General features: G+C 71.4%; 53 protein-coding genes (1 of these 53 only partly in view). 7 read left to right on the top strand and 46 right to left on the bottom strand.

Going from position 1 to position 57,671, the window contains the following annotated elements:
- The 3 genes in view from BIU91_RS00305 to BIU91_RS00295 are tightly spaced (at most 52 nt apart) and all read right to left on the bottom strand, a layout consistent with a single transcriptional unit that may run on beyond the window.
- Positions 1-591: the 5' portion of a helix-turn-helix domain-containing protein gene (locus BIU91_RS00305; RefSeq protein ID WP_084740350.1), read on the bottom strand. 579 nt of this gene lie to the left of the window's left edge; 591 of the gene's 1,170 nt are visible here — the first part of the coding sequence; the start codon lies at positions 589-591; its stop codon lies off the left edge, out of view.
- A gap of 52 nt (positions 592-643) precedes the next feature.
- Positions 644-1,042, bottom strand: coding sequence for a DUF779 domain-containing protein (locus BIU91_RS00300; protein WP_071403736.1), 399 nt, complete (start codon positions 1,040-1,042; stop codon positions 644-646).
- Positions 1,042-2,583: an aldehyde dehydrogenase family protein gene (locus BIU91_RS00295; protein ID WP_071403735.1), complete on the bottom strand. Its 1,542-nt coding sequence runs from the start codon at positions 2,581-2,583 to the stop codon at positions 1,042-1,044. Before BIU91_RS00295 ends, BIU91_RS00300 begins: the two co-directional genes overlap by 1 nt.
- 151 nt (positions 2,584-2,734) lie before the next feature.
- Between BIU91_RS00295 and BIU91_RS00290 the strand changes: the two genes are divergently transcribed.
- Positions 2,735-3,274, top strand: coding sequence for a DUF308 domain-containing protein (locus BIU91_RS00290; protein ID WP_171907741.1), 540 nt, complete (start codon positions 2,735-2,737; stop codon positions 3,272-3,274).
- Here the strand turns inward: BIU91_RS00290 and BIU91_RS00285 are convergent.
- From BIU91_RS00285 to BIU91_RS00200, 18 genes are all read right to left on the bottom strand, one after another.
- A complete protein-coding gene (locus tag BIU91_RS00285) occupies positions 3,213-4,502 on the bottom strand; it encodes an acyltransferase (protein ID WP_084740347.1) in 1,290 nt (429 codons plus the stop codon). The genes BIU91_RS00290 and BIU91_RS00285 overlap by 62 nt on opposite strands.
- Before the next feature lie 32 nt (positions 4,503-4,534).
- A complete protein-coding gene (locus BIU91_RS00280) occupies positions 4,535-5,629 on the bottom strand; it encodes a VIT1/CCC1 transporter family protein (protein WP_071403732.1) in 1,095 nt (364 codons plus the stop codon).
- Between the two features lie 130 nt (positions 5,630-5,759).
- Entirely contained in the window at positions 5,760-7,205 is a 1,446-nt protein-coding gene (gene pyk / locus BIU91_RS00275; RefSeq protein ID WP_017887208.1) for a pyruvate kinase, read from the bottom strand.
- 197 nt (positions 7,206-7,402) lie between these two features.
- Positions 7,403-8,860, bottom strand: coding sequence for a glutamate synthase subunit beta (locus BIU91_RS00270; protein ID WP_071403731.1), 1,458 nt, complete (start codon positions 8,858-8,860; stop codon positions 7,403-7,405).
- A complete protein-coding gene (gene gltB / locus BIU91_RS00265) occupies positions 8,853-13,370 on the bottom strand; it encodes a glutamate synthase large subunit (RefSeq protein ID WP_071403980.1) in 4,518 nt (1,505 codons plus the stop codon). The genes BIU91_RS00270 and gltB overlap by 8 nt, the downstream gene beginning before the upstream one ends.
- Before the next feature lie 310 nt (positions 13,371-13,680).
- On the bottom strand, positions 13,681-14,667 hold the full coding sequence (gene lgt, locus BIU91_RS00260) for a prolipoprotein diacylglyceryl transferase (protein ID WP_071244753.1): 987 nt from the start codon (positions 14,665-14,667) through the stop codon (positions 13,681-13,683).
- A 96-nt stretch (positions 14,668-14,763) separates the two neighbouring features.
- Positions 14,764-15,558, bottom strand: coding sequence for a tryptophan synthase subunit alpha (gene trpA / locus BIU91_RS00255; RefSeq protein WP_071403730.1), 795 nt, complete (start codon positions 15,556-15,558; stop codon positions 14,764-14,766).
- Positions 15,555-16,769 (bottom strand): tryptophan synthase subunit beta, encoded by a 1,215-nt coding sequence (gene trpB, locus BIU91_RS00250; protein WP_071244754.1) that lies wholly within the window; start codon positions 16,767-16,769, stop codon positions 15,555-15,557. Before trpB ends, trpA begins: the two co-directional genes overlap by 4 nt.
- A 100-nt stretch (positions 16,770-16,869) precedes the next feature.
- The gene (trpC, locus tag BIU91_RS00245; protein ID WP_071403979.1) at positions 16,870-17,655 is read right to left on the bottom strand and encodes an indole-3-glycerol phosphate synthase TrpC; all 786 of its coding nucleotides are present in this window, start codon (positions 17,653-17,655) and stop codon (positions 16,870-16,872) included.
- A 19-nt stretch (positions 17,656-17,674) separates the two neighbouring features.
- The gene (locus BIU91_RS18690; protein ID WP_017887200.1) at positions 17,675-17,914 is read right to left on the bottom strand and encodes an HGxxPAAW family protein; all 240 of its coding nucleotides are present in this window, start codon (positions 17,912-17,914) and stop codon (positions 17,675-17,677) included.
- Entirely contained in the window at positions 17,911-18,609 is a 699-nt protein-coding gene (locus BIU91_RS00235; RefSeq protein ID WP_071403729.1) for a Trp biosynthesis-associated membrane protein, read from the bottom strand. Before BIU91_RS00235 ends, BIU91_RS18690 begins: the two co-directional genes overlap by 4 nt.
- Positions 18,606-20,150, bottom strand: a complete 1,545-nt coding sequence (locus BIU91_RS00230; RefSeq protein WP_071403728.1) for an anthranilate synthase component I — start codon at positions 20,148-20,150, stop codon at positions 18,606-18,608. Before BIU91_RS00230 ends, BIU91_RS00235 begins: the two co-directional genes overlap by 4 nt.
- Positions 20,147-20,545, bottom strand: a complete 399-nt coding sequence (gene hisI, locus BIU91_RS00225; RefSeq protein WP_071403727.1) for a phosphoribosyl-AMP cyclohydrolase — start codon at positions 20,543-20,545, stop codon at positions 20,147-20,149. The genes BIU91_RS00230 and hisI overlap by 4 nt, the downstream gene beginning before the upstream one ends.
- Positions 20,546-20,570: 25 nt before the next feature.
- Positions 20,571-21,326 carry an imidazole glycerol phosphate synthase subunit HisF gene (hisF, locus tag BIU91_RS00220; RefSeq protein WP_232536485.1) on the bottom strand — a complete coding sequence of 252 codons (756 nt, stop codon included), beginning with the start codon at positions 21,324-21,326 and terminating at the stop codon, positions 20,571-20,573.
- A gap of 11 nt (positions 21,327-21,337) precedes the next feature.
- Positions 21,338-22,177 (bottom strand): ATP phosphoribosyltransferase, encoded by an 840-nt coding sequence (gene hisG, locus BIU91_RS00215; RefSeq protein WP_071403725.1) that lies wholly within the window; start codon positions 22,175-22,177, stop codon positions 21,338-21,340.
- A gap of 58 nt (positions 22,178-22,235) precedes the next feature.
- Positions 22,236-22,499 carry a phosphoribosyl-ATP diphosphatase gene (locus BIU91_RS00210; protein ID WP_027465728.1) on the bottom strand — a complete coding sequence of 88 codons (264 nt, stop codon included), beginning with the start codon at positions 22,497-22,499 and terminating at the stop codon, positions 22,236-22,238.
- A gap of 101 nt (positions 22,500-22,600) precedes the next feature.
- Positions 22,601-23,260 carry a ribulose-phosphate 3-epimerase gene (gene rpe / locus BIU91_RS00205; protein WP_071403724.1) on the bottom strand — a complete coding sequence of 220 codons (660 nt, stop codon included), beginning with the start codon at positions 23,258-23,260 and terminating at the stop codon, positions 22,601-22,603.
- Between the two features lie 72 nt (positions 23,261-23,332).
- A complete protein-coding gene (locus BIU91_RS00200) occupies positions 23,333-23,932 on the bottom strand; it encodes a TetR/AcrR family transcriptional regulator (protein ID WP_071403723.1) in 600 nt (199 codons plus the stop codon).
- 62 nt (positions 23,933-23,994) lie between these two features.
- On the opposite strand from BIU91_RS00200, the gene BIU91_RS00195 reads away from it, so the two are divergent.
- Complete coding sequence (locus BIU91_RS00195; protein WP_027465731.1) at positions 23,995-24,648, top strand: NAD(P)H-binding protein; 654 nt, start codon at positions 23,995-23,997, stop codon at positions 24,646-24,648.
- A gap of 24 nt (positions 24,649-24,672) precedes the next feature.
- Here the strand turns inward: BIU91_RS00195 and BIU91_RS00190 are convergent, their stop codons facing one another.
- Together BIU91_RS00190 and BIU91_RS00185 are read right to left on the bottom strand one after the other, a co-directional pair.
- The gene (locus BIU91_RS00190) at positions 24,673-26,241 is read right to left on the bottom strand and encodes a transcription antitermination factor NusB (protein ID WP_253183647.1); all 1,569 of its coding nucleotides are present in this window, start codon (positions 26,239-26,241) and stop codon (positions 24,673-24,675) included.
- On the bottom strand, positions 26,238-27,173 hold the full coding sequence (locus BIU91_RS00185) for a methionyl-tRNA formyltransferase (RefSeq protein WP_071403722.1): 936 nt from the start codon (positions 27,171-27,173) through the stop codon (positions 26,238-26,240). Before BIU91_RS00185 ends, BIU91_RS00190 begins: the two co-directional genes overlap by 4 nt.
- Before the next feature lie 134 nt (positions 27,174-27,307).
- On the opposite strand from BIU91_RS00185, the gene BIU91_RS00180 reads away from it, so the two are divergent.
- Both BIU91_RS00180 and BIU91_RS00175 read left to right on the top strand, forming a co-directional pair.
- Positions 27,308-27,637, top strand: coding sequence for a hypothetical protein (locus BIU91_RS00180; protein WP_071403721.1), 330 nt, complete (start codon positions 27,308-27,310; stop codon positions 27,635-27,637).
- 14 nt (positions 27,638-27,651) lie between these two features.
- A complete protein-coding gene (locus BIU91_RS00175) occupies positions 27,652-28,107 on the top strand; it encodes a DUF4383 domain-containing protein (RefSeq protein WP_071403720.1) in 456 nt (151 codons plus the stop codon).
- Positions 28,108-28,231: 124 nt separating this feature from the next.
- Here the strand turns inward: BIU91_RS00175 and BIU91_RS00170 are convergent, their stop codons facing one another.
- From BIU91_RS00170 to BIU91_RS00105, 14 genes are all read right to left on the bottom strand, one after another.
- Complete coding sequence (locus BIU91_RS00170; RefSeq protein WP_071403719.1) at positions 28,232-30,214, bottom strand: hypothetical protein; 1,983 nt, start codon at positions 30,212-30,214, stop codon at positions 28,232-28,234.
- Positions 30,215-30,222: 8 nt separating this feature from the next.
- Entirely contained in the window at positions 30,223-31,434 is a 1,212-nt protein-coding gene (metK, locus tag BIU91_RS00165) for a methionine adenosyltransferase (protein WP_110858970.1), read from the bottom strand.
- A 5-nt stretch (positions 31,435-31,439) separates the two neighbouring features.
- On the bottom strand, positions 31,440-31,703 hold the full coding sequence (gene rpoZ, locus BIU91_RS00160; RefSeq protein ID WP_017887186.1) for a DNA-directed RNA polymerase subunit omega: 264 nt from the start codon (positions 31,701-31,703) through the stop codon (positions 31,440-31,442).
- 27 nt (positions 31,704-31,730) lie between these two features.
- Positions 31,731-32,654: a guanylate kinase gene (gene gmk / locus BIU91_RS00155; RefSeq protein WP_239001435.1), complete on the bottom strand. Its 924-nt coding sequence runs from the start codon at positions 32,652-32,654 to the stop codon at positions 31,731-31,733.
- Entirely contained in the window at positions 32,651-33,535 is an 885-nt protein-coding gene (gene pyrF / locus BIU91_RS00150; protein WP_290439499.1) for an orotidine-5'-phosphate decarboxylase, read from the bottom strand. Before pyrF ends, gmk begins: the two co-directional genes overlap by 4 nt.
- Before the next feature lie 11 nt (positions 33,536-33,546).
- Entirely contained in the window at positions 33,547-36,840 is a 3,294-nt protein-coding gene (carB, locus tag BIU91_RS00145; RefSeq protein ID WP_071403718.1) for a carbamoyl-phosphate synthase large subunit, read from the bottom strand.
- Positions 36,840-38,039: a glutamine-hydrolyzing carbamoyl-phosphate synthase small subunit gene (gene carA / locus BIU91_RS00140; RefSeq protein ID WP_071403717.1), complete on the bottom strand. Its 1,200-nt coding sequence runs from the start codon at positions 38,037-38,039 to the stop codon at positions 36,840-36,842. Before carA ends, carB begins: the two co-directional genes overlap by 1 nt.
- On the bottom strand, positions 38,036-38,599 hold the full coding sequence (locus tag BIU91_RS00135) for a hypothetical protein (RefSeq protein WP_051596738.1): 564 nt from the start codon (positions 38,597-38,599) through the stop codon (positions 38,036-38,038). The genes carA and BIU91_RS00135 overlap by 4 nt, the downstream gene beginning before the upstream one ends.
- Positions 38,596-39,954 (bottom strand): dihydroorotase, encoded by a 1,359-nt coding sequence (locus BIU91_RS00130; protein WP_071403716.1) that lies wholly within the window; start codon positions 39,952-39,954, stop codon positions 38,596-38,598. Before BIU91_RS00130 ends, BIU91_RS00135 begins: the two co-directional genes overlap by 4 nt.
- Positions 39,951-40,925, bottom strand: coding sequence for an aspartate carbamoyltransferase catalytic subunit (locus BIU91_RS00125; protein WP_071403715.1), 975 nt, complete (start codon positions 40,923-40,925; stop codon positions 39,951-39,953). Before BIU91_RS00125 ends, BIU91_RS00130 begins: the two co-directional genes overlap by 4 nt.
- Positions 40,925-41,491, bottom strand: a complete 567-nt coding sequence (gene pyrR, locus BIU91_RS00120; RefSeq protein ID WP_027465743.1) for a bifunctional pyr operon transcriptional regulator/uracil phosphoribosyltransferase PyrR — start codon at positions 41,489-41,491, stop codon at positions 40,925-40,927. The genes BIU91_RS00125 and pyrR overlap by 1 nt, the downstream gene beginning before the upstream one ends.
- 57 nt (positions 41,492-41,548) lie before the next feature.
- A complete protein-coding gene (gene nusB, locus BIU91_RS00115; RefSeq protein WP_027465744.1) occupies positions 41,549-42,001 on the bottom strand; it encodes a transcription antitermination factor NusB in 453 nt (150 codons plus the stop codon).
- Between the two features lie 11 nt (positions 42,002-42,012).
- Positions 42,013-42,576, bottom strand: coding sequence for an elongation factor P (efp, locus tag BIU91_RS00110; RefSeq protein WP_017887175.1), 564 nt, complete (start codon positions 42,574-42,576; stop codon positions 42,013-42,015).
- Positions 42,577-42,737: 161 nt separating this feature from the next.
- On the bottom strand, positions 42,738-44,429 hold the full coding sequence (locus BIU91_RS00105) for an AarF/UbiB family protein (RefSeq protein WP_071403714.1): 1,692 nt from the start codon (positions 44,427-44,429) through the stop codon (positions 42,738-42,740).
- Between the two features lie 313 nt (positions 44,430-44,742).
- Between BIU91_RS00105 and BIU91_RS00100 the strand changes: the two genes are divergently transcribed.
- Positions 44,743-44,922 (top strand): hypothetical protein, encoded by a 180-nt coding sequence (locus BIU91_RS00100; protein WP_071403713.1) that lies wholly within the window; start codon positions 44,743-44,745, stop codon positions 44,920-44,922.
- Between the two features lie 9 nt (positions 44,923-44,931).
- Here BIU91_RS00100 and aroB read toward each other — a convergent pair whose 3' ends face one another.
- The 9 genes from aroB to BIU91_RS00055 all read right to left on the bottom strand — a co-directional run bounded on the left by aroB (position 44,932) and on the right by BIU91_RS00055 (position 55,338).
- Positions 44,932-46,029 carry a 3-dehydroquinate synthase gene (gene aroB, locus BIU91_RS00095; protein ID WP_139196703.1) on the bottom strand — a complete coding sequence of 366 codons (1,098 nt, stop codon included), beginning with the start codon at positions 46,027-46,029 and terminating at the stop codon, positions 44,932-44,934.
- Positions 46,026-46,607 (bottom strand): shikimate kinase, encoded by a 582-nt coding sequence (locus BIU91_RS00090; RefSeq protein WP_139196702.1) that lies wholly within the window; start codon positions 46,605-46,607, stop codon positions 46,026-46,028. Before BIU91_RS00090 ends, aroB begins: the two co-directional genes overlap by 4 nt.
- Complete coding sequence (gene aroC / locus BIU91_RS00085) at positions 46,604-47,824, bottom strand: chorismate synthase (protein ID WP_071403712.1); 1,221 nt, start codon at positions 47,822-47,824, stop codon at positions 46,604-46,606. The genes BIU91_RS00090 and aroC overlap by 4 nt, the downstream gene beginning before the upstream one ends.
- Before the next feature lie 42 nt (positions 47,825-47,866).
- Positions 47,867-49,429, bottom strand: coding sequence for an endolytic transglycosylase MltG (mltG, locus tag BIU91_RS18015; RefSeq protein WP_139196701.1), 1,563 nt, complete (start codon positions 49,427-49,429; stop codon positions 47,867-47,869).
- 93 nt (positions 49,430-49,522) lie between these two features.
- The gene (gene ruvX, locus BIU91_RS00075) at positions 49,523-49,966 is read right to left on the bottom strand and encodes a Holliday junction resolvase RuvX (RefSeq protein ID WP_171907752.1); all 444 of its coding nucleotides are present in this window, start codon (positions 49,964-49,966) and stop codon (positions 49,523-49,525) included.
- Positions 49,967-49,974: 8 nt separating this feature from the next.
- The gene (gene alaS / locus BIU91_RS00070) at positions 49,975-52,632 is read right to left on the bottom strand and encodes an alanine--tRNA ligase (protein WP_071403710.1); all 2,658 of its coding nucleotides are present in this window, start codon (positions 52,630-52,632) and stop codon (positions 49,975-49,977) included.
- Positions 52,633-52,691: 59 nt separating this feature from the next.
- Complete coding sequence (locus tag BIU91_RS00065; RefSeq protein WP_027465751.1) at positions 52,692-52,874, bottom strand: hypothetical protein; 183 nt, start codon at positions 52,872-52,874, stop codon at positions 52,692-52,694.
- Between the two features lie 247 nt (positions 52,875-53,121).
- Positions 53,122-53,751: a 30S ribosomal protein S4 gene (rpsD, locus tag BIU91_RS00060; protein ID WP_017887166.1), complete on the bottom strand. Its 630-nt coding sequence runs from the start codon at positions 53,749-53,751 to the stop codon at positions 53,122-53,124.
- Positions 53,752-53,985: 234 nt separating this feature from the next.
- Positions 53,986-55,338: a replication-associated recombination protein A gene (locus BIU91_RS00055; RefSeq protein ID WP_084740335.1), complete on the bottom strand. Its 1,353-nt coding sequence runs from the start codon at positions 55,336-55,338 to the stop codon at positions 53,986-53,988.
- A 129-nt stretch (positions 55,339-55,467) separates the two neighbouring features.
- Here BIU91_RS00055 and BIU91_RS00050 point away from each other — a divergent pair, with 129 nt between their 5' ends.
- Both BIU91_RS00050 and BIU91_RS00045 read left to right on the top strand, forming a co-directional pair.
- A complete protein-coding gene (locus BIU91_RS00050) occupies positions 55,468-56,280 on the top strand; it encodes a peptidylprolyl isomerase (protein WP_071403709.1) in 813 nt (270 codons plus the stop codon).
- Positions 56,281-56,393: 113 nt separating this feature from the next.
- A complete protein-coding gene (locus BIU91_RS00045; RefSeq protein ID WP_110864584.1) occupies positions 56,394-57,626 on the top strand; it encodes a DUF349 domain-containing protein in 1,233 nt (410 codons plus the stop codon).
- Positions 57,627-57,671 lie beyond the last annotated feature (45 nt).

The raw sequence follows: 57,671 nt of genomic DNA, 5'->3' as shown, positions 1-57,671 counted from the left end.
CGACGGTACGCGGGGTGTCCGCGCCCGTGGTCGGACCGCGGCGAGGGCGAGCTGGGCCTCGGCTGCGGCGACCGTGGCGGCGAGCAGCGACAGCGTGTGCCGCTCGACGGCGCGGTCGTCGCCCGTCAGGTCGAGCACCCCGACGGTGGCACCGCTCACGTCGTGCACCGGGACGGCTGTGCACGAGAACGGCTTGACGGCGTTCGCGTAGTGCTCGTCGGAGCGGATCTGCACCGGACGGTCCAGGCGCAGTGCCGTGCCGGGCGCGCTGGTGCCGACGCGGTCCTCCGACCAGTCGGCCCCGGGGACGAAGCCCATGTCCTCGGCGGCGCGACGCGTGGAGCGGGCGCCGTCGACCCAGACGAGACGGCCCGCGGCGTCCGCGACGGCGACGACGCACCCGGCCGAGCGGGAGTCGTCGAGCAGCAGCCGGCGGACCACCGGCAGCAGGGTGGCGAGGGGGCCGTCGTGCCGGACGGCATCGAGTTCGTCGTCGCCGAGGGCGAGGACCGGGGCGGCGTCGGGGTCGACCCGGGCGGACCGCTGCCACGATGCGGCGACGAGCGGGCGGAGCCGACCGGGTGCGCGCATGCGTCCTCCGATCGACCCCACCCGCCGCTCCGTCGCGACGCGTGCGGTCAGCCTACGTCCGGGCCACCCGCGGGACCAGGCCGAGATCGGCGAGCTCGGCGTCGTCGAACATCCGCGACCGGGTGAGGAACCGTTTGCCCTCCGGGACCTCGACCGAGAACCCGCCGCCCCGACCGTCGACGACGTCGATCGTCAGGTGCGTGTACTTCCAGTACTCGAACTGCGACACCGACATGTAGACCTCGACCGGCTCGAGGCCGTCCACCTGCAACGCGCCGAGCAGGACGTCCCCCGGACCGGTCCGGAACATGCCGACCGGGTAGCACATCGGACTCGAGCCGTCGCAGCATCCGCCGGACTGGTGGAACATCAGCGGGCCGTGCCGGGCGGTGAGGGTCCGCAGGAGCTCCCCCGCCGCCGCCGTCACCGCGACGCGTGCGGTGTCGGGCATCAGAAGAAGCCCATCGGTCCGTCGGCGTAGGAGACGAGCAGGTTCTTCGTCTGCTGGTAGTGGTCGAGCATCATCTTGTGGTTCTCGCGCCCGATGCCGGACTGCTTGTAGCCGCCGAAGGCCGCACCCGCCGGGTACTGGTGGTACGTGTTCGACCACACGCGCCCGGCCTGGATGTCACGTCCGGCGCGGTACAGGGTCGTGACGTCACGGCTCCACACCCCGGCGCCGAGCCCGTACAGGGTGTCGTTGGCCGTGGCGATCGCGTCGTCGTAGCCGCTGAAGGACGTCAGCGCGAGCACGGGCCCGAAGATCTCCTCCTGGAAGATCCGCATCGAGTTGTCGCCCTCGAACACCGTCGGCGTGACGTAGTAGCCGCCGGAGAGTTCGCCGCCCAGGTCGGCGCGCTCGCCACCGGTCAGGAGCTTCGCCCCCTCCTGCTTGCCGATGTCGATGTAGCTCAGGATCTTCTCGAGCTGGTCGTTGGACGCCTGGGCGCCGATCATCGTCGACAGGTCGAGCGGATGGCCCTGCTTGACGGCACGGACGCGTTCCAGGCCGTCGGCGACGAACCCGTCGTAGATCTCCTTCGCCACGAGTGCCCGGGACGGACACGTGCAGACCTCGCCCTGGTTCAGGTTGAAGAACGTGAAGCCCTCGAGCGCCTTGTCGTAGAAGGAGTCCTTCTCGGCCGCCACGTCGGGGAAGAACACGTTCGGGCTCTTGCCGCCGAGCTCGAGCGTCACCGGGATGAGGCTCTGCGAGGCGTACTGCATGATCAGCCGCCCGGTCGTGGTCTCCCCCGTGAAGGCGATCTTCCGGATGTCCGGGTGCTGCGCGAGCGGTGCGCCGACCTCGATGCCGAAGCCGTTGACGACGTTGAGCACCCCGGCGGGCAGCAGGTCGCGGATGAGCTCGACGAGCACGTGGATGGACGCCGGGGTCTGCTCGGCGGGCTTCAGCACGACGCAGTTGCCGGCGGCGAGGGCCGGTGCGAGCTTCCACACCGCCATCAGGATCGGGAAGTTCCAGGGGATGATCTGCCCGACGACGCCGAGCGGCTCGTGGAAGTGGTAGGCCACGGTGTCGTGGTCGATCTCGCCGGCGGAGCCCTCCTGCGCACGGATCGCCCCGGCGAAGTACCGGAAGTGGTCGATCGCGAGCGGGATGTCGGCGCCGAGGGTCTCGCGGATCGGCTTGCCGTTCTCCCACGTCTCGGCGACGGCGAGCATCTCGAGGTGCTCCTCCATGCGGTCCGCGATCTTGTTGAGGATGACGGCACGTTCAGCCGCGCTCGTCCGTCCCCAGGCCGGGAACGCCTTCCATCCGGCGGCGACGGCCCGGTCGACGTCCGTGGAGTCACCGCGGGCCACCTCGGTGAACACCTTGCCCGTGACGGGGGTGGGGTTCTCGAAGTACTGCCCGCTGGCGGACGGCACGTACTCGCCGCCGATGAAGTGGTCGTACCGGGATCGGTACTCGACCAGGGAGCCGGGCTCGCCGGGTGCGGCGTAGCTGGTGGGCGAGGGTGCGATGGTCATGGTGGTGCCCTTTCGACGACGCTGTCGGGGCGCACGGGTCGCGCGCCTGCTCCGCACGGTACGACCGCGGGGGTTGCAGGTCGTTGCACGGCCCGCGGCTCCGACGGGTAGCGTGCTGGACACCAGCGCTTGCGATCAGGGAGGAGCGCTCGTGGATTCTCGTGCCGTCAGGACGTTCCGGGTGTTCGTCGTCGTCACCGCCGTCGTCGCCATCGCACTGGGCATCGTGGCCATCGTCTGGCCCCGCCCGTCGCTCGTGCTCGTGGCGCTGCTGTTCGGCGTGTACCTCGTCGTGGCCGGGGCACTGCGCGTCTTCGCCGCGGTGCGGGGGCACGGCACCCGTCCGGTGTGGCGGTGGACGTCCGGCATCATCGGCGGCCTGGTCGCGGTCGCGGGGCTCGTGACCCTGCTCGACCCGGCGATCCCGCTCGTCGTCTACGCCGTGCTCGCCGGGGTCGGGTTCCTGATCGAGGGGGTCGCCGCGATCGTCGGCGGCTTCGTCGGCCACCCGGGGTCGTCACGCGTCCCGACGGTCGTCAGCGGCGTGCTGTCGATCATCGGGGGCATCGTCGTGCTCGTCGCACCCGGACTCGCGCTGACCGTCTTCATGGTCTTCGCCGGCATCGCGCTCATCGTCGTCGGGGCCGCGGCCCTGCTGCTCCTGCCGCCGCGCGCCGCCGTCCGTCGCTGACCGGCACCGCCGGCGCGTCGGCGGAGGCGATGAGCGGTGCGTCGGGGACCGCGCGTCGGCCGAACAGCTCGCCGAGCAACGCACGCTGGTGGCTGTTCATGAACGGGCGCTCGACCAGCACCGCGAACACGACACACACCGCGACGACGACCGGAGCGACAACGAACAGCATCAGCCCGAACTGCGCCGGCGTCGGGAGCCCGAGTGGCAGCAGGAGCAGGTTCCCGAGCGCGAGCAGCGGACTGTGCACCAGGAACACGCTGTAGGAGACCAGCCCCGACTGCACCAGACGACGTCCGCCCAGGAACCGCCGGACGCCGTGTGTGCCGACGCGTCCGGTCCGCTGGCCTTCGGCGAGCACCATGAGGAGCAGCGTGATCCCGAGTCCGGCGACGGTGCCCGTGACCGCGCTGTGGACGATGCCCGGCGCGGCGGCGACCTGGGCGAATGCTGCTGTCAGCACCACGAGGGCGACGACGAGCACGGATCGCTGGTGCCGGAGCATCCGTTGCACGGCTCGGGGTCGACGCCGTCGGAGGTCGTCCTCGGACCCGATCACCAGGAAGGCCCCGTACATGCCGACGCCGAAGACCCCGAGGAAGTGCGGTGCAGACCATGCCCCGACGCCGGTGGCGATGGACAGCACGGCGAAGGCGAAGGACACGACGATGACGACGACGGGGTGGGTCCGTCGCCAGAGGAGCAGGAGCACGGGCATCAGCAGGGTGAGTTGCATCTCGATCGGCAGGCTCCACAGCGTCCCGTTGATCGACGTGATCCACTCCGGCGACAGGTTGTGCAGCAGGAACACGTGGGTCACGATGCCCTGCAACGTCACCGGGAGCTTGTCGTCCCAGACCGTGCCGTGCGGCTCGTTCATCACCGGGACGAACGCGATGAGCGCCAGCGCCAACACGAGCGCCGCCAGGTACGGCGGGACGAGCCGACGGATCCGGCGCTTCGCGTAGGCCCCGTAGCTCGTCCCGAGGCGGAGGTCGTGGCGCCCCGAGACGGCAATCATCATCGTGAAGCCCGAGATCGCGATGAACGCGGGCACACGGAGGTCGCCGGCACTGAGCACCCGGTAGACGAAGGGCATCGACGCCGCCACGGAGCCGGCGACGCCCGTGAACTGCACCGTGTGGGCGACCACGACGAACGCAGCGAGGATCCCGCGCATCCCGTCGATGTGGGCGAGGTCCAGACGGGGTGCGCGAGCAGATGACATGCAAACAGCATGTCACATATCGGATATGACCGCTAGGCCGACCCGGTGCCGAAGAGCAGCCCGAGCGCGTAGGTGACGATCGCCGCACCGAACCCGATGGCGAGCTGCCGGAAGGCCCGCTTGCCCGGCGAGGCCCCGCTGAGCACGCCGACGACGGCACCGGTGCCGAGCAGGGCGATGCCCACCAGCCCGCTGGCCACCGCGATCGCCGGCCACCCCTGCATGCCGAAGAGGAACGGCAGCACCGGGATGATCGCGCCCGAGGCGAAGAAGCAGAAGCTCGACACCGCGGCGCTCAGCCCGGTACCGACCGCCTCGTGGTCGTCCGCGACCGTGGTCGAACCGGTCGCCGGACGCCGCTCGCCGATGCCGGAGAGGACCTGCGCGGCGTGGTCGGTCGCCTCGGCCTCGGACATCCCGCGCGCCCGGTAGACCAGCGCGAGTTCGTTCGCGTCGACGTCGAGGTCCGACACCGCCTTGCCGGCCTCGGGGTGCGGCGCGGACGCCTCGAGCAGTTCGCGCTGCGACCGGACGGAGACGTACTCCCCCGCCCCCATCGACAACGCGCCGGCGAGCAGGCCGGCGATGCCGCTCAGCAGCACGAAGTGCCGGTCGGCCCCCGAGGCACTGATGCCGATGATGAGCGCCAGGTTGGACACCAGGCCGTCGTTCGCGCCGAACACCGCCGCCCGGAACGTGCCGGACAGCCGCATCCGGCCCCGGTTCGCGAGCCCGCGCACGACCTCGCCGTGGATCCGCTCGTCGGCGGCCATCCGCGCGGTCGCGTCCGAGTCGTCGGCGTACGGCGAGCGGTCCTCGGCGCGCTGCATGAGCGCGAGGACGAAGACCGACCCGAACCGCTTGGCCAGCACGGCGAGCACCCGGGTGCGCAGGCTCCCCCGCTGCGGCCGTCCGACGTTGTCGCCGAGCAGGTCGAGCCAGTGGTCGGCGTGCCGTCCCTCGGCCTCGGCCAGCGCGGCGAGGATCTCACGCTCCTCGCCGGAACGGCGGGCAGCGAGGTTGCGGTACACGGCCGCCTCGGCACGTTCGTCGGCCAGGTAGCGACGCCAGCGGCGGACGTCGGCGCGCGGCGCCGGGGTGTCGGATCGGAGGCTCACAGCGACCATCCTGCCGCCTGCGGCCGACGTCCGGTCACCACCAGGGCCGTGGAGACGCGGCAGGGCGCGGACCGGAAGCGGTCGGCGCTGCTCGCACCGGGCCTCCAGTCCGCGCCCTGGTGGCGACGGATCCCTCGGATCAGTCCCGGACGTAGGCCGGGGCGGCCTCGGCGTGGGCGTCGCCCACCCGGTGCACGCGCAGGTCGTTCGTCGAGCCCTCGATGCCGGGAGGGGACCCGGCCGTCACGATGACGCGGTCGCCGGGGGCGGCCAGGCCGTTCTCGAGGAGGACGTCGTCCACCTGCGAGAAGAGCTCGTCGGTGTGGGTCTTCCGCTCCACCAGGAACGAACGGACACCCCAGGTGAGGGCCATCCGGCGGCGCGTGGCCTCGTTCGGGGTGAAGGCGATGATCGGCAGACCGTGGCGCAGGCGCGACATGCGGCGGGCCGAGTCACCGGACTCGGTGAAGACGCAGAGGTACGACGCCTCGGTGAACTCGGCGATCTCGACGGCGGCGAGGGTGATCGCACCGCCGAGGGTGCGCGGCTTGGTGCCGAGCGGGGCGATGCGCTCGAGACCGTGGTCCTCGGTGGACTCGACGATGCGGGCCATGGTGCGGACGGTCTGCACCGGGTACTCACCGACGCTCGTCTCACCGGACAGCATGACCGCGTCGGCACCGTCGAGGACGGCGTTCGCGACGTCGGACGTCTCAGCGCGGGTGGGGATCGGCGACGAGATCATCGACTCGAGCATCTGCGTCGCGACGATGACCGGCTTCGCCATGCGGCGAGACAGCTCGACGGCGCGCTTCTGCACGATCGGGACGGCCTCGAGCGGGAGCTCGACGCCGAGGTCACCGCGGGCGACCATGATGCTGTCGAAGGCGTCGATGATCTCCTCGAGCGCGTCGACGGCCTGGGGCTTCTCGACCTTGGCGATGACCGGCAGGCGCTTGCCCTCTTCGTCCATGATCTCGTGGGCACGCACGACGTCGCTCGCGTTGCGCACGAACGACAGCGCGATGAGGTCGGCGCCCTGGCGGATCGCCCAGCGCAGGTCGGCCTCGTCCTTCTCGCTGAGCGCGGGGACGTTGACGGCGACACCAGGCAGGTTGATGCCCTTGTTGTTGGACACCGTGCCGGGGACGACGACCTCGGTGCGGACCCGCACGCCGTCGGTGTCGAGGACACGGAGGCGGACACGGCCGTCGTCGATGAGCAGCGGGTCGCCGGGCTTGACGTCCTGCGGCAGGCCCTTGAACGTCGTGCCGCAGATCTCCTTCGAGCCGGGGACGTCCTCGGTCGTGATGGTGAAGATGTCACCGACCGCCAGGTCGTGCGGGCCGTCGGCGAAGCGTGCCAGACGGATCTTCGGACCCTGCAGGTCGACGAGGATCGCGACCGGCTTGCCGAGTTCTTCGGCGGCACGACGGACGTTGACGTAGTTGGCCTCGTGGACGCTGTAGTCACCGTGGCTGAGGTTGAGGCGGGCGACGTCGACGCCCGCTTCGATGATCTCCTTGACGGTCTCGTAGTCCGACGTTGCCGGTCCGAGCGTCGAAACGATCTTTGCGCGTCTCAATGGATTCCTTCGTGGTGGTGGATGGAGCTTGGGTTTCCGCGCTGTGGGGCCGCGCGGAACGAAGCGAGGCCACCAGCACCCTACCGAGTGCTGGTGGCCTCACGCTCACGGGAGCGTGAGCATCTGGTGGAGACGGTCCGCCGTCTGGCGGCGGTCCGACATCTGGTGCGCGTCCGACATTCCGTGATCGTCCGACATCAGACGGAGATCGCCCGGTCGGTCGCCTTGACCGGTGCCGGCAGGATCGTGGAGCCCTCGAGGTACTCGTCGACCTGTGCGGCCGCGGCACGGCCCTCGGCGATCGCCCACACGATGAGCGACTGCCCGCGACCCGCGTCGCCGGCGACGAACACGCCGGCCTCGTTGGTCGCGTAGTCGGCACGGCGGTCGAGCGCCCCGGAACCCGTGGTCGGCAGACCGAGCTGCGGCTCGATCGTGTCCGACTCGGGGCCGGTGAAGCCCATCGCGATGAGGACGAGGTCGGCCGGGATCTCCCGCTCGCTGCCCGCCTTCGGGACCCGCCGGCCGTCGAGGTACTCGGTCTCGGCGACCCGCAGTGCGCGGACCTCGCCTGCGTCGTTCGACAGGAACTCGACGGTGGAGGCGAGGAAGTGCCGCTCACCGCCCTCTTCGTGGGCGCTCGTGATCTCGAACACGGTCGGGAACATCGGCCACGGCTGGTCGGACGGACGCTCGAGCGGCGGCTGCTTGCCGATCGCCAGGTTCGTCACGCTCAACGCGCCCTGGCGGTGGGCGGTACCGATGCAGTCCGCGCCGGTGTCGCCGCCGCCGATGACGACGACGTGCTTGCCCTCGGCCGTGATCTGGTTGTCGACCGTCGTGCCCGCGTTCGCCTTGTTCTGCTGGACCAGGTAGTCCATGGCGAAGTGCACGCCCTCGAGGTCGCGCCCCGGGATCGGCAGATCGCGCGGCACCGTGGCACCGGTGGCGACGACGACCGCGTCGTAGCGCGACTTCAGGTCGTCCCAGGTGATGTCCTTGCCGATCTCGACCCCGGCACGGAACCGGGTGCCCTCGGCCTGCATCTGGGCGAGGCGCGCGTCGATCTGGCGCTTCTCCATCTTGAAGTCCGGGATGCCGTAGCGGAGCAGCCCGCCGATGCGGTCGTCCCGCTCGTAGACGGCGACCGTGTGGCCGGCACGCGTGAGCTGCTGCGCGGCGGCGAGTCCGGCGGGACCGGAGCCCACGACGGCGACGGTCTTGCCCGTCAGGCGCTCCGGCGGGTGCGGGGTGACCCAGCCGTTCTGGAACGCCTGGTCGATGATCGAGACCTCGACCTGCTTGATCGTCACCGGGGGCTGGTTGATGCCGAGCACGCACGACGACTCGCACGGTGCCGGGCAGAGCCGACCCGTGAACTCCGGGAAGTTGTTCGTCTCGTGCAGGCGCTCGATCGCCTGGCGGCCCTCACCGCGCCAGGTCAGGTCGTTCCACTCCGGGATCAGGTTGCCGAGCGGGCAGCCCTGGTGGCAGAACGGCACGCCGCAGTCCATGCAGCGGCCGGCCTGGCGCTTGAGGACACCGGACTCCTGCTGCTCGTAGACCTCTTTCCAGTCCATGAGCCGCACGGGCACGGGTCGCCGGGGCGGGAGTTCGCGTTCCTGGACCTTCAGGAATCCCTTGGGGTCAGCCACCGGTCACCTCCATGATCCTGTTCCAAACGATGTCACCGTCGGGGTCGAGCCCCTCGTCGACGGCTTGTCTGCGCGTCTCGAGCACCGCCGCGTAGTCGCGCGGCAGCACCTTGACGAAGTCGCTCAGGTCTCCGGACGCCAGCAGGTCGGACGCGAGCGTCGAACCCGTCTCGTCGGCGTGCCGGGTGAGCAGGTCGGTGACGATCTCGACGTCGGCGCTGTCGAGCGCCTCGAGCCGGAGTTCGCCGGACGCCAGGGCGTCGGTGTTCACGTGTTCCTGGCGCAGGCCGCGGACGTACGCCGTCCCACCGGACATGCCGGCACCGAGGTTCCGGCCGGTCTCGCCGAGGATGAGCGCGAGCCCGCCCGTCATGTACTCGAGCGCGTGGTCACCCACGCCCTCGACGACGGCCGTGGCACCGGAGTTCCGCACCAGGAACCGCTCGCCCACGATGCCGCGGATGAACATGCTGCCCTGGGTGGCGCCGTACCCGATGACGTTGCCGGCGATGACGTTCTCGGCGGGGTCGAAGCCCGAACCGGCGTCGGGACGGACGACGATCTGGCCGCCGGAGAGCCCCTTGCCGACGTAGTCGTTGCTGTCGCCGATGAGCCGCAGCGTGATGCCTGCCGGCAGGAACGCACCGAGCGACTGCCCGGCGGAACCGCGCAGCGTCACGTCGATCGATCCGTTCGGCAGGCCGTGCTCGCCGTGCCGCAGGGTCACCTGGTGGCCGAGCATGGTGCCGACGGCGCGCTCGGTGTTGCGGATGGGCAGGTCGAGCGCGATCGAACCGCCGTGGTCGAGCACGTCCGCGGTCTGCTGGATGAGCTGCACGTCGAAGTGCTGGTCCAGCTCGTGGTCCTGCTCGCGGTGGTGGCGGCGCGGTTCGGCGTCATCGAAGTGCGGTCCCTTGAGCACCGGCGCGAGGTCGAGCCCCGAGGCCTTCCAGTGCTCGACGGCACGGTCGACGTCGAGCGCGTCGGTCTGCCCGATGGCCTCGTCGAGGCTGCGGAAGCCGAGCTCGGCGAGGAGCTCGCGGACCTCTTGTGCGATGAACTCGAAGAAGTTCACGACGAACTCGGGCTTGCCGGAGAACCGCTTGCGGAGCTCGGGGTTCTGCGTCGCGACGCCGACCGGGCAGGTGTCCAGGTGGCAGACGCGCATCAGGATGCAGCCCTCGACCACGAGCGGGGCGGTCGCGAAGCCGTACTCCTCGGCCCCGAGCAACGCGGCCACGACCACGTCGCGTCCGGTCTTCATCTGCCCGTCCACCTGCACGACGACGCGGTCACGCATGCCGTTCAGCATGAGCGTCTGCTGGGTCTCGGCCAGGCCGATCTCCCACGGGGTGCCGGCGTGCTTGAGCGAGTTGAGCGGGCTCGCGCCGGTGCCGCCGTCGTGGCCGGACACGAGCACGACGTCGGCCAGGGCCTTCGTCACGCCGGCCGCGACCGCACCGATGCCGGACTGGCTCACGAGCTTCACGTGGACGCGGGCGGCCGGGTTGGCGCGCTTGACGTCGAAGATCAGCTGCTTGAGGTCCTCGATGGAGTAGATGTCGTGGTGCGGCGGCGGCGAGATGAGGCCGACGCCCGCGGTGGCGTGCCGGGTGCGGGCCACCCACGGGTAGACCTTGGCCGGGGGCAGCTGACCGCCCTCGCCGGGCTTCGCGCCCTGCGCCATCTTGAGCTGGATGTCGGTGGCGTGCGTGAGGTACATGCTCGTCACGCCGAACCGGCCGGAGGCGACCTGCTTGATCGCGCTGCGGCGCTCGGGGTCGAGCAGGCGGTCGACGTCCTCGCCGCCCTCACCCGTGTTCGAACGGCCACCGAGTCGGTTCATCGCGATGGCGAGCGTCTCGTGAGCTTCCTTCGAGATGGACCCGTAGGACATCGCACCGGTGTTGAACCGCTTGACGATCGACTCGATCGACTCGACCTCGTCGAGCGCGATGGGCTTCCGAGCGCCCTGCTTGAACCGGAACAGCCCGCGGAGCGTCATGAGCTGCTCGGACTGGTCGTCCACGGCGCTCGAGTACTCGCGGAAGATGTCGTACCGGCGGGCACGGGTGGCGTGCTGCAGGCGGAACACCGTGTCCGGGTTGAACAGGTGCGGCGGGCCCTGACGGCGCCACTGGTACTCGCCACCGATCTGCAATCGCTCGTGCGAGAGCACCGCGCCGTCCTGCGGGTACGCCTGGGCGTGCCGCTCGGCGTTCTCCTTGGCGATGACGTCGATGTCGACGCCGCCCAGGATCGACGAGGTGCCCGTGAAGTACTTGTCGACGAACTCCTGGCTGAGCCCGACGGCCTCGAACGCCTGCGCACCGGCGTAGCTGGACACCGTGGAGATGCCCATCTTCGACATGATCTTCAGTACGCCCTTGCCGAGCGCCTTGATGACGTTCTTGACGGCCTGCTCCGGGGTGATCCCGGGGATCATGCCGGCGCGGACCAGGTTCTCGCAGGTCTCCATCGCCAGGTACGGGTTGATCGCCGAGGCGCCGTACCCGATGAGGGTCGCCACGTGGTGGACCTCGCGCACGTCGCCGGCCTCGACGATCAGCCCGACCTTCATGCGCTGCTCGGTGCGGATCAGGTGGTGGTGGACCGCAGCGAGGAGCAGGAGGCTCGGCACCGGTGCCTGCTCGGAGTTGCCGTCGCGGTCGGACAGCACGATGAACTGCTTGCCGGACTCGATCGCGGCGTCGACCTCGTCGCACACGGCGGCGATGCGCTTCTGCATCGCCTTCTTGCCGGCGTCGACGCGGTACAGGCCCTTGATCGTGACGGTCAGGTGGCGACCCGACTCGGTCTCGAAGTGCTGGACCTTGGCGAGCTGGTCGTTGTCGATCACCGGGAAGTCGAGGGTGATCTGCTTCGCGTGCTCGGGACCGGCGGAGAGCAGGTTGCGCTCCGGACCGAGTCCCATCCCCATCGAGGTGATGACCTGCTCGCGGATCGAGTCGAGCGGCGGGTTGGTCACCTGCGCGAACTGCTGCGTGAAGTAGTCGAAGAGCAGGCGCGGACGCTCCGACAGCACGGCGATCGGGGTGTCCGAGCCCATCGCCCCGAGGGGTTCGGCACCCGCTGCCGCCATCGGGCGCAGCAGGATGCGGACTTCTTCCTCGGTGTACCCGAACGCGCGCTGACGACGGGTGACCGACGCCGGGGTGTGCACGATGTGCTCGCGCTCCGGCAGGTCGTTGAGGTTGATGCGTCCGGCTTCGAGCCAGTCGCCCCACGGACCGGAGGCGGCGAGCTCGCGCTTGACCTCGTCGTCCTCGATGATGCGGCCGGCCTCGGTGTCCACCAGGAACATCCGGCCCGGACGCAGGCGGCCCTTGCGCACGACCTTGGCGGCCGGCACGTCGATGACCCCGGTCTCGGAGCCCATCACGATGAGGCCGTCGTCGGTGACCAGGAAGCGTCCGGGGCGCAGGCCGTTGCGGTCGAGGGTGGCGCCGACGAGCGAGCCGTCGGTGAAGGTGATCGCGGCGGGGCCGTCCCACGGCTCCATGAGCATCGAGTGGTACTCGTAGAACGCGCGGAGGTCCGGGTCCATCCCGACCTGGTTCTCCCACGCCTCGGGCACCATCATCGACACGGCGTGCGGCAGGGTCCGGCCGGTCAGGGTCAGCAGCTCGAGGACCTCGTCGAACGAGGCCGAGTCGCTCGCCCCCGGGCTCACGATGGGCAGCAGCGGGGCCATGTCGCCGAGGAGTTCGCTCTCGAGCTGCGACTGGCGGGCGCGCATCCAGTTGCGGTTGCCGCGCACGGTGTTGATCTCACCGTTGTGGGCGATCGTCCGGAACGGCTGCGCGAGCGGCCACGACGGGAACGTGTTGGTGGAGTAGCGCGAGTGCACGATCGCGAGCTTCGACGCGAAGCGCTCGTCGCTGAGGTCCGGGTAGAAGGGCTCGAGCTGGAGCGTCGTGACCATGCCCTTGTAGACCATGGTGCGGCTCGACAGCGACATGAAGTACAGGTCGTTGTCGTGCTCGGCGCGCTTGCGGAGGCGGAAGGCCTGACGGTCCAGCGCGATGCCGCTCCACGAGGCACCGTGCACGTCGTGCCGGATGGAGGCGACGAACAGCTGCTCGAACGCCGGCATCGCGGCACGGGCCAGCGTGCCGAGGACCTCCGGACGCACCGGGACCTCGCGCCACCCGAGGACCTTCAGGCCCTCTTCGCGGGCGAGTCGCTCGACGGCGCCCTTCACCGCGTGGCGGGCGTCGTCGTCCAGGGGCAGGTAGGCGGTGCCGACGGCGTACTCCCCCGCTGCCGGCAGCTCGAACGGCACGACGGCGCGCAGGAACTCGTCGGGCACCTGGCACAGGATGCCCGCGCCGTCACCGGTGCCAGCGTCGGACCCCACGGCACCGCGGTGCTCGAGGTTCCGGAGCGCACCGAGGGCCGCGTCGACGATGTCGTGCCCGGGCGTGCCGCGCAGGGTCGCGACCATCGCGAGACCGCAGGCGTCCTTCTCGTTCGCCGGGTCGTACATGCCCGTCGCGTCCGGGATCGCGGAGAAGCGGCGGTGCGGCGGCACGAGGCTCGTCGGTGCCGAGGGCTGGGTTGGCTGGAGCGCCATGGGGAACCGTCCTCACGAGGAAGTGGAACAGGGACAGCGGTGGCCCGGTGGTGCGTTCCGCCCGAGCGGGCGGGACTGGTGCCCGTGCCCGCCGTCAGTGAGTTGCCCTGCCGGCCGGCGAGGTTGCTGGGCCCCGCTTGTGGCGGGGACCGTCTGGTGCTGCTGCTGCTGGCGTGCTGCACGTGACCGGTGGTCGTCGGGAGCGGGTGCTCCCACCACGGGATCAGCGAGTGGTCGTGACCGGTTCGTCGCTCGTGACGCCGTCTGCTGCGTCGTCATCGTGCTCCGAGAAGGTGTCCTCGGAGTCTACAACGGAGGTCGGACGGGGCCCGCGACCCGGCAGGTACGGGCTCGGCTCCTTGCCGGTGTGGCGACGGCTCTGCACCACGAAGATCAGGATGCCGATCACGACCGCGGCGAGGGCCACCCACACGTTGGTGCGGACGCCGAAGAAGGTCTCGCTCGTGTCGACGCGGATGGACTCGAGCACCGAGCGCCCGGCGCCGTACCAGATCAGGTACAGGCCGAGGACCTTGCCCCACTGCAGCGTGAACTTGCGCGCCAGGAAGAGGATGACGACGACACCGAGGACGTTCCAGATGATCTCGTACAGGAACGTCGGGTGGAACAGCGTGCCCTCGGGCAGGCCCTTCGGGAACGCGGCGTTGCTCGAGTCGATCTCGAGGCCCCAGGGCAGGCTCGTCGGCATGCCGAAGAGCTCCTGGTTGAAGTAGTTGCCCAGGCGACCGAAGGCCTGTGCGAGCAGGACGCCCGGCACGACCGCGTCGATGAACGACGTGAACCGCAGGCCCACCTGACGGCAGCCGATCCACGCGCCGACCGACCCGAGGATGAGCGCCCCGAAGATGGCGAGCCCGCCCTCCCAGATGTACAGGAAGGACAGCGGGTCGATGCCGGGGCCGAAGTAGTCGGACACGTGGGTGAACACGTGGAAGAGACGACCGCCGATGATGCCGGCGGGCACGGCCCAGATCGCGATGTCGATGATGATCCAGCGCTCGACGCCACGGGCGTTGAGTCGTCGGTTCGCCAGGACGACCGCGGCGACGATCCCGATCAGGATGCAGATCGCGTACGCGTGGATGCGGAAGTCGAGGGGCAGCGACCAGCCGAACGCGTCGCGCAGCCAGGCGGTCAGGTCGAAGTACTGCCAGGCGGTGCTCGGGCTCGGGATGCTCAGGAGGGGCATGGAGGTGCTGTCGCCTTTCGGAACTGACGGGGCGCGGTCGACGTGGCGTCGGCCTCGCTCACTGTAGCGCGGCTCGCGGGCCGGACAGGAACTGGACTAGCGGCGGCGGGCGCCGGTGGCGAGGTCGGCGGCACGGTCGGCCACCCCCTGCACACCGAGGTCGGCCAGCGCACGCACGAACGCGGACCCGACGATGGCACCGTCGGCGTACTCGAGGACCTCACCGACCTGCTCGGCCGTCGAGATCCCGAGACCGACGCAGGTGCGCTCGACCCCGGCGTCGCGCAGACGCGACACCACCGTGCGTGCGGCGACGTCGACGCCGACCCGGGCACCGGTCACACCCATCGTCGAGACGGCGTACACGAACCCACGGCTGGCCTCGACCGCCTGGCGCATGCGCTCGTCCGACGAGGACGGCGCGGCGAGGAAGACCCGGTCGAGCCCGGTCCGTTCGGAGGCCTCGGTCCACGCGGAGGCCTCGTCGGGGATGAGGTCGGGCGTGATGAGGCCGGCTGCACCGGCGGCGACGAGGTCGTCGGCGAAGCGGTCCACGCCGTAGCGCAGCACCGGGTTCCAGTAGGTCATGACGAGGACCGGCACGTCGGCACGTTCGGTGATCTGCTGCACGGCGTCGAAGACCTGTGCGACCCGGAAGCCGTTCGCCAGGCTCTCCTCGGCTGCCCGCTGGATCACGGGGCCGTCCATCACGGGGTCGGAGTACGGCAGACCGAACTCGATGACGTCCACGCCGTTCTCGGCGAGGGCGACGGCGGCGTCGACGCTGGTCTGCAGGTTCGGGTACCCGGCGGGCAGGTAGCCGACGACGGCTCCGGCGCGCTCGGCGTTGGCGGCGTCGATCGTCTGGGCGACGGTCTTGTTCGTGGTCACAGCTGCACCGCGTTCTCGTCGAGGATGCCGAAGTAGCGACTGGCGGACGCGACGTCCTTGTCACCGCGGCCGGACAGGTTCACGAGCACGACACCCTCGGGGCCGAGCTCCTTGCCGAGCTTCATCGCACCGGCGAGGGCGTGGGACGACTCGATCGCCGGGATGATGCCCTCGGTCTGGCTCAGCAGGCGGAACGCCTCCATGGCCTCGGTGTCGGTGATCGGCTGGTACTTCGCGCGGCCGATCGACGCCAGGTACGCGTGCTCCGGTCCGACGCTCGGGTAGTCGAGTCCGGCGGAGATGCTGTGGCTCTCGATCGTCTGGCCGTCCTCGTCCTGCATCAGGTACGACTTCGCGCCCTGCAGCACGCCCTCGCGACCGAGCGTGATGCTCGCCGCGTGCCGACCGGTCTCGACGCCGTCGCCGCCGGCCTCGAAGCCGTGCAGTGCGACGGACTCGTCGTCGAGGAAGGCCTCGAAGATGCCCATCGCGTTCGAGCCGCCGCCGACGCACGCTGCGACGGCGTCCGGCAGGCGACCGACGCGGTCGAGGACCTGCTGGCGCGCCTCCTCGCCGATGACCTTGTGGAACTCGCGCACCATCTCGGGGAACGGGTGCGGACCGGCGACCGTGCCGAGCAGGTAGTGCGTCGACTCGACGTTGGCGACCCAGTCGCGCAGGGCGTCGTTGATGGCGTCCTTCAGGGTGCGCGAACCTGTCTCGACCGGGATCACCTCGGCACCGAGCAGGCGCATCCGGGCCACGTTGAGGGCCTGTCGCTCGGTGTCCACGGCGCCCATGTAGACGACGCACTCCATGCCGAACAGGGCTGCGGCGGTCGCGGTGGCGACGCCGTGCTGGCCGGCACCGGTCTCGGCGATCAGGCGGGTCTTGCCGAGCCGACGGGCGACGAGGGCCTGGCCGAGGACGTTGTTGATCTTGTGGGACCCGGTGTGGTTCAGGTCCTCGCGCTTCAGGATGACCCGGGCACCACCGGCGTGCTTCGCGAACCGCGGCACCTCGGTGATGATCGAGGGGCGCCCGGTGTAGTCGCGCTGCAGCTCGTCGAGCTCCGCACGGAACGCCGGGTCCGCCCAGGCCTGGCGGAAGGCGGCCTCGAGCTCGTCGAGCGCGAGGACGAGGGACTCGGGGACGAAGCGTCCGCCGAAGTCACCGAAGTAGGGGCCGTGCAGGTCGCGGAGTGAGGTCACGATGTGTCTCCCGGGACGAGTCCGACGCGGCTGGTCGGCCGCGTCGGACGGGTGGAACGTGCGGCCGCGGTCGGCGGCCTCGATACGTGGGCGGAGCCGGTCAGGCCCGGTCGGCGGCGTCGACGAACGACGCCAGGGTCGCGGCGGGGTCGTCACCCGTCACGAGTGCTTCGCCGACCAGCACGACGTCGGCACCGGCTGCCCGGTAGTGGGCGACGTCGGCCGGACCGGAGACCGCGGACTCGGCGACCCGCACGACCCCGGTGGGGATGCGGTCGGCGAGGGACCCGAACAGGTCGCGGTCGAGCGAGAAGTCGGTGAGGTCCCGCGCGTTGACGCCGAGGATGCGGGCACCGGCGTCGAGGCCACGCGTGACCTCGTCACCGGAGTGCGCCTCGACCAGCACGCGCATGCCGAGTTCTTCGGCCAGGGTGTGCAGCTCGACCAGGCGCGCCTGCTCGAGCGCCGCCACGATGAGCAGCACGACGTCGGCTCCGGACGCCCGGGCCTCGATCACCTGGTACGGGTCGGCGATGAAGTCCTTGCGGAGCACGGGGACCCCGACGCGGGCCTTCACGGCCTCGAGGTCGGCGAGGCTGCCGAGGAACTTGCGGCCCTCGGTCAGGACGCTGATCGTCGAGGCCCCGCCACGCTCGTAGTCGGCGGCGAGGGCAGCCGGGTCGGCGATCGCGGCCATCGACCCGCGGGACGGGCTGGCGCGCTTGACCTCGGCGATGATCTTCACCCGGTCGCCCGGGCTGAGGAACGCGAGGGCGTCGAGCGGCGACGCCACCCGGTCGAGGTCGCGTTCGACGTCCGAGTACGGACGGTCGACACGACGGGCGGCAGCGTCCTCGAGCGCGCCCGCGACGAGGGTCTCGAGCACGTTCGGCATCGGGAGACCCCTACTCGCCGTGGTGCTTGGGGACGAACTTCGGACCGTCGACGCCGTAGCCGGCCTTCTTCATCACGCCACCGACGATGAGGCCGATGAGGACGACGCCAGCGGAGGCCCAGACGCCCCACGGCTGGTCGAACCAGAAGAACAGCGTGCCTGCCGCGAATCCGATCAGCATGATCACGACGGCGGTCCAGGCGGCCGGCGAGTGGCCTTCGCCGAGTTCTGCGGGCTCAGTGTTGCTCACGGTGCTCCTCGTTCTGCTCCGGCGTCGTCGGTCGAGCGACGCCCTGTCGATCCTACCGTGTCGTCACTCGGCGCCCCCGCGCCCGCGCCGTCGGCGGTGGTCGGGTCCACGCCCGCGCTCAGGTCGTCCCAGTCGACGACCGCGTCGCGCTGGACGGGAGCTGCTGCACGTGCTGCTGCGGCGGCTCCGGCGGTGGCGGCAGCGTACTTCCGGCTCGGGCCGGGCCAGGCGCGCTGGACCACGATGACGACCACGCCGAGCAGCACGGCGAGCACGCCACCCGCGATCCCGACGGCGGGCCACGGGCTCACGGAGACGCTCGACACGACACCGCGGACGGCACCGAGGTCACTGACCCCGGCGACCTCGCCGACGGCACCGCGTGCAGCGGCGATCGGGTCGCCGAGGGCGGTGATGCCGCTGACGACCACGCCGAGGCCGAGCAGGATCTCGACGGCGGCGAGCACGATGCGCAGCACCCGCCCCGCGATGGTCATCGCCAGGAAGAGCGCGAGGCTCGCGATCGCCAGCGCGGTGTACTGCGGCACGACCGCCGCCCCGTCGGCCGAGACCGTCGAGGTGACGGCGGCACCCGCGTGCAGGCGGACGGTGAACCAGGTCTGGGTCCAGGCGAGCATGATGACGCCGGCGACCAGGAGCCCGGCGACGACGACGATCGGACGAGAACGCTTCACGAGCGGACCTCGCGCATCCGGTTGGCCGTGGCGACGGCACGCAGCGGAGCCGCGGCCTTGTTGACGGCCTCGACGTGCTCGGTCTCCGGGTCGGAGTCCGCCACGAGTCCGGCCCCGGCCTGCACGCGGGCGACGCCGTCCTTGATCAGGGCGGTGCGGATCGCGATCGCCAGGTCGGCGTCACCGGCGAAGTCGAAGTACCCGACGACACCGGCGTACGCACCGCGCTTCGCCGGCTCGAGCTCGTCGATGATCTCGAGCGCACGCGGCTTCGGCGCGCCCGAGAGCGTGCCTGCCGGGAACGTCGCGCGGAACACGTCGATCGCCGAGGCGTCGGGACGCACCCGCCCCTCGACGCTCGACACCAGGTGCATGATGTGGCTGAACCGCTCGACGGTCATGAACTCGGTGACGCTGACGGTGCCGGGCTCGCACACCTTCTGCAGGTCGTTGCGGGCGAGGTCGACGAGCATCAGGTGCTCGGCGCGCTCCTTCGGGTCGCCGAGCAGGTCCTCGCCGAGGTGGACGTCCGCTTCCGGGGTCGCACCGCGCGGGCGGGACCCGGCGATCGGGTGCGTGATGGCGCGGTCGCCCTGCACCTTGACCAGCGCCTCTGGCGATGCGCCGACGATCCAGAACCGCTCGTCGGCGGTGTCCGCGAGGGCGAGGAAGTACATGTACGGGCTCGGGTTCAGCGTCCGGAGCACCCGGTAGACGTCGAGCGGGTCGGCCGTGACCTCGTGGTCGAACCGCTGCGAGATGACGACCTGGAACACGTCACCGTCGCGGATGAAGCCCTTCGAGCGCTCGACGGCCGCCATGTAGTCGGCCGGACTCGTGCGGTGGGTGGGGGTCGGCTCGGCGATCTCGAAGGCCTCGGCCACGGTCGCGACGCTCGGCTGCACCAGGTCGCCCTGCATGCGGTCGAGGCGCTGCTGCGCGTCCGCCCAGAGCGTGTCCGCGTCGTCGGTGCCGTCGTTCAGCACGCTCGCGACGAGCAGCACGAGACCGGTGCGGTGGTCGAGCGCGGCGAGTTCGGAGACGAAGGACAGCGCCTGTCCGGGGACGTCGAAGTCGGCCGGCGGCACGTTCGGCAGGTGCTCGAGCTGGCGCACGGCCTCCCACCCGATGAAGCCGACGGTGCCGCCGACGAGCGGCGGCGAGCCGGGCACACGGGGCGTCGCCCAGCGCTCGTGCAACCGTGCGAGGACCTCGAGCGGGGCGCCGTCGAGCGACCCGACGGCGCGCTCGGCGTCGATGCCGGTGTCGATCCAGGCCGCGCGGTCGCCGTCCTGGGTCAGGACGCCGAAGCTCCGCACGCCGACGAACGACCAGCGCGACCACAGGCCGCCCTGGCCGGCGGACTCGAGCAGGAAGGATCCGGGGCGGCCGTCGGCGAGCTTGCGGTAGACGCCGACCGGCGTCTCGCTGTCGCCGTACAGCGCGCGGACGACCGGCAGGACACGGTGGTCGCCGAGCAGGCCGTCGAACTCCGGTCGGGAGGTCGTGTGCGGCGTCTCGGAGATCGTCGCGGTGGTCATCGGGTCGGCTCCACGGCCGTGCCTGCCGGGGCGGACATGGTCACGGGCGCGAGCGGGTCGACGTCGAAGCACCGGTGCGCACCGGTGTGGCACGCAGCCCCGACCTGCTGCACCGTGACGAGAAGCGTGTCGTCGTCGCAGTCCAGCGCGGCACCGCGGACGTACTGGGCGTGTCCCGACGTGTCGCCCTTCCGCCAGTACTCGTTCCGCGACCGCGACCAGAAGGTCACACGGCCTTCGGTGAGGGTGCGGCGGAGGGCTTCCCGGTCCATGTAGCCGAGCATGAGGACGTCCTTCGACGATTCCTCCTGCACGATGGCGGGGAGCAGGCCGTCCGCACCGAAGTGTGCGCGGTCGAGGACCGCCTCGGTGTCGGTGCTGGTGCTGTCGGTCATGAGGCTCCTAGCCTACGGCGGCGGATCAGCGGACGGCGTGGCCGGTCGCGCGGAGCGCGGCCTTGACGTCCCCCACGGTCATCTCGCCACGGTGGAAGACGCTGGCGGCGAGGACTGCATCCGCACCCGCGTCGACGGCCGGGGCGAAGTGCTCGACGCGACCCGCGCCTCCCGAGGCGATCACCGGGACCGACGAGACGGCGCGCACCGCGGCCACGAGTTCGAGGTCGAACCCGTTCTTCGTGCCGTCGGCGTCGATGGAGTTGACGAGCAGCTCCCCCGCGCCCCGCTCGACGGCCTCGCGTGCCCACGCGATGGCGTCGAGGTCGGACTCGGTCCGCCCGCCGTGGGTGGTGACCACGAAGCCCGAGGGCATCCGGTCGGAGCGCTTGACGTCGAGCGACAGCACGACGGCCTGGGCACCGAACCGGTCGGCGATCTCGCCGATGAGTTCGTGCCGGGCGATCGCTGCGCTGTTCACGCCGATCTTGTCCGCGCCGCACTGCTGCAGCCGCGAGACGTCGTCGACGCTGCGGACTCCGCCGCCGACGGTGAGCGGGATGAAGACCTGCTCGGCCGTCCGGGTCACGGTGTCGTACATCGTCGCCCGGTTCTCGACCGTGGCGCCGACGTCGAGGAAGGTCAGCTCGTCGGCACCCTGCTCGTAGTACCGAGCCGCGAGTTCGACGGGGTCACCGGCGTCCTGCAGGTCGAGGAAGTTCACGCCCTTGACGACGCGGCCGCCCTTGACGTCGAGGCACGGGATGACCCGGACCGACACGCCACAGGGGGTCACAGGCGTGCGGCGTGGATCGGGCTGACGAGGATCGCCCGGGCGCCGAGGTCGTAGAGCGCGTCCATGATGAGGTTCGCGTCGTCGCGCGGGATCATCACGCGGACCGCGGCCCAGTCGCGGTCGTGCAGCGGCGACACGGTGGGCGACTCGATGCCGGACGCCACCGCCGTCGCCTGCTCGAGCAGGGCCGTGGGGACGTCGTAGTCGAGCATCACGTAGCCACGGGCGACGAGCACGCCCTGCAGGCGTCGGCGGAGCACGTCGATGCCGGGGATGGTCTCGTCGGTGGAGACGAGCACCGCGGTCGACTCGAGGATCACCGGGCCGAAGATCTCGAGGCCCGCCTGCCGGAGCGTGCTGCCCGTCGACACGACGTCGGCCACGGCATCGGCGACACCGAGCCGCACGGCGCTCTCGACCGCGCCGTCGAGCTTCACGAGCGTGGAGCTGACCCCGTGCTCGGCGAGGAAGGCCCCGACCAGGCCGGGGTAGCTCGTGGCGACCCGGACGCCGTCGAGGTCCTGCAGCGAGCCGAACCGACCGGGCGTGCCGGCGAACCGGAAGGTGGAGTCGGCGAAGCCGAGCGCGTCGACCTCGTGCGCCTCGGACCCGGAGTCGAGCAGCAGGTCGCGGCCGGTGATGCCGACGTCGAGCGCGCCGGACCCCACGTACGTGGCGATGTCCCGCGGGCGGAGGAAGAAGAACTCGACGCCGTTGCGCTCGTCGAGCAGGTGCAGCGCCTTCGGGTCGCGGCGGCCGGCGTACCCGGCCTCCCGCAGCATGTCGGACGCGGTCTCGGACAGGGAGCCCTTGTTGGGCACGGCGATGCGGAGCATCAGTGGGTCTGCTTTCTGTGGGGTCGTCGGCGGTCGTCGGTGCGCCGGGCGGCGCTTCCTACAGATGTCGCCAGACGTCCGCCGGGGTGAGCCCCTTGGCGACCATGAGGACCTGGAGGTGGTAGATCAGCTGCGAGATCTCCTCCGAGGTGCGCTCGTCGCCCTCGTACTCGGCCGCCATCCAGACCTCGGCGGCTTCTTCCACGATCTTCTTGCCGATCTGGTGCACGCCGGCGTCCAGTTCGGCGACGGTGCCGGAGCCCTCGGGGCGCGTGCGCGCCTTCTCGGTGAGCTCCTGGAACAGGTCGTCGAACGTCTTCACGGGGTCCAGGCTACCGGTCTCCGCTGACGCTTCCGACGCACCGTCCGGACGGGAGGCAGTGGTCGCCCCGGTGACACCGGTACCGTCCGACGCTCCCCCGGTCACGAGCGAGCCCGAGCGGCGGCCTCGCGCAGGTCGGCGATGCGCGCAGCGGGTTCGCCGCCGTACACCGCGGAGCCCGCGACCAGCGTGTCGGCACCGCTCCGGACGGCCTCGGCCACGGTGTCGACGGCGATCCCGCCGTCCACCTCGAGCCACACGTCGAGCCCGGAGGCATCGACGGCGGCGCGGGCGTCGGCGAGCTTCGGCATCACGGACGGCATGAAGGACTGGCCGCCGAACCCGGGCTCGACGGTCATGAGCAGGATCATGTCGTATGCGTCGAGGTGGTGCAGCACCTGCGTGATCGGGGTGCCGGGCTTCACGGCGACGGCGGCGCGGGCACCGTTCGACCGGATCGCCGCGGCGGTCGCCACCGGGTCGTCGGCTGCCTCAAAGTGGAACGTGACGCTCGATGCACCGGTCTCGGCGTACTTCGGCGCGTTGCGGTCGGCATCGGTGATCATCAGGTGCACGTCGAGCGGCACCGGCGACACCTGCTGCAGGCGCTGCACGATCGGCAGCCCGAGCGTCAGGTTCGGGACGAAGTGGTTGTCCATCACGTCGACGTGCACCAGGTCGGCGGTCTCGATGCGCTGGAGTTCGCGCTCGAGGTTCGCGAAGTCGGCGGACAGGATGCTCGGCGAGATGCGGATCGTCACCGGGCAAGCCTACCGGCGTGCGCCTGCCTGGCTGCGCTGCCCGGGTGCGCGCGGCGCCGTCCGGGGGCGGGGTCAGCCGTCGCCGAGGGCGCGCGTGCCGAGGTCGGACCGGAGCATCGTCCCGAGTGCTGCTTCGACCAGCCGCTCGCCCTGCGGGCGGTCGATCCGGCGCGACACGACGAGGCCCGCGATCCCCTGCATGGTCGCGGCGAACAGGAGCTTGAAGGTGGTCCGGGCGTCCTCGCCGGGCTCCGGCGCGGACGCTCCGAGCGCGCCGTCGAGCACGGCGAACAGCGATTCGGCGGCGGTCTGCACGGGACCGGACCGGCCGGCCGTCGACGCCTGGAACATGAGGTCCATGAGCGCCGCGTCGTCGATGGCGAAGTCGACGTACGCCATGGCGACCCGACGGAACCGGTCGTCGAGGTCGCCCGAGCCGGAGAGGGCCCGGCGCACCGCGGTGGTCAGTCGCTCGAAACCGAGCACGGCGAGGGCGTCGAGGAGTGCCTGGCGGTCGACGAAGTGGCTCCGCGGCGCACCGTGGCTGACCCCGGCGCGCCGCGCCAGGTCACGGAGGGACAACCCGTCGACGCCGTCCTCGCGCAGGACCTGGACGGCCTCGTCGAGCAGCACGGCCCGCAGGTTCCCGTGGTGGAAGGGACGCTCCGGCATGGGGAGAGCCTATCGCAGTACTAGGCATTGCCTATTTTCTAGTCAATGCCTAGATTGGGTGGATGACACCTCGACAGCACCTGCTCGTGTTCGGCGCGACCGGACAGACCGGCCAGCACTTCACCCGGCTCGCACTCGATGCCGGACACCGTGTCCGCGCCGTCGTCCGGACACCGTCGAAGCTGGCGGTCCAGCACGACGACCTGCAGGTCGTGCAGGGCTCGGTCACCGACGGCCTCGACCTCGACGCGCTGCTCGAGGGCGTGACGGGCGTGGTCGTGATGCTCGGGGACGTCGCCGCGCAGCGCGAGCGACCGGTCAACACCGCGTTCGTCCGCACGCTCGTGCCGGCCATGCGCCGGAGCGGCACCCGGCGGCTGCTCTACCAGGCCGGTGGGCTGAGTGCGCCTCCCGGCAAGCGGCTCGCGCCCGTGCTCCGCCTCGTCCGGTCGACGCTCGCGCGGGAGTACATCGGACAGCACGCGGACAACGAGTCGGTGATGCGCTACCTCGACGCCGAGGCGCAGGACATCGCCTGGACGGTCCACCGCGCCGGCATCGGTTCGGACGGCCCATCCAAGGGCGAGCTGCGCCGCTCGGCGCGGTGGATCAGCATCGGTACCTTCCGGGACTGCGCCGCGTACAACCTGCGCACCTTGTTCGACGACACGGCCGTGCACACGTGCGACGGCAGTGCCTACCGACGGTCGCGCTGAGCCCGATCCCGGTCGGCGGGGTGGTCAGTCGACGCGACGGAACAGCGCGATGAACATCGCGTCCGTCCCGATGCGGTGCGGCCACAGCTGCGCCGTGGCGCCGTCCGCGATCTCGGGGTCGCGTGCGGCAACACCCCGGACGATCGCGGCGGTGTCGAGCTGCTCGAGCCGGTCCCCGTGCCGCCCCATCAGCGCGTCGACCTGCCCACGGGTCTCGGCCAGGTGCGGCGAGCACGTCACGTACGCCAGGGTCCCGCCCGGTGCGAGCACCCGAACAGCGGCGTCGAGCAGTTCGGTCTGCAGGGCAGCAAGCTCCTCGACGTCCTCGGGGAGCTTCCGCCAGCGTGCCTCCGGCCGACGACGCAGCGCGCCGAGCCCGGTGCACGGGGCGTCGAGCAGGATGCGGTCGAAGGTCATCCCGGTGCCGTCGCGTCCGTACCGACGGGCGTCACCCTCGACGACCCGCACGTGGTCGCCGAACACACCGAGCGCGTTCCGCACGAGGCCGGCGCGGGCGGGCACGAGTTCGTTGGCGACGAGGGTCGCCCCACCCTGCTGCGCCTCGGCGGCGAGCAGCGCGGCCTTGCCGCCGGGCCCGGCGCACATGTCGAGCCACCGCTCCCCCGCACGCACGTCCGACGAGCGGCTCAGCGCCAGCGCGGCGAGCTGCGACCCTTCGTCCTGCACACGCAGGCGTCCGGCGGCGACGCCCGGCACGCGCGCCGGGTCGCCGCTGATGCCGCGGATGCCGACGGGAGACACCGGCGCGGCATCCGCCTGCACGACGGGCTCGCCGGCCCGGACGGGAGGCACGGTGCCGGTCACGCCGTCGGCCTCCGGTTCGTCGTCGGCGGGCACCAGGGCCGCGGGCACGTCGTCCGCACCGGTCGCGTCGGCGAACGCGGCATCGGTGTCGTCGTCCGGAGCGGTGCGGGCGGTCGCGGTGGCGATGTCCTCGTCGGTGGCGAGGCCGGGCAGGGCCGCGAGCTGCACCCGGGGTGCGGCGTTGTCGGCGGCGAGCAGGGCGGCGAGCTCGTCGCGGGAACGTTCGGCGGCCAGGGCGTCGCGGAGCGCCGAGACGACCCAGACCGGGTGCGACCAACGGGTGGCGAGCAGGGCGTCCCCGGCGCGGCCCTCCGTGATCAGGGCGTCCCACTCCTGGTCGGTGCGGGCGGCGATCTTGCGCATCACGGCGTTCACGAACCCGGTCGCGCGGCGGGCACCGACCTCGCGGGCGAGCTCGACCGTGGCGTCGACGGCGGCGTGCGTCGGCGTGCGCATGGCGAGCAGCTGGTGCGCACCGAGACGCATCACGTCGAGGACGTCCGCCTCGATGTTCTCGGCCCGGCGACCGGATGCCAGCGCGATGATCACGTCGTAGCGGCCGAGCATCCGGATCGACCCGTAGGTGAGCTCGGTCGCGAACCCGGCGTCGCGGGCGGTGAGCCCGGCGCGGCGGATGCGCGTCGGCAGCAGCAGGTTCGCGTAGGCGTCGTCGACCTGCACGGCGCGGAGCACGTCGAACGCCACGCGGCGGGCACTCGCCGGACGCGGGCCGCGGCGGGCACCCTGGGGCTTCGTCTGGGGGCTCATGCGAGGACCTTCCCGTCCAGTTCGCCGAGGCCACGGGCCCAGGCGGCGGCGTCCATCGCCTTCTTGCCCGCCGGCTGCACCTCGAGCAGCACCAGCGGGGTGTCGGCGGTCCCGACCAGCAGCCGACCGCCGTGGAGTGCGAGCGCACCGGGCGCGAGCGACGGGGCGGGGTCCTGCGTGCCTCCAGGCTGGAGGGTGCTGCGGAGCAGCTTCACGCGGGTCTCGCCCAGGTGGGCGTACGCGCCGGGCTCGGGCGTGACCCCGCGCAGCCGCGCGTGCACGACGGTGGCGGGCGCGGCGAAGTCGGTGCGGCCGTCGTCGATCGTGAGCTTCGGGGCGACCGTGGGCTCGCCGGACTGCTCGGTCGCGACGGCGGTGCCGGCGGCGATGGCGTCCACGACGTCCGCCACCACGTCGGCGCCGACGTCGGCCATCGCCGCGAGGACCTCGCCCGAGGTCGCCTCGGGGTCGATCTCGAAGGTCAGGGCGGCGTAGACCGGGCCGGCGTCCAGCGACTCGACCAGCTGGAAGACCGTGGCGGCGGTCCGGGTGTCGCCGGCCATCACCGCACGCTGCACGGGAGCAGCACCGCGGTACGCCGGCAGGTCGGAGAAGTGCAGGTTGATCCAGCCGTGCCGCGGGGCGTCGAGGGCCGGACGGCGGAGCAGTGCGCCGTAGGCGACGATCACGCCGAGGTCGACGTCGAGGTCCGCGATCCGGGCGGTGACGGCGTCGTCGACGCGCGAGGCCTCGATGACCGGCAGTCCGAGCTCCGCGGCGATGACGGCCACCGGGGTCGGGGTGAGGACACGCTTCCGGCCCTGCGGGGTGGCCGGCCGCGTGAGCACCGCGACGATCTCGTGGTCGGACGCCGCCAGACGGCGGAGGGTGGGGACGGCCGCAGCGGGGCTGCCGGCGACGACGAGACGCATGGGTTCGATCCTCCCACGCCGACGGGCCCACCCGACCCCGACCGCCTGTCCGGAGCACGCGGTGCTCGGCACTGCCTGTGCACCAGCAGAGCGTGGGCTGCGTAGGTTCTGGCGGTATCGACGGAAGGAGCACCATGACCGACCGAGACCTGCCCATCCCGGACTTCGACCACGTCCCGCTCGGCAACCTGACGGAGCACCTGACGGCCCTCGACCGCGAGCAGCTCGAGGTGCTGCTCGACCACGAGAACGCCCACGGCGCACGGTTGCCGGTGCTGGAGCGGATCCGTCACCGGATCGAGGCCCTGGACGGCGGTGCGGAGCCGACCGGTTCCGTGCCGGAGCACCTCCCCGAGACGACTGCGGGAGCCTCGGCACCCGCGGACGTCACGCCGGCCACCGCCGGTCCGACGATCAACCCGCCGTCCCACGGCGTGCCCACCAACCCCGCGCAGCCGCGCTGAGATCAGGAGACACCATGAGCGACGTCACCACCGCCACCAACCGCTACGCCGGTTCGTCCGTCCAGAAGGCCGCCCTCGTGGTCGGCATCGTGTTCCTGCTCGTCGGGATCGCCGGGTTCGTCCCCGGCATCACGACCGGCGACCTGGCCGGGGCCGGACACGAGTCGATGGGCATGCTGCTCGGCATCTTCCAGGTCTCCGTGCTGCACAACATCGTGCACCTGCTGTTCGGCGTCGTCGGACTGCTCGCCGCCAACCGTGCCTCCGGTTCGCGGATGTACCTGGTGATCGGCGGGATCGTATACTTCGTGCTGTGGATCTACGGCCTGTTCACCGCCGGCCACAGCTCGGGTGCGAACTTCGTCCCGCTGAACAACGCCGACAACTGGCTGCACCTCGTGCTCGCCATCGGCATGGTCGCCCTCGGCGTCGTGCTGCCGCGCGAGCGTCGTCGGCCCGCCAACGCCTGACCGGCCCCGCACCAGCCGGTCGCCGCACGGCGGCAGGCCCCGAACGACACCGCCGACGTCGCACGACGTCGGCGGTGTCGTTCTGTGTCGTCCAGCGCTCGGGCCCACACGGACCCGGGCGCGGTCAGACCTCGGAGAACGGCTCCGCGTCGTCCAACCGCACCCGCAGCGTCGGAGCGGCCCGTCGTCGGTTGCCGCCCTTGAGCACCCGCCGGGTCGACGAGCGCCGGATGACCTCGGCCTTGAGCGTCGCGGCGACCTCGGCCCCGTGCGCGTACGGGAACCGCACGATGGCCCGGACCGTGCCCGGCAACGTGTCGTCCTCGACCGGGACCGGGCCGAGCACCGGACCGACGACGGCGTCGCCGAGGGCCTCGACCGCAGCGGTGACGGCCTCGTCGGTGCCGGTCATCGTCGCCACCCGCACCGCCGGCGGGAAGTGGAGTTCGCGGCGGTCGGTGAGCTCGTCGTGCGCGGGACCGTCGAGCCGCCACAGGGCCATCGCCGACGCCAGCCGCCCACCGATCCCGACCAGGTACACCTCGGCACCGGGGGCCGACTTCGCGGCGGCGTTCGTCCAGAAGCGCAGCACGTCCTCCTGCACCCGCAGCCCTTCGCGGGCGAGCATCTTCTCGCCGTCGAGCAGCAGCACGCAGGCGTAGCCGCCCGGCACCGACGGCTCGGCCCCACGGGTGGCGACGACGACCGATGGCTTGGCGGGGACCTCGTCGAGCGGACGGGACCCGTCCGCGACGATGATCCGGGTGCCGGGGAACGCCCGCCCGAGCTCCTCCGCGGTGCGCTGTGCCCCCTGGCCGACCGGCTTCACGGTGCCGTTGCCGCACGTCGGGCAGCGGAACCCGATGGCCAGGGCGCCGCAGAACCGGCACTGGGGCGTGGCGCCGCGGTGTGGGCTGCCGAGCGGCCCGCCGCAGACCCGGCAGTGCGCGCGTTCGCCGCACTCGGCGCAGACCAGTCCCGTACCGAAGCCCGGGCTCGCGACCTGCACCAGGACGGCACCGTGCTGGCTGGCCTCGCGCGCGGCACGCCAGGCGGAACTCGGGATGCGCGCCTGTGCGGCGAACCCCTCGGCCCCGGTCTGCTGCACGGTGGGGATGACCTTCGGCGTCTTCACGCGGTAGGGCACGACGTCCTGCAGCCAGTGCAGCTCCACCAACCGTTGCACGTCGGTGCTGCGCGCGTGTGAGACGAACAGCAGCGCGGCCCCGGACTGGGCGGCCCGCACCAGGGCCACGTCACGCGTGTGCACGTAGGGCGCCCGCTGCTCGATGAACGAGGCGTCGCCGTCGTCCCACATCGCGATCAGGCCGAGCTCCGTCGCCGGCGCGTACATCGCCGTACGGTTGCCGATCGCGACCACCGGGTGCGTGCGGGCCTGCAGCAGGGCCTTCGCGCGTTGCCCGTTCGTCTGCTTGGCGTCGAACCGCACCACCCGTTCCGGCGGCAGCACGGCGAGCAGGGCGCGCTCGAGGTCGATGACGTCGCGGAAGTCCGGCACGGCGATCACCGCAGACCGCTCGGCCGCCACCGTGTGTGCGGCGGCCTGGGCGAGTGTCGCGGCCCATCCCGGGACCCAGACCGGTGCGTCCGCGTCACCCACCGCCACGGGCTGGGGCACGGCGGCGACCGCGGCGCGCCCGTGCTCCGTCACCACGGCCTCCAGGACGCCGTCGGCGTAGCCGGTGACGGGCGGGGCGGTCACCGGCGGCGGCGACCAGGCGGTGTCACGGGCGAGCCAGGCCTTCTCGGCGCGCACCTGCCGCGGCGGCACGGCGAGGCGCAGGACGTCGGAGGCGACGCCCGCGGCGCGGTCGGCGACGGCGCGCGCGAGGGTCCAGATCTCCGGCGCGAGCACGGGCACCGGGGACAGCACGGCCTCGATCTGGCTCAACTCACCCGGGTACTCGCCCTCGGTGACGATCTCGACCACGTAGCCGTCGGACATCCGGGCCCCGGTGCGCAGCGGCACCTTGACGCGGACCCCCGCGACGCAGTCGTCCTCGAGCTCGGCCGGCACCCGGTAGTCGAACAGACGGTCCAACTGCGGGAGCGGCGAGTCGAGGACGACGCGCGCGACGGTGGTCACGCGGTGCTTCAGACGGTCGCGGCGACGAGTCCTGCGGCGGCGCGGAGTTCCTCGACACGGTCGAGCTGCTCCCACGTGAACCCGGGGAGCTCGCGGCCGAAGTGGCCGTAGGTCGCGGTCTGCGCGTAGATCGGTCGGAGCAGGTCGAGGTCGCGGATGATCGCGGCCGGACGCAGGTCGAAGACCTGGCGGATGGCGGCCTCGATCGTGGCGTCGTCAACGTGTCCGGTGCCGAAGGTCTCGACGTACAGCCCGACGGGCTTCGCACGGCCGATCGCGTAGGCGACCTGCACCTCGAGCCGGTCGGCGAGCCCCGCGGCGACCGCGTTCTTCGCGACCCAGCGCAGCGCGTACGCCGCCGAACGGTCGACCTTCGACGGGTCCTTGCCGCTGAACGCGCCGCCACCGTGACGGGAGGCCCCGCCGTAGGTGTCGACGATCACCTTGCGGCCGGTGAGCCCGGCGTCGCCCTGGGGGCCGCCGATCTCGAAGCGACCGGTCGGGTTCACGATGACGTCGACGTGCGACGAGTCGAGGTCGACCAGGTCGAGGACCGGACGGATCACGTGCTCGGTAATCGCCGCGGTGAGCTCGTCGAGCGTGACGCTCGGCGAGTGCTGCGTGGAGAGCACGACGGTCTCGACGGTCTTCGGCACGACGCCGTCGTACCCGATGGTGACCTGGGTCTTGCCGTCCGGGCGCAGGAACGACAGCTCGCCCGACTTGCGGACCGCGGCCAGGCGCTCGGCCAGACGGTGCGCCAGCCAGATCGCGACCGGCATGTACTCGGGGGTCTCGTTCGTCGCGAAGCCGAACATGATGCCCTGGTCGCCGGCGCCCTGACGGTCGAGCGGGTCGACCGCACCGGTGCGGGAGTCGAGCGACTCGTCCACACCCTGCGCGATGTCGGGCGACTGCGCGCCGATCGAGACCTCGACACCGCAGGTGGCACCGTCGAACGAGACGTCCGACGAGTTGTAGCCGATGCCGGTGATGACGTCACGGACGAGCTTGGGGATCTCGACGTAGCCGGAGGTCGTGACCTCGCCGGCGACGTGCACGAGCCCGGTGGTCACCATCGTCTCGACGGCGACGCGCGCGTTCGGGTCGACCGTCAGCAGTGCGTCGAGGATGCTGTCCGAGATCTGGTCGCAGATCTTGTCGGGGTGCCCCTCGGTCACCGACTCGGACGTGAAGAGGCGGAGAGCAGCTGCAGTCACCGGGATCAGTCGGTGGGCTGCTGCTGCTTGGTGACGGTGAGCTTGTCCTCGTTGATCTCGTGGAGCGCGACGGACAGCGGCTTGTCGTCGATCGTCGAGTCGACGAGCGGTCCGACGTTGTCGAAGAGCGAGCCCTCGTGCAGGTCGGCGTAGTAGTCGTTGATCTGGCGGGCGCGCTTCGACGCGAAGATGACGAGCGCGTACTTCGACTCGACCTTGCTGAGCAGGTCGTCGATGGGCGGGTCGATGATGCCCTGGGGGTTGGCCATGGTGTCTCCTCGAAGTCAGTGCACCCGTCAGGGCGCAGAGAACAAGTCTACGACCTCACGTGCCGCGGTGCCGACATCGGAGTTCACGATCCGCACGTCGAACTCGTCCTGCGCGGCCAGCTCGACCTTCGCGGTCTCGAGGCGACGGGCCTGTTCCTCCGCGGATTCAGTGCCGCGGCCGATCAGCCGGCGCACCAGTTCCTCCCACGTCGGGGGCAGCAGGAACACGAGCACCGCCTCGGGCATGGCGTCGCGGACCTGCCGGGCGCCCTGCAGGTCGATCTCCAGCATGACCTTCTCGCCGGCGTCGAGCGCGCGGTCGATCGGCGGGCGCGGGGTGCCGTACCGGTACGAGTTGTGGACGGTCGCCCACTCGAGCAGCTCGCGGTCGCGGATCATGCGGTCGAACTCGTCGTCGTCCACGAAGTAGTAGTGCACGCCGTCGACCTCGCCGGGGCGCGGCTTCCGGGTGGTGGCGGAGACGCTGAGGTTGACGTCCGGGTAGTGCTGTCGGATGTGCGCGCTCACCGTGCCCTTGCCGACCGCGGTGGGTCCGGCGAGCACGACGAGCTTCGAGGCACCACGCTTGCGACCGCGGGCGGCGAGCCAGTCCGCCAGGGCGGTCCGCTGCCGGGTCCCCAGGCCACCGAGGCGCTTCGAGGGGGCGATCCGCAGGGTCCCCATGATCGCCTCGGCTCGTGCGGGGCCGATCCCCGGCAGGCTGACGAGCAGGTCACGGACCCGGAGCGAGCGTTCCGCCGAGGTCGTCTCGACCAGCGAGTCGTCCCACGCGGCACGGGCGACGTCGAGTGCCGAGCGCTCCCCCGACGCGATCGCGGCCTTCACCGCGGCCCGGGCGCGTCGCGCGGCGACGGCGGCCTTCGCCGCAGCGACGCGGTCGACCTCTGGCGGGGTCCGGTGGGCGGGCAGGCCCTCGTGCTCGTCGGTCACGCTGCCGCCACCAGTGCGGTGCGGATGCGGTCCGCGCGGTCGGTCACGAGCGCCGCGACGCCGTCCGGACCGTCGGTCAGCAGGCCGCGCGACTCGCTCACGAGCACCTGCTCGGCACGCGCGCCGTACAGCGCACGGAGGTCCTCGATGCGGGCGCCCTGGGCACCGAAGCCCGGGGCGAGGACCGGCGCGGTGCCGATTGCGTCCGCGTCGATGCCGAAGTCGTCGAGGTGAAGGGTCGCGCCGAGCACGAGCCCGACGTCGCCGAGGGCCTGATCGCCCACGGACCGGTTGTCGTCTGCCACGTCCAAGACGATACCGGCCGCGACCGTCCGGCCGGTACGCGGTCCTTCCGCGAGCACCGCGGTCTGCAGCACACGGGCCTCGGGGTTGCTCGTCGCCGCGAGCACGAAGACCCCGGCACCGTTCCGGCGCGCGACGTCGAACGTGCCCCGGAGCGAGCCGTACCCGAGGTACGGCGACACCGTCATCGCGTCGGCCGCGAACGGCCCGTCGCGGTCCAGCCACGCCAGCGCGTAGTCGTCACCGGTGGTCCCGATGTCGCCCCGCTTCACGTCGGCGACGACCAGGAGGCCCGCATCGCGCGCCCGGCGGATCGTCGCGTCGAGCGCACGGTAGCCCGCGACCCCCGCCGCCTCGAAGAAGGCGACCTGCGGCTTCACGATCGCCGCGCGGCCGGCGGCCGCGTCGACCAGGGTCGCGCCGAACGCCGTCAGGCCCTGCTCGTCGCGGGCGAGCCCCCACGCCGCCAGGGTGGCGGCGTGGGGGTCGATCCCGACGCAGAGCGGTGAACGCTCCCCCATGGCGGACGAGAGGCGCACGCCGAAGGAGGCCGGGCCTCCTGACCGGGTCGTGCCCACGCTGGCAGCCGTCACCAGGTCGCGCGCTCGAGCGCGTAGTCCTGCAGGCTGCGGACGTTGAGCGGCGAACCGATCGTCTCGATCGCCGCGACGGCCGCCCCGATCTGCGCGATCGTCGTGAACAGCGGCTTGTCCGCCGCGACCGTGGCCGCACGGATCTCGTACCCGTCCGCACGACCGGCGGCACCCGACGGCGTGTTGATGACGATGTCGACCTCGCCCCTGGCGAGCAGGTCGACGACGCTCTCGCCGCCCTGGCTGTACTTGCCGACGATCCCGACCTCGATGCCGTTGCGGCGGAGGATCTCCGCCGTGCCCTCGGTCGCGATGATCGTGAAGCCGAGCTGCTGCAGGCGGTGCACCGGCAGCACGATCGCGCGCTTGTCGGTGTCGGCGACGCTCACGAAGACCGTGCCGCTGGTCGGCAGGCCGCCGTACGCGGCGTCCTGCGACTTGAGGAACGCCCGCGGGAAGTCGCGGTCGATGCCCATGACCTCGCCGGTGGAGCGCATCTCGGGGCTGAGCACCGAGTCGACGACCTGGCCCTCGCGGGTGCGGAAGCGACGGAAGGGCAGCACGGCTTCCTTCACGGCGACCGGCGACTGCGCGGGCACGAACGCCCCGTCACGCTCGGGCAACATGCCCTCGGCGACGAGCTCGGCGACCGTGGTGCCGGTCATGATGCGGGACGCGGCCTTGGCCAGCGGGATGCCGAGCGCCTTCGAGACGAAGGGCACGGTGCGGCTGGCGCGCGGGTTCGCCTCGAGGACGTAGAGCACGCCGGCGCCGATGGCGAACTGGACGTTGAGCAGGCCCTGCACGCCGATGCCGCGGGCGATCTTCTCGGTCGCGTCGACGACGCCCTGGATCTCCGCGCGGCCGAGGCCGACCGGGGGCAGGGTGCAGGCCGAGTCGCCGGAGTGGATGCCGGCCTCTTCGAGGTGCTCCATGATGCCGCCGATGTAGAGCCGCTCGCCGTCGAAGAGCGCGTCGACGTCGATCTCCACGGCGTCGTCCAGGAACCGGTCGACCAGCAGCGGGAGCTCCGGGCCGATGATCGCCTGGTCGACCATCCGGTCGAAGTAGTCCGCGAGCGACGGGGAGTCGTACAGGATCTCCATGCCGCGGCCGCCGAGCACGAACGACGGGCGGACGAGGACGGGGTACCCGATCTCCTCGGCCACCGTGGTCGCGCTCGCCAGGTCGTGGGCGGTGCCGTTGCGCGGTGCGAGCAGGCCGGCGGCGTCGAGGATGGCGGAGAACTGCCCGCGCTCCTCGGCCGAGTCGATCGCGGTGGGGCTGGTGCCGAGGATCGGGATGCCCGCGGCCTCGAGCGGCTTCGCCAGGCCGAGGGCGGTCTGGCCACCGAGCTGCACGACGACGCCGACGAGTTCGCCGGAGGCGGCCTCGGCCTCGATGACCTCGAGGACGTCCTCGGCCGTCAGAGGTTCGAAGTACAGGCGGTCCGAGGTGTCGTAGTCGGTCGACACGGTCTCGGGGTTGCAGTTGATCATGATCGTCTCGAACCCGGCCGCGCTCAGCGCGAAGGACGCGTGCACGCAGGAGTAGTCGAACTCGACGCCCTGTCCGATGCGGTTCGGGCCGGAGCCGAGGATGACGACCTTCTTGCGGTCGCTCGGCGTGATCTCGGTCTCGGTGTCGTACGAGGAGTAGTGGTACGGAGTCAGGGCGGGGAACTCGCCGGCGCAGGTGTCGACGGTCTTGAAGACCGGTCGGATGCCCTGGGCGTGCCGCTCGTCACGGATCTGCTGTTCGGCGACCGGTGCCGCGTCCGTGCTGCGCAGGTTCGCGATCTGGGTGTCGCTGAAGCCGTGCTCCTTCGCCCAGCGCATCGTGTCCGCGTCGAGGGTGTCGGCGGCCCGGACCTCGTCCGCGACCTCGTTGATGAGCACGATCTGGTCGATGAACCAGGGGTCGATCTTGGTGGCCTCGAAGACCTCGTCCGCGGTGGCACCCGCGACCAGGGCCTGCTGGACCGTGACGATGCGGCCGTCGGTCGGGATCGACGACTTCGCCAGCAGGGCGTCCTTGTCGAGCTCGGACGCCGGGGTGTCCCAGTGGAAGCTCGACCCGCGCTTCTCGAGCGAGCGCAGCGACTTCTGCAGCGCGGTGGCGTAGTTCCGGCCGATGGCCATCGCCTCGCCGACGCTCTTCATCGTCGTGGTGAGGGTGGCGTCGGCGGCCGGGAACTTCTCGAACGCGAACCGCGGGGTCTTCACGACCACGTAGTCGAGGGTCGGCTCGAAGCTCGCCGGGGTGACCTTCGTGATGTCGTTCTCGATCTCGTCGAGCCGGTAACCGATGGCGAGCTTCGCGGCGATCTTGGCGATCGGGAAGCCCGTGGCCTTCGACGCGAGGGCCGACGAGCGGGACACGCGGGGGTTCATCTCGATGACGATGACGCGGCCGTTCGACGGGTCGACGGCGAACTGGATGTTGCAGCCACCGGTGTCGACGCCGACGCGACGGATGATGTCGATGCCGATGTTCCGCATGTTCTGGTACTCGCGGTCGGTCAGGGTCAGCGCGGGGGCGACCGTGATCGAGTCACCGGTGTGGACGCCGACCGGGTCGACGTTCTCGATGGAGCAGATGACGACGGTGTTGTCGTAGTTGTCGCGCATCAGCTCGAGCTCGTACTCCTTCCAGCCGAGGATGGACTCCTCGAGCAGGACCTCGGTCGTCGGGCTGGACTGCAGCCCGTCGCCGACGAAGCGGACGAGTTCGGCCTCGTTGTAGGCGAAGCCCGAGCCGAGGCCGCCCATGGTGAACGACGGGCGGACGACCAGCGGGTACCCGAGGTCCTTCGCGAACTCCTTCGCTTCCTCCAACGTGTGCGCGATGTGGCTGCGGGCGACGTCGGCACCGGACTCGAGGACGAGCTCCTTGAAGAGCTGGCGGTCCTCGCCGCGCTGGATCGCCTCGACCTTGGCGCCGATGAGCTCGACGCCGTGCTTGTCGAGGATGCCGGCCTCGTCGAGCGCGATGGCCGCGTTCAGGGCCGTCTGGCCGCCGAGGGTCGGCAGGACCGCGTCCGGCTTCTCGATGCGGATGATCTCCTCGAGCGACGCGTTCGTGATCGGCTCGATGTAGGTCGCGTCGGCGAAGTCGGGATCGGTCATGATCGTCGCCGGGTTCGGGTTGACCAGGATGACCCGGACGCCCTCGGCCCGGAGGACACGGCACGCCTGGGTGCCGGAGTAGTCGAACTCGGCGGCCTGACCGATGACGATCGGGCCGGAGCCGATGACGAGGACGGAGTTGATGTCTGCGCGCTTGGGCATCAGTTCGCTTCCTTGGTGATGTCTGCTGCGGGGGTCGTGGCGTCGGCGGTGGCCGCGTCGAGCGGCTCCCCGTCGCGACGCTCGCGCACCATGTCCGCGAACCGGTCGAAGAGGTACATGCTGTCGTGCGGTCCGGCGGCGGCCTCGGGGTGGTACTGCACGCTGAACGCCGGCACGTCGAGCGCGCGGAGGCCCTCGACCACGTTGTCGTTCAGCGAGTAGTGCGAGACCTCGACCCGACCGAACCCGGCCGGGGACTCGAGGACCTCGCCGAGGGGCGCGTCGACCGCGAAGCCGTGGTTCTGGCTCGTGATCTCGACCTTGCCCGTGGTCGTGTCGAGCACCGGCTGGTTGATGCCGCGGTGGCCGAAGGGCAGCTTGTAGGTGCCGAAGCCGAGCGCGCGGCCGAGCAGCTGGTTGCCGAAGCAGATGCCGAAGAAGGGGCGGCCGGTGCGCAGGCTGTCCTGCAGCAGCTCCACCTGTGCGTCCGACGCGGCGGGGTCGCCGGGCCCGTTCGAGTAGAACAGGGCGTCCGGTGCGAGGGCTTCCAGCTCCGCAGCGGAGATGTCCTGCGGCACCACGTGCACCTCGAAGCCGCGGGCGGCGAGGTACCGCGTGGTCGAGGCCTTCACGCCGAGGTCGAGCACGGCCAGGGTGCCGATCTGCTCGCCGACGGCGGGGACGACGTAGGTCTCCGGGGTGGACACGACCGCCGAGAAGCTCGCGCCGGCCATCGTCGCCTGCGACACGACCGCGTCCAGCTGCGACTCGGCCGACAGTGCGGCGTCCGCACCGCTGAAGACGCCGCCCTTCATGGCGCCGGCGTCACGGATGCGGCGGGTGAGTGCGCGGGTGTCGATGCCGGAGATGCCGACGATGCCGTCGCGCACCAGGTGGTCGTCGAGCGTCGCGTTCGCGCGGTGGTTCGACACCACGCGGCTGGGGTCGCGCACCACGTACCCTGCGACCCAGATGCGACGGGACTCGGGGTCCTCGTCGTTCACCCCGGTGTTGCCGATGTGCGGCGCGGTCTGCACCACGATCTGTCCGGCGTAGGAGGGGTCGGTCAGCGTCTCCTGGTAGCCGGTCATGCCGGTCGCGAAGACCACCTCGCCGAGCGTGCGCCCACGGGCGCCGTAGGCCCAGCCGTCGTACCGGGTGCCGTCTTCGAGGACCAGGACGGCCCGTTCGCGTGTCATGCTTTCTTCCCTTCGCCCGCGGTTCGCGGAGCATCGGCCGCAGTCGCCTGCGGCCCGGTCTCGGTCAGTCCCTGCAGGGCGTGCAGCGCGGCTGCGTCGCCCTCCGGGAACCGGAAGTAGGTGTCCAGGTCCGTCGCACCTGCGGCGCCGGTCGCCGTCCATCGCAGACGGACCAGTCCCCCGGGTTCGACCACTCGGTCGATCGCCCACGTGGAGCGGTCGGCGCCGCGGACCGCGTCGCGCGCGATCCAGCGGTCGTCGGTACCGGCGAGGCGCATCACCACGCCGGTCGCGTGGACCGTCACCCCGCCGCGGCCGCGGAACCCGAGGCCGCCTGCGGTGATGCGTTCCAACGGCTGGTCGGCGCGGGTCGTCGCGACGGTGAACCCGTCCCACGACCCGACCGCCGGTGCCAGGTCGGCCGGCACGCGGACTGGAGGCACGGCTTCCGCCTGCTTCCTGGTCCGCGTCCGCCAGGTGCGCGCCATCGCGACGAACAGGGCGGCGACCGCGAGCAGGATCACCGCGCCGAGGAGCCAGCGCTGCGCGTCGCCGCTCATGCGCGCGCCCCTGTCCGGAGCGCCGCGGCGTGCGCCGCGATCGTGTCCGCGTCGACGACCCGGCCGTCGAGCACCGTCGCGTACCCCTGGTGGAAGGTGGCGACGACCCGGCCAGGCAGCGTCATGCCGAGGTACGGCGAGTTCTGCGACTGCCCGGCGAGGTCGGTGACCGCGAACTCGCGGCTGGCCGACGGGTCGTAGAGCGTGATCTCGGCGGGTGCTCCCTCGGCGATGCGCTGCCCGTGCCCCTCGACCTGGCCGATCCGCGCCGGCGCCTCGGACAGCACCCGGGCGACGTCGGCCCAGTCGAGCCGGCCGTCGTCGACCACGGCGGAGTGCACCACGCTCAGCGCGGATTCGAGGCCGACCATGCCGTTCGCGGCGGCGGGCCACTCACAGCACTTCGCCTCGGCGGTGTGCGGCGCGTGGTCGGTCGCGACGATGTCGATGGTGCCGTCGGCCAGGGCCGCGCGGAGCGCCTCGACGTCCTCGCGGGCGCGGAGCGGCGGGTTCACCTTGTAGCGGGCGTCGTAGCCGGGCGCACCGTCGTGGCCGGCGATGAGGTCCTCGGTGAGCACCAGGTGGTGCGGGGTGACCTCGGCCGTGACGTCGATGCCGCGGGACTTCGCCCACCGGATCACCTCGACGCTGCCGGCCGTCGAGACGTGGCAGACGTGCAGACGTGCTCCGACGTGGTCGGCGAGCAGGACGTCGCGGGCGATGATCGCCTCTTCCGCGACGGCGGGCCATCCGGCGAGGCCGAGCTCCGAGGACAGCCGGCCCTCGTTCATCTGCGCGCCGATGGTCAGCCGGGGCTCCTGGGCGTGCTGCGCGAGCACCCCGCCGAAGCCCTTGATGTACTCGAGTGCGCGGCGCATGAGCAGCGGGTCGGCCACGCAGGAGCCGTCGTCCGAGAACACCCGGACCTTCGCCCGCGAGGTCGCCATCGCGCCGATCTCCGACAGGTGCGTGCCCTGCAGCCCCTGTGACACGGCGCCGATCGGGCGGACCGTCACGTAGCCCGCGTCGTCACCGAGGGCCTGGACCTGCTCGACGACCCCGGCGGTGTCGGCGACGGGGCTCGAGTTCGCCATGGCGTTCACGGCGGTGAAGCCACCGGCGGCCGCGGCACGCGAGCCGGTGAGGACGGTCTCGGACTCCTCGTGACCGGGCTCGCGCAGGTGCGTGTGGAGGTCCACGAGGCCGGGCAGGGCGATGAGGCCGTCCGCGTCCACGGTGGTGGCGCCGGCCGTGTCGAGACCGGACCCGACCGCGGTGATGCGCCCGGCCTCCAGGCGGATGTCGGCACGCGAGCCGTCGACCAGCTGCGCGCCACGGATCAGGTGAGCGGTCATGCGGCGGACTCCTTCGCGTCGGTGCCGGTGCCGGCACTGCCCGTCAGGGCGAGGTAGAGGACGGCCATCCGGACCGAGACGCCGTTCTCGACCTGCTCGACGACCGTCGAACGGGGGTCGTCGGCGGCGACGCCGGCGATCTCGAGCCCGCGGTTCATCGGACCGGGGTGCATGATCAGCGTGCGCTCGGACAGCCGCCCGAAGCGCGCCGCCGTCAGGCCCCAGTGCCGCGTGTACTCGCGCGGGTTCGGGAAGAAGGCGTCGTTCATCCGCTCCTGCTGGATGCGGAGCGTCATGACGACGTCCGGGTCCTCGGCCAGGGCGGTGTCGAGGTCGTGGTGCACCGCGGCGCCGAACGGCGACGGGGTGGCGGGCAGCAGCGTCGGCGGCGCGGCGAAGGTCACGCTTGCGCCGAGGGTGCGGAGCAGCCAGGCGTTCGACCGGGCGACCCGGCTGTGCAGCACGTCGCCGATGATCAGGACGCGCACGCCGTCGAGGCCCTGGCCGCGCGAGCCGGCACCGTGCAGGCGGCGGCGCATGGTGAAGGCGTCGAGCAGCGCCTGCGTCGGGTGTTCGTGCGTGCCGTCACCGGCGTTGACCACCGGCACGTCGATCCAGTCGGCGTCGGCGAGCACCCGCGGCGCGCCCGATGCACCGTGGCGCATGACGATGCCGTCGATGCCCATCGCGCCGAGGGTCTGCACGGTGTCCTTCAGGGATTCGCCCTTCGAGACGCTCGAGCCCTTCGCGGCGAAGTTCAGGACGTCGGCGGACAGGCGCTTCGCGGCGGCCTCGAACGAGATGCGCGTGCGCGTGGAGTCCTCGAAGAACAGGTTCACCACGGTCTTGCCGCGCAGGGCCGGGAGCTTCCGGACCTCGCGCGTGTTGACCTCGGCCATCTCCTCGGCGACGTCGAGGATGTGGACGGCCTGGTCGCGGGACAGGTCGGCGGTGGAGAGCAGGTGTCGCATCACGCCACCCCCTGCTCGATGAACACGGTGTCGTCGCCGTCGGTCTCGGCCAGGTGCAGCGTGACCCGCTCGTCGGACGCGGTCGGCAGGTTCTTGCCCACGTGGTCCGCGCGGATCGGCAGCTCGCGGTGGCCGCGGTCGACGAGCACGGCGAGCCGGACGGCACGCGGCCGACCGATGCCCTGCAGCGCGTCGAGCGCGGCGCGGACGGTGCGACCGGAGTACAGCACGTCGTCGACGAGCACGACGACCTTGCCGTCGATGCCGCCGGCGGGGATCACCGTCCGGTGCGGCGCGCGGCCGATGCCGTGGCCGAGGTCGTCGCGGTGCATGGTGACGTCGAGCGTGCCGACACGCTCCGTCCCGATGCCGCCGGCGGCCGAGGACCACTCCGGCTCGATGCCGGCCAGGATCCGGCCGAGGCGTTCCGCCAGGACGGCGCCGCGGGTCGGGATGCCGAGGAGCACGAGGTCCGAGCCCCCGTGGTTGGCTTCGAGGATCTCGTGCGCGATGCGTGTCAGGGCACGCGTGATGTCGGGCTGTTGCAGGACCGTTCTGGTTCCCACGTCGACCCCCTTCCCCGCCTCACTGGACGGCATTAAAGGATGCTGACGTGGTCAACCCTACCGGGACTCCTGGTCTCCTGCGACCGTCCGACCGGACGGTGCACGACCGCCGGCGACGGCCCCGAGCACGCCGTTGACGAAGCCCGCCGAGTCCTCGGTGGACAGCGACTGCGCGAGCTCGACCGCCTCGGCGATGGCGACGGCGTCGGGGACCTCCGGGTTGAACCGGAGCTCCCAGACGGCCATCCGCAGGATGCAGCGGTCGAGGACCGGCATCCGGGCGATCGACCAGCCCTGGGCGTGGTCGACGATGACGGAGTCGATCTCGTGACGGGCGTCGTCGACACCGGTGACGATCTGGCGGGCGTAGTCCCAGCTGGAGGCACGCTCCGGCTGGTCCAGGTGCCGGACCGTCTCGGTGGCGAGCACGTCCGCGATCGGCAGCTCGCGCACCTCGGCGACGTACAGCATGTCGAGGGCGCGCTTGCGGGCCTTCGAACGAGCACTCATACGGTCAGCGCCTAGGAGTTGACGCGGCCGAGGAAGCTGCCGTCGCGCGTGTCGATCTTCACCAGGGTGCCGCTCTCCAGGTACAGCGGGACCTGGATGCGGTGGCCGGTCGCGATGATGGTCGCGTCCTTGGTGCCGCCGGAGGAACGGTCACCCTGCAGGCCCGGCTCGGTCTCGACCTCGGTGACGATCGACGTCGGGAGCTCGACGTACAGCGGGTTGCCCTCGTTCATCGCGATGGTGACCATCGCGGACTCGAGCAGGTAGTTCTTGGCGTCGCCGACCACGGTCGCGGAGACCGGGATCTGGTCGTACGTGTCGGTGTCCATGAACACGTAGGAGTCGCCGTCCTCGTAGAGGAACTGGTAGTCACGACGGTCGACGACGGCGGTGTCGATCTTCGCGCCGGCGTTGAACGTGCGGTCGACGACCTTGCCGGAGACGACGTTCTTGAGCTTCGTGCGGACGAACGCGCCGCCCTTGCCCGGCTTGACGTGCTGGAACTCGACGACCGACCACAGCTGGCCGTCGATGATGAGAACGGCGCCGTTCTTGATGTCTGTGGTACTGGCCATGAGTCGTCGGTGTCCCGTTCGGTCGTGTTGTGAAGTGTCCTCGGGCCGCGGACGGCCCCGGACGAGTGTAGCGGACGCCCGCCCGGCGGCCGGAGCGGTGCGCGTGCGTGCCGGACGCGCCGGTCTCGGGCGGGCGCCGGGCGCCGGGCCCGGGCCCGGGCTCAGCGCCGCCGTCGAGCGAGCCAGGCGTCGATCGCCGCCCAGCCGAGCAGCACCACCGCCGCTCCCCCGAGCAACCCGCCCGCGACCCCCGTGGACAGGGCCGCCGTCGGTCGTGCCGGCAAGGACAGGTAGACGATCGCCAGGATCCCCGCCCCCGCACCGAGCAGCACGAGCAGGATGCGCCGGATCATCCCGGACACGAGCTGCCGGTCGCGGCTGTCCGCGAAGAGCCGGATGTTCACCGTGAACCGGCCGGTCTCGATCGCCTCGCCGATGCGGTCCACCCGGCGGGGCAGGCGACGAGCGGCCGACACGACGCCGAGCAGCTCCTTCGCCGCCAGGTCGCGGAGCTTGCCCGGCCGGAGCTGGTCGGTGATCTGCTCCCGGGCGAGTCCGCGGGACTCCTCGAGCAGGTCGAACGACGGTGCGAGCGTGCGGAGCGTGCCCTCGAAGATGGCCAGCGCGCGGGCCGCGGCGACGAAGTCCGGCGGTGGCTTCAGCCGGTACCGCCCGAAGACCTCGACCGCGTCGTCCACGGTGTCGACGCCGATGCGCGCACCCGGGCCGAGCTCGTCCGCGACGAAGCGGGCGATGTCCCGACGGAAGTCGGGCTCGTCGTGCGCATCGCGCACGGGTGCCATCCGCAGGACCGCATCGGCGATCCGCGACGTGTCGTCCTGCAGGTACGCGGCCAACAGGTCCTGGACCGTGTCCCGGAGACCCGGGTCGAGCCTCCCGACCGATCCGAAGTCGATCAACGCGGGCCGCCCGTCGGGCAGCACCAGGACGTTCCCCGGGTGCAGGTCCGCGTGGTACAGGCCGTCGAAGACGACCTGGCGCAGGAAGGCGCGGAGGATGGCGCGCATCGGCGCGTCGAGGTCGCGCTCGGAACGCTCGGCGCGGATCGCGCTGAGCGTGTCGCCCTCCAGGAACTCCATCACGAGCACACGCCGGCCGGACAGGTCCGGGTAGGGGTCCGGGAACCGGACCTCGTCCGGACGCGCGCTGCGGGCCTGGGCCGCACGCAGCGCGGTGAGGTTCCGGAGCTCGGAGACGAAGTCGACCTGCCGGATCAGGTCGTCCGCGTACTGGCCGGCGATGTCCTGCACGCCGACCTGCCGCGCCTCGGTCGACCACCGGGCCATGAACCGGACGACCCGCAGTGCGATGTCCACGTCACGGCGCACCGCTGCGTCGATCCCCGGCCGCTGCACCTTCACGGCGACCGCGGTGCCGTCGGGCAGCCGGGCGCGGTGCACCTGCGCGATGGACGCCGCTGCGACGGGTACCGGGTCGAAGGTCGCGAAGACCTGGTCGACCGGGGCGCCGAGCTCCTGCTCGAGGAGCGCACGGACCTCGTCCGCCGGCGCCGCCGTGACGTTCCGCTGCAGGTGGGCGAGTCCCTCGGTCCACTCCTCGGGCAGCAGGTCGTCACGGGTGGACAGCAGCTGGCCCATCTTCACGAATCCACCACCGGCTTCCTCGAGGGCCCGGCGCAGGTGCTCGGCCTGGTCGCGACGCAGGTCCGACGTTGCCGGGTCGTGCGAGAAGTCGAGACGACGGAACGGCACCAGGTGGTGGCGGCGGGCGATCGAGAGGAGTTCGGTGAAGCGTCGACCACGGGAGCGCAGGGTGCCGGTGTCGGCATCGCGCGGGCCGGAGAGGTCGCTCAGTCGGGGTGGGGTGGGCACGCCCGCCAGTCTGCTCCCCGGTGCTGGGTCCGCAGCGTGCGGGTGGCGCGGTCCGTCGCGTCGTCCCATCCTCCTCCACAGCCTGGAGGCCCGGCGCGGCTTCCACAGGCCGGAGCGGGCCCGGCGCGGGGCTCGGTACTGGAGCGAGACACTCGTGCTCGAGCACATACGACATTTCGACAACGGTGCTCCGAGACCTGGAGACCGTACCGTGGTGGTCGAAGGCCGATCGCCGACTCGCGAGCCGAGCGCTCCGCAGGCGAGCCAGCGCCGACCAGGCACATGACGACGACGAACGAAGGGCCTCCGACTGATGTCGATCCTGCGACCGCTCCCCGACGCGCCCGACCTCGACGAGGACGACGACGTCCTCTTCGCCTGGGACCACGGCGCCACCGTCGACGAATGGCGGGAATCCCAGCGCACGGGCGTGATCACCGTCTCGACGCGTGTCACCTGGTGGTGGCGCAGGATGCGACGGGTCCTGCGCTGACCGGCGTGGCTAGACGCCGACCTCCTGGTAGGCGGTGAAGAGCAGGTGGTCCTCGGGGCCCTCGAGCACGACGGGCTTGCCGACGCCGTCCAGGATGATGAACCGCAGCATGCCGGCACGGGCCTTCTTGTCACGACGCATGGTGGCGAGCAGCCCCTGCCAGCGCCCGACGCCGTACGAGGTCGGCAGTTCGAGCGACTCGAGGATCGCCCGGTGCCGGTCGACCGTGGCGTCGTCCAGGTGCCCGGTCAGTCGGGCGAGCTCGGCGGCGAACACCATGCCGACCGACACCGCTGCACCGTGGCGCCACTGGTACCGCTCGGCGTGTTCGATCGCGTGCCCGAGGGTGTGCCCGTAGTTCAGGATCTCGCGTCGCCCTTGCTCCGTGAAGTCGTCCGAGACGACCTCGGCCTTGAGCGCGATGGCGAGCTCGACGACCCGCCGGAACTCCGGCGTCGTCGGGTCGGTGACCCGGTCGACGTCGGCCTCGACGAGGTCCAGGATCTCGGGCACGGCGATGAACCCGGCCTTCACGATCTCGGCGAACCCGGTCAGGATCTCGTTGCGCGGCAGCGTGCGAGCGAGGTCGAGGTCCACGACGACGGCACGCGGGGCGTAGAAGGCGCCGACCAGGTTCTTGCCCTCGTTCGTGTTGATGCCCGTCTTCCCGCCGACGCTGGCGTCCACCATGCCGAGCACGCTGGTCGGGACGGCCACGTACGGCACACCGCGCAGCCAGGTCGCGGCGACGAAGCCGGCCAGGTCGGTGACCGCACCGCCACCGAGGCCGATCACCGCGTCGGTGCGGGTGAAGTCGGCCTGCCCCATGATCTGCCAGCAGAACGCGGCGACCTCGACGCGCTTGGCGCCCTCGGCGTCGGGGACCTCGGCGATCAGGGCTTCGAGCCCGGCCTCGACCAGCAGCGCACGGAGCTCGTTCGCCCGGGCACCGAGCGTCGGCGAGTGCACGATGAGGACCTTGGCGACACGCGGGCCCAGGATCGCGGGCAGGGCACCGAGCAGGTCCGTGCCGACGGCCACCGTGTAGCCGTCGTCACCGCCGACCCGGATCTCGGTGGTCCCGGCGGGCAGGGTCGACTCGGTCACGGTGCTCCTTCGGTGCTGGTGGTGCTGCTGGTCGTGCTGCCGGGCGCGGCGGTGGTGCCGTCGTCGCTGCGCAGCCACGTGAGGACCTCGTCGACCACGCGGGACATCGGCCGGCGCGACGTGTCGACCACGACGTGCGCGAGTTCGGCGTAGGTGGCCGCCCGCTCGTCCATGATCGTCTGCCAGGCGTCGATCCCGCCGTTCGCCAGCAGGGGCCGGTCGGACCCGGCGATCCGGTCGGCGACGGCCTCGGGCGACACGGTGAGCAGGACGATGCGCGCGCCGCTCAGGGCCTGCCGCGTGTCCGCGTGGGTGACGGCTCCCCCGCCCACGGCGATCACGCCGCCGGTGGCCAGCGCCGCCCGGACCGCCTGGGCTTCGAGCGCGCGGAACGCCGGCTCGCCGCGGTCGGCGAAGATCCCGGGGATCGGCCCGTGCTCGCGCACGATGACCCGGTCGGTGTCCGTGAACGGGACGCCGAGGGCCTTCGCCACCCGCTTGCCGACGCTCGACTTGCCGGCGCCCATCGGGCCGATCACGACCACGGGCGCGTCGGCGCGTCGGACGTCGGTGCTCACAGGTCGGTCGACGTCGCCGACGGCTCGGTCCGGCGCGTGCGCAGGGTCTCCGGGATCGCCGCGAGGTAGGCGTCGAGGTTGCGCTTCGTCTCGACGACGTTGTCGCCACCGAACTTCTCGAGCACCGCGTCGGCGAGCACCAGGGCCACCATCGCTTCGGCGACGACACCCGCAGCGGGCACGGCGCAGACGTCCGAGCGCTGGTGGTGCGCCGAGGCGTCCTCACCGGAGACGACGTCCACCGTGTGCAGGGCGTGCGGGATGGTCGCGATCGGCTTCATCCCGGCGCGGACGCGCAGCACGGTTCCCGTGGACATCCCGCCCTCGGTCCCACCGGCGCGGTCGCTCGTGCGGTAGATCTCGCCGTCCTCGCGGTACAGCTCGTCGTGCGCGGCGGAGCCCCGGCGGCCGGCGGTCGCGAAGCCGTCACCGACCTCGACCCCCTTGATGGCCTGGATCCCCATGATCGCCGCTGCGAGGCGGGCATCGAGCCGGCGGTCCCAGTGCACGTGCGAGCCGAGGCCCGGCGGGACGCCGTAGAACAGCACCTCGACGACGCCGCCCAGGGTGTCGCCGTCCTTCTTCGCGGCCTCGACCTCGGTGACCATGCGTGCGGAGGTCTCGGCGTCGAAGCAGCGCAGCTGGTCTTCGTCGAGGCGGTCCACGTCGTCGGGCAGCGGCAGGTCCGTGCCGTCGGGGACCCGGACGGTCCCGACCTGCAGGGTGTGCGCCACCGAGCGGATGCCGAGTTCGGCCAGGAACGACTTGGCGACGGCACCGAGCGCCACGCGTGCGGCGGTCTCGCGGGCGCTCGCACGCTCCAGGATCGGGCGCGCTTCGTCGAAGCCGTACTTCTGCATGCCGACCAGGTCAGCGTGGCCCGGTCGCGGTCGGGTGAGCGGCGCGCTCCGCCCGCGGGACATCTCGGTGGACTCGATCGGCTCGGGGTTCATGACCTCGACCCACTTCGGCCACTCGGTGTTGCCGATGCGGATCGCGATGGGGCTGCCGAGCGAGTAGCCGTGCCGGACGCCGCCGGTTACGTGCAGCTCGTCCTGCTCGAACTTCATCCGCGAGCCACGGCCGTAGCCGAGCTTGCGGCGCGCGAGATCGGCACGGATGGACTCGAACGACACCGGGACACCCGCGGGCAGGCCCTCGAGCATGGCGATCAGTTCGGGTCCGTGGGACTCACCAGCAGTCAACCAACGAAGCATGCCGCAATCCTCCCACAGCGATCGTCCGTGCGACGTCGCCGCCTACTGGTAGTCGGGGTGCGCCCGCAGCCACGCCTGGAACTGCTCGACCGCCACCAGGTGCTGGTCGTAGGTGTCCGAGAAGACGGTCTTGCCCGACTCCAGGTCGACCGTCACGAAGTACAGCCACTTGCCCGGGGCCTCGTTCGTCACGGCCTTGATCGCGATGTCCCCCGGGTTGGAGATCGGTGCGGGCGGGAGCCCCTCGTGCACGTAGGTGTTGTACTCGTTCGAGGCGTCCGCACGCTCGGCGTCCGTGGTCGTCACGGTGTGCGTGTTGCCCGTGCCGTACGCGACCGTGGCGTCGGACTGCAGCTTCATCCCCTGGTCGAGGCGGTTCTGGAACACCCGGGCGACCTTGGGGTAGTCGGCCGCGAGGCCGGCTTCCTTCTGCACCAGCGACGCGAAGACGATGGTGCGCTCCTGGTCGGCCTCCTTGACGCCGGCGGCGGACAGGTGCTCCTTCATGGTGTCGACCATCGACTTGAAGTACTGCTCGGCGGTCCAGCCCGGGTTGATCGGGTAGGTCGCGGGGAAGAGCCAGCCCTCGAGCGTCGTGACGCCGGACGGCAGGTCGTAGGCCGACAGGTCCTTCGCGGCCGCGTCGACCTGCTTCTCGGTTAGGCCGGCCTTCGAGACCATCCCTGCCTTGATGTCGGCGAGTGCCGTGCCCTCGGGGATGATGATCGACGCCTGGACGCGGTTGTCCTTGTCCTGCAGGGCCGCCAGCGCCGACTTCGAGCTCATCTGCTTCTTCAGCGCGTACGAACCAGGCTGGAACTGTACGTCCGGCGATGCCAGCAGGAGCTTGTAGAACACCTTCGAGTCCTTGACCACGCCGCTGCGCTGCAGCGTCGCGGCGACGTTCTCGCCGATGTCGCCCTGCTTGATCGTGATGGTCACCTTCGAGGTGCCGTTGCCCGTGTAGTCGTCGGGCTCCTGCGCGCCGCTGATCGCCGCGATGAGTTGCTGGATCTTGGGTGCGGCGAACGTGTACGCCCCGACGCCGGCAGCGAGCACGACCGCGACGATGACGAGCCCCGCGACGAGCGGTCCGCGCCGGCGCTTCGGCCGTGGCTCGCGGGGCGGCCTGGAGGCGCGTCCTCCGCCGCCTCGTCCCCCGCGTCCGCCGCCTCCCGCGGCACCACCGCCGCCGGTCGCGTCACCGTCGTCCGTCCCGTCGGCTCCGGATCCGCCGGCCGCGGCGGTCGCCGCGGACTCGGTCGGCAGCTCGCCGGTCAGCAGTGCGGCGACCTCGGGGTGCAGGTCTTCGGGGCGGGTGGCGATCGGTGCGTCGGCGGGGGACGCAGGGCGTTCGTCGCGTGCGGCTGGCGGGGCCTCGGTGGTCCGTTCGGCGGCAGACGGCTCGTCGGTCGCTGCGACGCGGGCCCGTTCGGCCTCGAGGGCGCGGGCTTCGCGTCGGGACATCGGAGGCGCCGGCGGTGGGGTCACCTGACCAGCGTCGTCGCGGTCATCGGTGCCTGTCGTGCGGTCGGAAGTCGCCTTCCGCCGCTCGGCGTCGTTGCCGGGCGCGATGATCGCGTTCCAGTCCAGATCGTCTGCCAACGTCCTCGGTCTCTCGGTCGGGAACTCCACCTGGGCACCGTCGTCCTCACAGCTGACGACGAGAGCACCCATGTGCGGTACCGGGCAGCCCTGTCAGGGAAGCGTGGTGCCCGGAGGGGCACCGGCACTGCGCTCGTGGTCGAGCGCGTGTTGCAGAATGATAACAGCGGCTGCTTGGTCGATCACGGCCCGGGACTTCTTCGTGTTCTTGCCGGCCTGGTGCAGCCCTCGCTGGGCGGTCACCGTCGACAGTCGTTCGTCGACCAGGCGCACCGGCCGACGCGCCGCGATCCGGGCCGCGAACACGCGGGCGTCCTCGGTCGAGGCCGTGTCCCCACCCGACATCGACAGCGGCAGTCCGACGACGACCTCGAGCACGTCGTACTCGTCCGCGAGCTCCAGGATCCGCCGGAGGTCCTTCGAGTCGTCACGACGGACGGTCTCGACCGGCGTCGCCAGCAGGCCGTCGCGGTCGCACACGGCGACCCCGATCCGGGCGCGTCCGACGTCCACGCCGAGCCGCCGCCCGGACCGGATGCCCACGGTCAGCCCGCGAGCCGTGCGGTCACGGCACGCAGCGCCGCCGGGAGCGCTGCAGCGTCGGTCCCGCCGCCCTGCGCCAGGTCCGGCTTGCCGCCGCCACCGCCACCGAGCACGCCGGCGGCCTCCTTCGCGAGGGGGCCCGCCTGCACGCCCGCAGCACGGGCGGCGTCGTTGGTCGCGACGATCACGATCGGCTTGCCGCCCACGACGGCACCGAGCACGACGACGGCCGCGCCGTCACCGAGCTGGCCCCGGACGCCGGTGGCGAGCGAGCGCAGGTCGTCGCCCGACTGCAGGCCGTCGACCGTCTCGGCGACCACGGTGGTGGCACCGACGGTGGTGGCGTTCCGGGCGATGGCGGGCACGCGCTGCTGCAGGTTCGCCGACTCGTACTCGGCGAGCTTCTTCTGGGCGGACCGGAGGTCCTCCATCAGGTTCTGCACGCGGGCCGGCAGGTCGGCACGGGGAGCCTTGAGCGCGCTGGAGAGCTGCGACACGATCGTGCGCTCGACGGCGAGGTCGCGGAACCCCTCGAGCCCGACCAACGCCTCGACGCGGCGGTTCGTCGAACCGACGCTCGACTCCCCGACCAGGTTGACGAGCCCGATCTGCGCGCTCGAGGCGACGTGCGTGCCACCGCAGAGCTCGCGGGACCACGGGCCGCCGATGTCGACCATGCGGACCTCGGCGCCGTACTTCTCACCGAACAGGGCCTGCGCCCCGAGGGCCTTCGCCTCGTCGATGGGCAGGATGCGCGTGGAGACCTCGAGGTCGGTGCGGATCGCGGTGTTCACGACCTCCTCGATCTCGGAGCGCGTCTCGAGCGAGACCGGCTGCGACCACGAGAAGTCGAGGCGCATGTAGCCGGACTTGTTGTACGAACCGGCCTGCAGCGCCTCTGGCCCGAGGATGTCGCGGAGCGCCGCGTTCACCAGGTGCGTCGCGGAGTGCGCCTGGGTCGCGCCGCGGCGGTACTCCGCGTCGACGACGGTGCTCGCGGCGTCGCCGACACCGACCTCACCGGAGCGGACCTGGACGGTGTGGCTCCACAGCCCGGAGACCGGTCGCTGGACGTCGAGGACCTCGAGGTCGAACCCGTTGCCGACGATCGAGCCCTGGTCGGCGTCCTGGCCGCCCGACTCGGCGTACAGCGAGGTCTCGCCGAGGATCACCTCGGCGATGTCACCGGCGACCGCACGGTCGACGCTCACACCGCCGACGATGATGCCGAGCACGCGCGTCTCGGCCTCGAGCGCGTCGTAGCCGAGGAACATCGTCTCGCCCTTGGCCCGGAACGCGCTGTACACGCTCAGGTCGGCGATCGCGGTCTTCTTGCTCTTCGCGTCGGCCTTCGCCCGGGCACGCTGCTCGGACATCAGGGTCTCGAACGCCGTGCGGTCGACGTGGACCCCGGCTTCCTCGGCCATCTCCATCGTCAGGTCGATGGGGAACCCGAAGGTGTCGTGCAGCAGGAACGCCGTGTCGCCGCCGATCGACGGGGCGCCGTCCTGCTTCGCACGCTCGACGGCCACGTCGAGGATGGTCGTGCCCTGCGCCAGGGTGCGGAGGAAGGTCTCTTCTTCCGCGTAGGCGATACGGGAGATCCGGTCGTAGTCGGACGCCACCTCCGGGTACGCGTCGCGCATGGCGTCGCGGGACGCCGGGAAGAGCTCGGGGAACGTGGGCGCCTCGACACCGAGCAGGCGCATCGCGCGGACGGTGCGACGGAGCAACCGACGGAGGATGTACCCGCGGCCCTCGTTCGACGGGCTCACGCCGTCGGCGATGAGCATCAGCGAGGAACGGACGTGGTCGGCGATGACGCGCATCCGCACGTCGTCCTCGTGCACGGCGCCGTAGCGTCGGCCGGAGATCTCGGCTGCGCGGTCGAGCACCGGGCGCACCTGGTCGATCTCGTACATGTTGTCGACGCCCTGCTTGATGAAGGCGACGCGCTCGAGCCCCATGCCGGTGTCGATGTTCTTGTTCGGCAGCTCGCCGGTGATCTCGAAGTCGTACTTCGACCGGACGTCGGCGATCTGGTACTGCATGAAGACGAGGTTCCAGATCTCCACGTAGCGGTCGTCGTCCGTCGCCGGGCCGCCGTCGATGCCGTACTCGGGGCCACGGTCGAAGAAGATCTCCGAGCAGGGACCCGCGGGTCCGGGCTGTCCGGTCGACCAGTAGTTGGTGTCCTTGCCGAGGCGCTGGATCCGCTCGTCGGGCAGCGACGAGTGCTGCTTCCAGAAGCCGATCGCCTCGTCGTCCTCTTCGTAGACGGTGACCCAGAGGTCGTCCGGCGAGAAGCCGAGTCCGCCGTCGGTCTCCGGGTTGGTCAGGAACTCCCAGGCGAACTGGATCGCCTGCTCCTTGAAGTAGTCGCCGAACGAGAAGTTCCCGTTCATCTGGAAGAACGTGCCGTGGCGAGGGGTCTTGCCGACCTCTTCGATGTCGTTCGTGCGGATGCACTTCTGCACGCTCGTCGCCCGCGGGAACGGCGCCGGGATGAGACCGGTCAGGTACGGGATGAACGGCACCATGCCGGCGACCGTGAAGAGGAGCGACGGGTCGTCGGAGACGAGGGACGCGGACGGGACGACGGTGTGGCCGCGGTCACCGAAGTACTGGAGCCAACGGCGGCGGATCTCTGCGGTCTGCATGGTGCTTCCTGGGTTCAGGTCGTGGGTGGAGGAGGGTCGAGGCCGCTCGGTCGGAGCGCTCAGACGTCGGTACGGAGCTCGGCCTCGCGCGACCGGTAGCCGTCCGCGACGGCACCCGTGAAGGCCTTCGTCTTGGCGTTCACCTCGGCGAAGAGCCGGGCGCCACCGGAGGTCTGGGCGACCCGGTGTGCGACGGCGAACCCGATGACGATGCCGACGGCGACGAAGAACAGCTGCTTCACGGTGCCTCTCCCTCTGTGCACCCGGGCGGTGCATGCCCGGACAAGCTTAGTCGCCGGGCACTTCCGCGCGTCCCCGTCCGCAAGACGCCGTCGTGTCGGCAGGACGCCGCCGAAACCGGAGGCGTCTCGCGCACCCGGAGGCGCGTCGCCGAGACGACGGCGTGTTGCGAAGCGGAGGCGGTGCCGGAACGCCGAACGGCGGGTCGCCCTCGAGAGGACGACCCGCCGTTCGGGTGTGATCAGTGGATCAGCGAGCTGCGTAGTACTCGACGACGAGCTGCACTTCACAGGTCACGGGGACCTCGGCGCGCTTCGGGCGACGCACGAGGCGGGCCTGGAGCTTCTCGATCTCGACCTCGAGGTAGCCCGGGACCTTCGGGAGGACTTCCTGGTGGCCACCGGCAGCGGCGACCTGGAAGGGCTCCATCGACTCGGACTTCGCCTTGACGTGGATCAGCTGGCCCTCCTTGACGCGGAAGGAGGGGCGGTCGACGAGCTTGCCGTCGACCAGGATGTGGCGGTGCACGATCAGCTGACGGGCCTGCGCGGTGGTGCGGGCGAAGCCGGCACGGACCACGAGGGCGTCGAGGCGCTGCTCGAGGAGCTCGACCAGGTTCTCACCGGTCAGGCCCTTCGTCTTGCGGGCCTCTTCGAAGACGATGCGGAGCTGCTTCTCGCGGATGCCGTACTGGGCGCGCAGACGCTGCTTCTCACGGAGGCGGACGGCGTAGTCGCTGTCCGCACGACGGCGCGTACGGCCGTGCTCACCGGGCCCGTAGGGGCGCTTCTCGAGGTAACGGGCGGCCTTCGGCGTCAGCGGGATGCCGAGTGCGCGCGACAGGCGGGTCTTGCTGCGGGTACGTGACTTGGTAGACACAGGGTCCTTTTCTCTGTTCGAACTGAATACTCACCGGAGGCCGGGCACGCGAGTGCCGGTGGCCCCGACGACGGGATCCAGAGGGATGAGCCTGTGGGATCGGACGGCTACAGTCCGAACCTCTGCCCCCGTACCACCGGAGTGGCACTCTGTCCTCGACGCAGCCGTGCTCGAGGACCAGGACGTAGGCCCGGCAATGCTAGCAGCATCGGGGCGAGCGCAGAAGCACCGCCACTAGTGCCCGCGGGTGATCTTCCGGAGTCGTTCGAGCCGCGGCCCGACCTCGCGCTCGTAGCCGTTGGCCGTCGGCGTGTAGTACTCGGTGCCCTCGAGTGCGTCCGGCAGGTACTGCTGCTCGGCGACCCCGTGCTCGGCGTCGTGGGAGTAGACGTACCCCTTGCCGTGCCCGAGGCGCTTGGCCCCGGCGTAGTGCGCGTCGCGCAGGTGCATCGGGACCGTGCCCATCCGCCCGGCCTTGACGTCGGCCATCGCCTGGTTGATGCCGTTGTAGGCGGCGTTCGACTTCGGCGCCGTCGCCAGGTAGACGACCGCCTCGGCCAGCGGGATCCGCCCCTCGGGCATCCCGATGAGCTGGACGGCCTGGGCAGCGGCGACCGCGATGGGCAGCGCCTGCGGATCGGCCATGCCGATGTCCTCGGACGCGGAGATGATGATCCGGCGCGCGATGAACCGGGAGTCCTCGCCGGCCTCGATCATCCGGGCGAGGTAGTGCAGGGCGGCGTCGACGTCGCTCCCCCGCACCGACTTGATGAACGCGCTGATGACGTCGTAGTGCTCGTCGCCCTGTCGGTCGTAACGCAGCAGGGCCCGGTCGACCGCAGCCGCGACGGTGTCGGCGTCGACGACGGGCACGGTGTCGTCGTCCTCGTCCTGCGCGGCGGTGGCCGACGCCGCCGCGGCCTCGAGCGCGGTCAGGGCGCGTCGGGCGTCGCCGGACGCGAGGCGGATGATCGCACTGCGGGCTTCGTCACCGAGAACGACGGCACCGCCGAGCCCGCGGGGGTCCTCCACCGCGCGGTCGACGAGCATGCCGAGGTCGGGATCGGTGAGCGGTTTGAGCGTCAGGAGCAGCGAGCGGGACAGCAGCGGCGAGATGACCGAGAACGACGGGTTCTCGGTGGTGGCGGCGATCAGGATGACCCACCCGTTCTCGACGCCGGGCAGCAGAGCGTCCTGCTGGGCCTTGCTGAACCGGTGGATCTCGTCGAGGAACAGCACCGTGGTCGACCCGTACAGGTCACGGTGGGTCAGCGCCTTCTCCATGACCTCGCGCACGTCCTTCACGCCGGCGGTCACGGCGGAGAGCTCGACGAACTCGCGACCGGACTGCCGTGCGATGGCCTGCGCCAGCGTGGTCTTGCCGGTGCCGGGTGGGCCCCACAGGATGACGGAGACCCCGCCGGGGTTCTCACGCGTGCCGGTGGCGAGCTGCACCAGGGGCGAACCCCGGCCGAGCAGGTGCTGCTGACCGGCGACCTCGTCGAGGCTGGTGGGGCGCATCCGGACGGCGAGCGGGACGGAACCCTGCGCGAGACCGGCGCGACCACCCGTGGTGGGCGCGTGCATTCCCGAACGATCCGCTGCCATCCTGCAATCGTAGGCCGGTCCACCGACGCAAGCCGCGCCTCCCTGCTGGTGACGGCGACCGTTCGGCTACGCTCGTTGCACACTGCGACGAGAGGGCAGACCAGCACCGTGGCACCGAAGAACCCAGCGCGTGACAACCGTGAGGCGCGCGAGCGCCTCCGCCTCTACCAGGCCCGCCAGGGCCTCCACGAGCGGCAGCGACGCCGCCGCGTGCGGGACAACCTGATCGGCGCCGGTGCCCTCGTCCTCGTCGCGGCCCTCGCCACCGGGTCGCAGCTCGCCTTCGCCGGCTCGAGGGGGTCGGACGCCCCGGCCCCGAGCGCCTCCGCGTCGTCGACGGCCACGCCGTCGGCCAGTGCCACGGCCGGCAACACCGGCGACGTGCCGAGCAAGTCGATCGCGAAGGGCGCGACCTGGACCGGCACCCTCACGCTCAACAAGGACATCGACCTCGGCATCGAGCTGGACGGTACCAAGGCGCCGCAGGCCACGAGTGCCGAGATCTCGCTGATCCGTGAGCAGTTCTACAACGGCACCACCTGCCACCGGCTCGCCGACAGCGACGGCCTGAAGTTCCTGCAGTGCGGCTCCGCGAACGGCGACGGCACCGGCGACGCCGGCTTCGAGTACGGCCCGCTCGAGAACGTGCCGGAGGACGGCGTCTACGAGAAGGGCACCATCGCGATCGCGAGGTCGGACTCCCCGTACTCGCAGTCGACGCAGTTCTTCATCGTCTACGGGGACACCACGCTCGACGGCTCCACGGGCGGCTACACGGTCGTCGGCAAGGTCACGAGCGGTCTGTCCGAGCTCGAGTCGAAGATCGCCGCGAAGGGCATCGCGTCCCCCGGCAGCGACGGCACCGGTGAGCCGAAGGTGGCGACGAAGATCACCGACGCGACCATCGCGGAGCAGAAGTAGTCCACAACCCGTCGCACCGGTCGGGCGGCGGAGCCCGTCCGTGCAATAGGCTGACGACCTGACCGTGCCGACGGTGACGTCGGCGATGCACGACCACGATCGAGGCGAGACCTGTGGGATCTGACGAAGCAACGACCTGGGGGCGGGTCGACGAGAACGGGACCGTGTACGTCCGGTACGAAGAGACCGAACGTGCTGTCGGTGAGTACCCGGACGCCACCCCCGAAGAAGCCCTCGCCTACTTCGCGCGGAAGTACGCCGACCTCGAGGGGCAGGTGAAGATCGCCGAGCAGCGCGTCCAGCGCGGTGCATCGGCGAACGACGTCGCCCGGACGGTCGAGCACCTGACGGCCCTGGTCGCCGACGCGCGCGTGGTGGGTGACATCAAGTCGCTCGAGACCCGCGTGGGCGTCCTCGCCGAGCAGCTCGGCTCGCTCACCAAGGAGCAGGCGGAGCAGGCGCAGCAGGCCCTGCAGGACGCCCTGGCGCACCGCACCGCCCTGGTGGAGGAAGCCGAGGCACTCGCCGCGGTGGACCCCGCACGCGCGCAGTGGAAGCAGATCACGGCGCAGCTCGACGACGTGTTCGCGCGCTGGCAGCAGCACCAGCACGACGGGCCGCGGATCCCCAAGAACGAGGCGAACGACCTGTGGAAGCGGTTCCGCGCAGCGCGGTCCACCGTCGACCAGCACCGTCGTGCCTTCTACTCCGAGCTGGACGCACAGCACCGTGACGCCCGGACCCGCAAGCAGGAGCTCGTGGCGCAGGCCGAGGCCCTCGCGCCCCGCGGTTCCGACGCGATCCCGGACTACCGCCAGCTCCTCGACGACTGGAAGAACGCCGGGCGCGCCGGCAAGCGGCACGACGACGCACTCTGGGCGCGCTTCAAGGCCGCCGGAGACGTGCTGTTCGAGCAGCGCCACGCCGAGAGCGCAGCCGAGAACGAAGAGTTCTCCGCCAACCTCGAGGCGAAGCAGGCCCTGCTGACCGAGGCCGAGCCGCTCCTGCAGGCGACCGACCGGGTCGCCGCGCGCAAGACCCTCACCGGCATCCAGCGCCGGTGGGACGAGATCGGCAAGGTCCCCCGCGGCGACGTCCGTCGGGTCGAGGACCGCCTGCGTGCGATCGAGGACCACGTCCGTGGGCTCGAGGACGCGCACTGGAAGGAATCGAACCCGGAGCGCAAGGCCCGTCAGAACGGCCTCGCGAGCCAGCTGGAAGACGCGATCGGCAAGCTCCAGTCCGAGCTCGCCGCGGCGCAGGCCACCGGTGACGCCCGGAAGATCAAGGACGCGCAGGAAGCCCTCGACGCCCGCAAGATCTGGCTCGACGCCCTGGGCGGCTGAGCCTCCGCCCCTACGAACGACGCCCCCGTGACCGATCGGTCACGG

It is taken from the genome of Curtobacterium sp. MMLR14_002 (assembly GCF_001864975.1).
Classification (GTDB): Bacteria; Actinomycetota; Actinomycetes; order Actinomycetales; family Microbacteriaceae; genus Curtobacterium; species Curtobacterium flaccumfaciens.
The sequence above is the reverse complement of the archived record's forward strand: the minus strand, read 5'-3'. Positions and strand labels throughout refer to the sequence as shown.

Excerpts from the sequence above, each read along its gene's own strand:
- BIU91_RS00125 (WP_071403715.1), bottom strand. The coding sequence starts at position 40,925 with ATGCGACACCTGCTCTCCACCGCCGACCTGTCCCGCGACCAGGCCGTC.
- carA (WP_071403717.1), bottom strand. The coding sequence starts at position 38,039 with ATGACACGCGAACGGGCCGTCCTGGTCCTCGAAGACGGCACCCGGTAC.
- BIU91_RS00285 (WP_084740347.1), bottom strand. The coding sequence starts at position 4,502 with ATGTCATCTGCTCGCGCACCCCGTCTGGACCTCGCCCACATCGACGGG.
- BIU91_RS00195 (WP_027465731.1), top strand. The coding sequence starts at position 23,995 with ATGACACCTCGACAGCACCTGCTCGTGTTCGGCGCGACCGGACAGACC.
- BIU91_RS00185 (WP_071403722.1), bottom strand. The coding sequence starts at position 27,173 with ATGCGTCTCGTCGTCGCCGGCAGCCCCGCTGCGGCCGTCCCCACCCTC.
- BIU91_RS00190 (WP_253183647.1), bottom strand. The coding sequence starts at position 26,241 with ATGAGCCCCCAGACGAAGCCCCAGGGTGCCCGCCGCGGCCCGCGTCCG.
- gltB (WP_071403980.1), bottom strand. The coding sequence starts at position 13,370 with ATGTACGACCCGGCGAACGAGAAGGACGCCTGCGGTCTCGCGATGGTC.
- BIU91_RS00295 (WP_071403735.1), bottom strand. The coding sequence starts at position 2,583 with ATGACCATCGCACCCTCGCCCACCAGCTACGCCGCACCCGGCGAGCCC.
- BIU91_RS00230 (WP_071403728.1), bottom strand. The coding sequence starts at position 20,150 with ATGACCACCGCGACGATCTCCGAGACGCCGCACACGACCTCCCGACCG.
- hisG (WP_071403725.1), bottom strand. The coding sequence starts at position 22,177 with ATGCTCCGCATCGCCGTGCCCAACAAGGGCTCCCTGTCCGAGACCGCG.
- BIU91_RS00300 (WP_071403736.1), bottom strand. The coding sequence starts at position 1,042 with ATGCCCGACACCGCACGCGTCGCGGTGACGGCGGCGGCGGGGGAGCTC.
- BIU91_RS00100 (WP_071403713.1), top strand. The coding sequence starts at position 44,743 with ATGTCGATCCTGCGACCGCTCCCCGACGCGCCCGACCTCGACGAGGAC.
- lgt (WP_071244753.1), bottom strand. The coding sequence starts at position 14,667 with ATGCCCCTCCTGAGCATCCCGAGCCCGAGCACCGCCTGGCAGTACTTC.
- carB (WP_071403718.1), bottom strand. The coding sequence starts at position 36,840 with ATGCCCAAGCGCGCAGACATCAACTCCGTCCTCGTCATCGGCTCCGGC.
- efp (WP_017887175.1), bottom strand. The coding sequence starts at position 42,576 with ATGGCCAGTACCACAGACATCAAGAACGGCGCCGTTCTCATCATCGAC.
- BIU91_RS00280 (WP_071403732.1), bottom strand. The coding sequence starts at position 5,629 with ATGGTCGCTGTGAGCCTCCGATCCGACACCCCGGCGCCGCGCGCCGAC.
- hisI (WP_071403727.1), bottom strand. The coding sequence starts at position 20,545 with ATGACCGACAGCACCAGCACCGACACCGAGGCGGTCCTCGACCGCGCA.
- BIU91_RS00175 (WP_071403720.1), top strand. The coding sequence starts at position 27,652 with ATGAGCGACGTCACCACCGCCACCAACCGCTACGCCGGTTCGTCCGTC.
- rpoZ (WP_017887186.1), bottom strand. The coding sequence starts at position 31,703 with ATGGCCAACCCCCAGGGCATCATCGACCCGCCCATCGACGACCTGCTC.
- aroC (WP_071403712.1), bottom strand. The coding sequence starts at position 47,824 with ATGCTTCGTTGGTTGACTGCTGGTGAGTCCCACGGACCCGAACTGATC.
- BIU91_RS00180 (WP_071403721.1), top strand. The coding sequence starts at position 27,308 with ATGACCGACCGAGACCTGCCCATCCCGGACTTCGACCACGTCCCGCTC.
- BIU91_RS00200 (WP_071403723.1), bottom strand. The coding sequence starts at position 23,932 with ATGCCGGAGCGTCCCTTCCACCACGGGAACCTGCGGGCCGTGCTGCTC.
- alaS (WP_071403710.1), bottom strand. The coding sequence starts at position 52,632 with ATGCAGACCGCAGAGATCCGCCGCCGTTGGCTCCAGTACTTCGGTGAC.
- BIU91_RS00130 (WP_071403716.1), bottom strand. The coding sequence starts at position 39,954 with ATGACCGCTCACCTGATCCGTGGCGCGCAGCTGGTCGACGGCTCGCGT.
- BIU91_RS00055 (WP_084740335.1), bottom strand. The coding sequence starts at position 55,338 with ATGCACGCGCCCACCACGGGTGGTCGCGCCGGTCTCGCGCAGGGTTCC.
- nusB (WP_027465744.1), bottom strand. The coding sequence starts at position 42,001 with ATGAGTGCTCGTTCGAAGGCCCGCAAGCGCGCCCTCGACATGCTGTAC.
- BIU91_RS00135 (WP_051596738.1), bottom strand. The coding sequence starts at position 38,599 with ATGAGCGGCGACGCGCAGCGCTGGCTCCTCGGCGCGGTGATCCTGCTC.